The organism is Janthinobacterium sp. FW305-128, from assembly GCF_020858135.1.
In the GTDB taxonomy this organism is placed as follows: domain Bacteria; phylum Pseudomonadota; class Gammaproteobacteria; order Burkholderiales; family Burkholderiaceae_D; genus Janthinobacterium.
The window spans coordinates 57,672-114,154 of record NZ_JACYMK010000010.1; the positions used below are offsets into that span (position 1 = coordinate 57,672).

Genomic DNA, 56,483 nt, shown 5'->3' on the forward strand with positions numbered 1-56,483 from the left:
GTTGATCTAGCAAACTCATCGTATTCTCCTGAACGCTGTCAATTGGTGCCGCATACAGCGGCATCCGGTAAGGCCGGCGCATAGTCGCCGACACACGCAACAATTATACTATACATAATTCAAATGCTATAATTACAATTTAACAGGCGGAACAAAACCAGGCTCGGCCGCAGCCTCACCCACCTCCATCATATTTAGTTCGGCACAACATGCAAGCGTAAATTGACGAGTTACAAAACCGTGTAGAATTAATTTTCCTACTTACTGAGGAGTATCAACACATGAACATCAATAAAGCGGTAGACAAAGCCTACGAAAAAAAGACGTTCAAGGAAATTGCCGATGCCCCCGTCGATGCGCTGCAAGGCGTGAGCGAGAAGGATGCGGAACTGCTCAAGCAGGCGTTCAATATCAAGACCGTGCGCGATCTGGCGAACTTGAAATACTCGAAGTGGGCGCGCGCCATCGTCACCCTGGCCGATACGGAAGAATAAACCGGGCCATGCCGCAGGCATTCCCGTCAGCACGGCCCGCCCCAGCCGGCGGGCTTTTTTACGCCATGGCGGCTGGCAAGCCGGTCGCCGCGCGGAGGCGCGCTTGCCCACGCCGCTGACCCTGCCCGGCATCTGCTGGCCCCTGCAAGCGAGCACGGGCCATCTCGCCGTCACCACGCAGCACATCACCGGGCACTTTCGCGCCGGCGCGGGCTGCGATGCCATCGTGCTGTGCGACCTGCTGTCGGCTGGAAAATTTCGCAATGGCGCGGCGCGCCACTGGTGCCGCACGCACCAGTGCTACTGGGGCGCCAAGGCCGACCTGGCCGACTGGCAGGCGACGCGGCAGATGCGCTGCCGCCAGCACGCCAGCCCCATGGGCTATGTGCTGTATCCGGAACTGTTCGACCCCGGCCGCTTTCACGCCACCACCTTGCGCCTGTCCCCCGATGGCTTGCTGCAACTGCGCGCCCTGGCCAATGATGGCGGCAGCCTGCTGGCGCGCGACGCGGCCGCGCTGGCCATCGATTGCCGCGCCCTGCCCGGCCTGTTCCCGCCCGACATCGTCCAGCTGAACCTCACGCCGCCCGCCGCGCAAGCCTACGCCGCCGCCTTGCAGGCAGGCACGCCGCTGGACTGCAGCGACTGCGCCCGCTGCGGCCATCCGCACCTGGACCTGGGCAGCTTCGCGCTGGCACCGCACCGCCGCCACAGCTGCGGCCATTGCGGCCATGACGCCTCGCACAGCGCCACGGCCATCGTCTCGACACCGCTGTGGCGCTTGCGCCAACACATCGCGCAATGCTCCTGAAGGTGCGCGCGCCCACAGTCAGCGCGGGCGCCTGCGCATAGACTGGTCACATCACTACCTCAAGGACCACCCCATGCCACACGCGCGACAGCAGCAAGACGATGACCAGCCAAGCGACGACGGCGACCTGTCCGACCTGCTCAGCGAATTGCGCATCCTCTTGCCGGGCGCGCAGATGCTGACGGCCTTCCTCATCATCCTGCCCTTCAACGGCGGCTTCGCGAAGATCGTGCAGACGGAAAAGGTCGTCTTCCTGCTGACGTTTTTCCTCTCCATGACCAGTCTGGTGCTGCTCAGCGCGCCAGCCATCCAGCACCGCGTGATGCGCCCCCTACAAGACCGCGAACGCTTCAAGCGCGTGGCCGACCGCATCATGATGTGCGGCGCCTTTTCGCTCGCGCTGGCGTTTATCCTGGGCACCAATCTGGTGATGTCGGAAGTCTTTGGCCACGTGCCCGGCATCGTCGCCAGCGTCCTGATGGGCACGCTGATCGTCTGCCTGTGGTGGCTGCTGCCCTTGCACTTGAAACGCAGCAAGAAAATATAGGCGTATAGGCGTGGCTGGCCGCCGCGGCTATTTTTGCAGAATGGTGATCTTGCCGTCCGCTTCCAGGAACGCGCATTTCATGTCCGGCAAGGGACAATCGGCCTCGCGCAGCGCTTGCTCGACATCGCCGCCCGCCACCCTGCATTTCTTGACGACATCATCGAAAATCACGCCATCGCGGCCCAGCAGCACGGGCGTGCCATCGACCAGCTCGGCGAGCTTGCGGCTGCGCGAGGTGATCCACGCAATCAGCATGTTGAGGCAGATCAGGGTCAAGGCCAGCACCAGGCCGGCGGGAACGGAATCGTCGCCACCGGACAAGGCATTCGATACGGCTTCGCTCAGTAACATGACCACCAGCAAGTCGAACGGCGTGAATTGCCCCACCGTCCGCTTGCCCGTCATGCGCACCATCAGCAGCAAGGCAAGGTAGACGATGACGGCGCGCACCACCAGTTCCCACACCGGCACCTCCAGATCGAACATGGCAATCCTCCCGACAGATGATTGCCTTATTTATACGTCTTTTTGCCCCGCCATGGCCACACCGCTGGCTTGTTCCAGCAAGGTTGCACGGAAGATCCCCACCAGCGGGCGCAAATTCACCTTGTGCCAGGCCAGCCACAATGGCGTGCGGTAGCTGAACCACGGCAGCTCGCGCACGACGACGCCGGCCGGCGCGTGTTGGCGCAGGCTGTGCTGGATCATGGCCATGCCCAGGCCCGCCGCCACCAGACCCAGCGCCGTCAGCGGCTCCGTTGCTTCCATGCGGATATCGGGCGTAAAGCCGGCGCGCGCGCAGGCGGCGATGAAGTTATCGTGTTTCAGCACGCTTTCTTTGTGCAGCACGGCAATCCACTCCTGGCCCGCCAGGTCCTCGGGCGTCAGATCCGCCTTGTGCGCCAGCGGATGCGTCTCCGGCAAGGCCAGCAGCATGGGGTCGCTCAGCACCTGCGCGCAATCGAGGTCCGGGTCGTTCGGCAGCGGCGGTTCGCACAGCAGCGCAATATCGAGGCTGCGCTGGCGCAAGCCCTCGATCTGCTCGGCCGAATGCAGGTTGTACAGGGCGACGTGCACTTGCGGCCGCGTGGCGCGCAAGGTGCGCAAGCCGTCCGGCAAGACGCCCGCATGCATGGCATTTTCGATGTAGCCGATGCACAAGCCCCCTTCATCACCGCGCCCCAGGCGCTTGGCCAGCGCTTCCAGCCGGTTCCCGTGGGTAATAAAAGCGCGCGCTTCGGCCAGGAAAGTGTGGCCGTCGCGCGTCAGGCGGATGCGCTGGGCGCTGCGCTCGAACAAGGTCAGGCCCAGCTTCTCTTCGAGCTGGGCGATTTGCCGGCTCAGCGGCGATTGGGAAATATGCAGGCGCTCGGCGGCCCGTCCCACATGTTCTTCCTCGGCGACGGCGATGAAGTATTGCAATTGGCGTATGTCCAACATGTCAGACCTTTCAGGACTCAAGTTGCGCCAATTATGTCTTGGACAGGCTTAACTTGTCCAGCTATTCTGTCTCCATTGACTCACTCATTGAAGGAAAAACACCATGACGATCAAACACTTACTGACAGGCAAACTCGGTTTCGGCACGGCGCCGCTGGGCAATATGTTCCGCAACATTCCCGAAGCAGAAGCGCTGGCCACCATCGATGCCGCCTGGGAATCGGGCATCCGCTATTTCGATACGGCCCCGTTCTACGGCGCCGGCCTGGCCGAGCTGCGCCTGGGCGCCGCCCTGAAGCAGCGCCGCCGCGACGATTACGTGCTCAGCACCAAGGTCGGCCGCCTCATCCTCGACGAACTGGAAGACCCGGCTGCCCGCGAACTGGGCGAAAAAGGCGGCTTGTTCGAATTCGGCCGCAAGAACAAAATTGTCGACGACTATTCGGCCGACGCCACCCTGCGCTCGATCGAAGACAGCCTGAAACGCCTGGACACGGACCGCCTCGACATCGTCTGGGTGCATGACATTGCGCAAGACTTCCATGGCGACAACTGGCTGGCGCAATTCGAGATTGCCCGCACGGGCGCCTTCCGCGTGCTGACCCGCTTGCGCGAAGAAGGCGTCATCAAGGCCTGGGGCGTGGGCGTGAACAAGGTGGAACCGCTGGAACTGACCCTCGATTTAAGCGAAGCGCAGCCCGATGCCTTCCTGCTGGCCGGGCGCTACACCCTGCTCGACCATGAACGGGCGCTGCAGAGGCTGATGCCGGCCGCGGCAAGCCAACACGTCGACATCGTCGTGGGCGGCCCCTACAGCTCGGGCATCCTGGCCGGCGGCGCGCACTTCGAATACCAGAAGGCCTCGCCCGAGATCATTGTCAAAGTGGAACGTATCAAGGCGATTGCCGCGCGCCATGGCGTCAGCGTGAAGGCCGCGGCCCTGCAGTTTTCCTTGGCCAATCCGGCCGTGGCCGCCGTGATCCCCGGCGCCAGCCGTCCCGAACGCCTGGCCGAAGATCAGCAAGCATTGCACAGCGTCATCCCCGCCGCGTTCTGGCACGACATGCGCGCCGAACAGCTGGTAGCCGCCAATGCTCCGCTGCCAACCGGCTCCAACTAATAGATACAAGGAACGCACCATGGCCCACACCACCACCTCCATCGACATCGCCGCCACACCGGAAAAGGTCTGGCAAATGATCGGCGGCTTCGACTCGCTGCCCGACTGGCTGCCCTACATTCCCAGCAGCACCTTGAGCGACGGGGGCCGCATCCGCCACTTGGCCAATCCGGCCGGCGACGTCATCGTCGAGCAACTGGAAGCGTACGACAACACGGCGCGCAGCTACAGCTATTCCATCCTGCAGGCGCCGTTTCCCGCCAGCGATTATCTGTCCACCCTGCAAGTCGAACCCCTGGCAGGCGGCGCTGGCGCGCGGGTCACCTGGTCGGGCCGCTTCACGCCCGTGGGCGTGAGCGAGCAGGAAGTAACCGACTTGTTCCACGGGATCTACGTGGCGGGACTGGAAGCGCTGCAGCAAACGTTGGCGAAGTAAGACCATTTCCGCCACAGCCAGGTTTTCTTCGCCTGCCCTGCGGCGGAATCGCGCGCATTCCGTGTTATCGTTAACAACAAGCGCCATCGCTGTTGTGTGCAGTGCAGCAGATTTTAGCCGTCGCCCAGCAGAGCTTGCCCGAATCTTTTACAATGTTGTCTTTGGGAAGTACTAATTCCCGAAAATACCAGCCAGCCGTCGACTCTGGTGGCGCATTGCCACTTCCGGCCGGGCCACCGCGCGCCTCTCCACCCTGTCATTCTTTACCCAAACAACAAGAACATGCACGCCTCCGTAGACCCATTGATTCCGCGCGTCACCGCGCCTTTTGGCGCTGGCTATGCCGACCTGGCCCTGGCCATCGGCGGCCTCGCCATCGGCACGGGCGAATTCGCCTCCATGAGCATCCTGCCCGTCGTGGCCGACGACCTGGGCACGACATTGCCCCAGATGAGCCACATGATCAGCGCCTACGCGCTGGGCGTGGTCATCGGCGCGCCCCTGATCACGATCTTCCTGGCGCGCATGCCGCGCCGGCTGATGCTGATCTGTTTGATGCTGATGTTCGCTGGCGGCAACCTGCTCAGCGCCATCGCGCCCAACTACGGCTTGCTGGTCGTCGCCCGCTTCGTCGCCGGCATCCCGCATGGCGCGTATTTCGGCGTGGCAGCGCTGGTGGCGGCCGCCCTGGCAGAACCGGACCGGCGCGGCCAGGCCGTCGCCCGCGTGCTGATGGGCCTCACGGTCGCAAATATCTTCGGCGTGCCGCTGGCCACCTACATCGGCCAGACCCTGGGCTGGCGCTCGGCCTTTTTGCTGGTCGCCGCGCTGGGTTTGCTGACCATGCTGATGGTGCGCATCTTCGTGCCGATGGTCGCTGCCGGCGATTCCAGCCCGCGCCGCGAACTGGGCGTGTTCCGCCGCCTTCAAGTGTGGCTGACCCTGTTGATGGTGGCGATCGGCTTCGGCGGCATGTTCGCCGTCTACACGTTTATTACGCCAACCTTGCTGGAAATCACGAAAGTGTCGCCCCTCGTCATCTCGATCCTGCTGGCCATCATCGGCGTGGGCATGACGGTGGGTAATCTGATCGGCGGCTGGCTGGCCGACCGCTCGCGCCTGTGGACGATCTTCGGCGTGCTGCTGTGGAACGTGGCCGCCCTGGCCGCCTTTACCTATACCAGCAGCAATGTTTGGTTGACGGCGATCAACCTGTTCGCCATCGGCGCCGGCATCGCCGTCGCCCCGGCCGTGCAGACGCGCTTGATGGACGTGGCCGGCGACGCGCAAACCGTGGCCGCCGCCCTCAACCATTCCGCCTTCAACATCGCCAACGCGCTGGGCGCCTGGGCCGGCGGCATCGCCATCGCCATGGGCATGGGCTTGCGCTCGACGGGCTGGGTGGGCGCCATGCTGGCCTGCGGCGGCATCGTCGTGCTCGGCATTTCCGTGCTGGTGGAAAACCGCAGCCGCAATCTGGGCGGTGCGCAGCCGGCTTGATGAGTGCACATAGCTATGATAATTTTATTTGTATCGTTATCATTTCCTATATCATGGATAAGGATCGGATCTCGCAACTCCTGCGCATCCGATTTCTTTACATGATGAAGCGTGCAAGCCATGAACAAAGCAATCATCGCCAGGTACAAATCTGAAAGCTGGCATCTGTGAATACAGCGACCATCTTCATTGACGAGGTCCTCGGGCGGGCGCAGCAAGGCATAACAGAACCATTTATTTGCCGAGGTGACGATGGAGCGATTTACTTTATCAAAGGCAAGGGAGCTGGTCGACGCAGCCAGATTTGCGAGTGGGTCTCGGCGCAGCTGGCGACGGCATTTGGCCTTCCGATCGCAGAATATGCATTGGCCAAAGTGGCTGAAGAACTCATTGAGGCAAATGCATTTCCCAATATCAGCCAACTCGGTAGCGGGATAGTATTTGCCTCGAGAGAACTTCCACATCCACAAGAGCTGACAGCGATCACACGAGACCTTGTGCCGGATCAACTGGCAAGCGATGTGTTGGTTTTTGATTGGTGGTTGCATAACGAAGATCGTCATTTGACCGCACGTGGCGGCAATCCTAACTTGCTTTGGGACATGCAGAACTCAGAATTGGTCGTGATCGACCATAACCAAGCCTTTGACCGGTACTTCGATCCAGTCAACTTCCTGAAAACGCATGTATTTGCGAGCAGGTGGAACGACATTTTCAGCGACCATTTTCAACGCGAACACTACATAAGCAAGTTAGAGGCAATTTTGTCAAGATTGTCGGGCATCCGTGCTAACATACCCGACTCTTGGTGGTATGTTGATGATGGCGTACCTGCAGATGTAACGTGGGATGAAATCGAGACCTGCCTGCAGCGTTGCCGCCAAGAAGATTTTTGGAATACCCCATGAAAAAGTTCGCCTGCCAATATGCTCTTTTGCGATTTCGCCCGTTTGTGGAAACCGGAGAGTTCGCCAACGTCGGTATCGCACTGATCGCCCCCGAAGCGCGCTTCTTTGGCTTCCGCATACTGAAGCGGTATGGCCGTATCACGCAATTCTTTCATCAGCTTGACCGTCAAATCTACCTGGATGGCCGCCAACTTTTTAAAGAAGAGATGGATCGCTTCGCTCTTGAGCTTCGTCGACTGGCATTGGATGGACGAAAAACGCAGCCCGACGTAGTGCTCGCAAGAAATCTGTTTGCTGAAGTAGTTCGCCCACGAGAAGCGATGCTGCAGTTTGCCGACCAGCGCGTCGTCCTGGCCGAGGATCCCAAGGCCAAACTTCTGCAGCTATTTGATCATTATGTCGAACGCAACTTTGTAACCAAAGAATATCAAGAGCGTTTATTGGAAAACAACGTTCGCAAACTCCTGTTCAACGCGCAAGTCGGCGCACGATATCAACGTGAAAAGGTTGGTACGGACGATTTCGCCGTAAACTTCCCCTTTGTCAACATGGTTGAAGGCAAAGCTGAGCGAGTGATCAAGCCCTTGTACCTTGCCCAAGGCGATAGCACCAAAATCCTCACGCATGGCGGTCAATGGGTTGATAAAGTACGGCGCTTACGCAAACGCAATGCACTACCACCAAAAGTGCTGTTCCCGGTTACGCAACCGGCAGCCAACACCAAGCCTTACTATGCATTCCAGGAGATTCGACAAGATTTGCTGACTGAAAATGTACAGGTCGTGGCCGCAGACGATGAACGTCAAATTCTCAAATTCGCTACTGACAGAAGCTGACTATAGCGCCTGATCATCATAGTAGTAGCGATCTTGAACGTGGCAGTACCGCTCAAAATGCCCATGCATGTCCAGGATCGCTACTCCGCAATGGTAAACGCCACCGCCGCCTCGCAGTGAATCGCCGTGGTATTAAATAGCGGCAAGTCGACATCGCCGGGCTGGATCAGCAGCGGAATCTCCGTGCAGCCCAAAATCACGCCCTGCGCGCCTTGCCGCCGCAGTTTCTCGATGATCTCCAGGAAAATGTTCCGGCTCGCATCGGTAAAGATATTCTGCACCAGTTCCGTGTAGATAATATCGTGCAGGATTTCCTGGTCGGCCGCATCGGGCGTCGCCGTCGCGATGCCCTGCTGCTCCAGCGCATCGTGATAAAAGCGGCCCGCCATCGTTTGCTTGACGCCCAGCAAGCCAACCTTGCGCACACCCGACTGCCGCACCCGCTTCGCCGTTTCCTCGACGATGCTGATAAAAGGCAAGCCGATGCGCGGCACGACGGCCGGGGCGAAACGGTGGGCGCCGTTTGCGCACAGCAGGAAGAAATCCGCGCCCATGCCTTGCAGGCGACGCCCTTCCGCGACGAGGAATTGCTCGATGGCGCGGGAATCGGGCTGCGCCGCGTGCGCGACGAAATCGGCCTGGTCGATGCTGACCAGCATGATGCGCGCGCTATGCGCGGGGCCGAGGCGCGCCACCAGCATTTCATTAAGCAAGCGATAATATTCCAGGGTGGAAGCCCAGCCGATGCCGCCGATGAGTCCTATCGTCTTGTTTTGCATGTACCTTATTCCCCGCAAAATGATTGTGAAAATTATACGGCGGCCATCGCCAGCCATGTTCTGCCCATCAGGCGTCCAGCCACAGGAACAAGACTTTATCCGGTGTGGCGGATCGATGCCAGTTCGCTTTCAACTCCATCAGGAATCCTGCCAGATCGACGGGATTGACCTCCAGCCCGGCCCATGGCGCGGTCTGCGCCCATGCCACCGCGATATCGGCCAGATCGTCGGCCGCCATCCGCTCGAACGCCTGCGCAATCGCAGCGCTGAACGTGTACAGCTCGCGGCCCGGAAAAGGCACATGCCGGATGGCAGGCACCTTCGAGAACGTCAGCAATTGCCCCAGCGACACAAAATCCAGTTCGCCGGGCAAGGTGATGCCGGTGACGGGAAAGAATCGAAAGCATCCTGCCAGCTGGCACATGCGCGCATCTCGGCTTCGGAACAGACAAAAATATCGATTTTTTTCATAGTACAGTCAGATGCCCCTTCTCAAGCACAGCCCACATCATGCCGGTCCGACGTCGCGCGGCTGTATTCGCCCTCGAACGCGGCCAGGCTCTCCGACTGCGCCCACAGGCTGGAGATATAGTGGAATTCATCCTCGAACGACTGCTCGAAATCGGGTACGTCCGTCGCATACTCGCAATTGCGGCTCAGCATGACCAGCCAGTCGGGATAGCGAAGCGCCGGGTACAGGCGGGTCAGGATGGCGTCGAGCGACGACACGCTTTCCCGGCCTGCCAGATAGGCGGCGCGCAATTCGACGATGAATTTTCCCGCCAGAAACTGGTCACTGAGACGCTGCACACCCCGGTAGCGCTCGATGATGGCCTCGGCCAGGGGCAGCACCTCATCGCGGCCGCGGGCGCTGGCCAGCAGCACGACCTCGAGGTCGTCGCCTTCCTCATCCAGGCGCAAACGCTCCACGGCCCAGTCGACACAGCGGTCCGCCGGGCCAAAACCCATGCGCAATTGAAAAAAGGCGATTTCCAATTCTGTCAGTTGTTCCATGTTTTTCCATTCAATACCGGTGATTGTCATGCCGACACCGGGTGGAGTTCGCTTGCATCCCGTATCGCGGTTTCACGCATTTGTTCCCCGCTTGCCGCTGCCGAGCAAGGCTGACAGCCAGCGCGGCCAACGCTCCCGCACGCCGCCGTTGTCTGCCGAATCGCGCCAGCAGTCGTCATAGGGCCACAGCTCATCATGGGCCTTCGTGCTGCTGACCAGGCATCGCTGCGTCAGCAGCTCAATTCTTTCCGCCAGGGTCAGCACCGGAAACCGGCCGTCATCTGCCGTATCGGTCCCTTTCGTGGCCAGATCATACTTGCCATCCACATTGTAAAGTCGCGTATCGCCGACGACATAGTCGCGGCGGAAAGACGTGCGCCATTGCGAATTGCTGCCCCATCCATGCGACAGGTCGTTGACAGGGCGTCCCTTGCGGCGGTCAGCCCAGTACAGCGTCGATGCGTCGGCGATGCCGGGCTTGAAAATTGTCTTGCCAGCGCAGACATCGACGCCGCCACGCGAAAACAGCATGTTGCCGAGCATCACGCACGGCCATCGCCACGCCAAGATCGCGGCGCGCGCATGCGCAGACCCAGCGGGCTGCAGCTCGACTATCTCGTGATAAAAAGGCGAAAATTGTGCCGGCCGCAGCACCGTCATGCCCAGCGTCTCGACGAAAGCCTCATACTCGGCGAGCGACAGCGGCGGTCCGGCCCAGCCTTCCCCATTGCCGCGCCCCTGCTGCAAGGGCAAGATCAGCAGCTGGCCTATGCGGCTGAACGCGTGCAATACCCACAATTCCTCTTTGCTTGCCGGCGGAACAGGATTTCCTTGCCTTTGCGCAAATGAACGCAGCCAGCCCAGTACCTGCGGATTGTCGCGCAACCAGGGAAGGAGCAGGTCGGCATACACGCCATCGCCTGCATAATCGAGCAAGGCATCGTGCAGCGCGCGGGCGCCATCCAGCAAGTCAGGCAGATGCCATTCTTCCTGGATCACGCTGCGCGATGATTGTTGACACAGCATATGTCCCTCACTGCGCCTGCAGCATCTTTTGCAGCACCGCATCAAGCTCATAAAAATCCACAGGCTTGGTCAGGTGCAGATCGAAGCCCGCGTCGGACGCCATCTGGCGATCCTTGTCCTGGCCCCAGCCCGTGACGGCCACGAGGATGGCGTTCTGACCGCAGGGCTCGCTGCGCAGCAGCCGCGCCACGTCGTAGCCATTCATGTGCGGCAAGCCGATGTCGAGCAGGATCACGCGCGGCATACAAGCTTGCGCGGCCGCCATGCCGGCCGCGCCATCGTAGGCCGTGCGCACTTCATAACCGAGGATGTCGAGCGCCAGCGCCAGGCTTTCGGCCGCGTCGGCGCTGTCGTCGATGACCAGCACCTTGCCTTCGCGCGTGCCGGCCAGCAAGCGGCGGTTGGGCTCGGGCGGCGCTTGCAGGGGCACGGCGGGCAGCGGCAGGCGCAGTTCAAACGTGCTGCCCTGCCCCACGCCGTCGCTGCGGGCGCTGATGCTGCCGCCATGCAATTCGACCAGGCCCCGCACGAGCGACAGGCCAATGCCCAGGCCGCCCTGCGCGCGCGACAGGGCCGGCTCCAGCTGCGAAAACATGTCGAAGACGGTGTCCAGGTGCTTGGGCGCAATGCCGATGCCCGAATCGCGCACGGTAATGTGCACGTCGTTTTCCGTGCAGGCCACTTCCAGCCAGATGACGCCGTTGGCGGGCGTGTACTTGACGGCATTGGTCAGCAGGTTGGCGATCATCTGCCCCACGCGCGTGGCGTCGGCGTCGAGCCAGATCGGCTGCGGCCATTGCTCCACGTGCACCTTGTGGCCCGATTGCGCCGCCAGCTCCGCCACGCTGTGCAGGGCCGCTTCCACCACGGGCGCCAGCTCCACGCTGGCGCGGCGCAATTCCAGGCGCCCCCGCGTGATGCGCGACACTTCCATCAGATCGTCGACCAGGTGCGTCATGTGCCCCACTTGCCGCCCCAGCACGTCGCGGGCCCAGCGCAGCTGCGGATCGTCCAGCTGCGCCAGGCGCAGCACTTCCAGCACGTTGCGGATCGGCGCCAGCGGATTGCGCAACTCGTGCGCCAGGGTCGCCAGGAACTCGTCCTTGCGCCGGTCGGCGGCCGCCAGTTGTTCGTTGAGCTCGCCTGCTTCCTTGCGCGCCAACTGCAGCTGCTGCTCGTATTTGCGGCGGTCGCTGGCGACAAAGACGGCGATCTCGTCATAACGCACGCCCTCGTGCACGCGCCGCACGGCGTTGAACAGCATGGGGATGGATTGCCCGTGGCGCTGGCGCATGTCGAGCAGGATTTCCGACACGCTGCCCTGCACCTGCATCAGCGGCAGCCAGTGCGTCTGATGGAACACGCGCCCGCCGATGGTCAGCAAGTCCTGCAGTTTCTTTTTCCCGAGCAATTCCCCGGCACCATAACCGAGCCAGCCGCAAAAGGTGGCGTTCGCCTGCACGATAGTGCCGTCGGCTGTGCACAGCAGCAAGCCGCAGGCCGCATGCTGGAACAAGGTACCGGTATCAGGCAAGGAAGGCATCGCGTCCCGCATTACAGGTGCAGGCCGTCGAGAAAGTGGCGGATGGCGCGGTAGCTGGCATCGGGCACGCTCATGTGCGGGCAATGGCCTATATTCTCGACCACGTGCAGGCTGCTGTGCGGCAGCGTTTCGCGCAAGTACACGCCCACGGGCGGCGGCGCGATGAAGTCGTCGCTGCATTGCACGATCAGGGCCGGCGTGCGGTTGTGCGGCAAGATGGCGCGGTGATCGGACAAAAACGTCGCTTGCGCGAAATGCCGGGCGATGGCGGGATCGGTGCGGCAAAAGCTGCTTGCCAGGTCTTTGCCCAGCGCCGGCTGGCCGGGCGCGCCCATGATGGCCGGCGCCATGCCGGCGGACCAGCCCAGGTAATTGCTGTCCATGGCATCGAGCAAGTCGTCGATATCGGCACGGCTGAAGCCGCCCCGGTAGCCGGCCGCCGCATCGTCGACATAGCACGGCGACGGCGCCAGCATGACTTGCGCGGCGAACAGGTCCGGCTCGGCGATACTGGCCAGCAAGGCGCTCATGGCGCTGACGGAATGGCCCACGCAAATGACGGGGCCGCCGCCGACGGCATGGATGATCTGGCGCAAATCGGCGCCATGTGCGTCGAGCCGCGCATAGCGATCGAAATCATAGGCGCCCAGGTCCGAAGCGCCGCTGCCGACCAGGTCGAACAGCACGGTGCGGTAACGGGGACGGAACAGCGGCTCCAGATAGCGCCACATGGTCTGGTCGCAGCCAAAACCGTGCATGAACACCATGGTGGCTGCCGCGCCCGCCTGCGATGCACCGCTGCGTTCGCTTACGCGGACATTGTTCCGATCTTCTATACGCATGCCGCTTCAGCCTTGGATATTTCCATGTGGAATGTAAATTAATTTATTGCTAGCATCTTAACATGCGCGATTTGACCTTGGGCAACACCATTGGCGCTGGACAAACGCCTGGCCACGGCGGATAATGAGAACGATTCCCATTATCAAACTACCAGGCGTATGCTTGGCGTTTTCCTGTGCGCCGCTCTGGCGCCTGCTGGCGGCAACAAGCCGGTTTCATGTTGAAGGTTTGTACCGCATGCGCGCTTTCTGGACTGTCATACACCGCTGGGCCGGCCTGACCATCGCCCTCTTCCTCATCATCGCGGGACTCACGGGCGCCGTCACGTCGTGGGACCATGAACTCGATGAATGGCTCAATGCCGACATCATGGACACCCCGGGCCGCGGCCCCCTGCAGGCGCCGTTCGCGCTGGCGCACAAGGTGGCGGCCGCCGACCCGCGCGTGGAAGTCAATTACATGACCCTGGGCCTGGAAGAAGGCCATGCGGCCGCCTTCATGGTGCGCCCGCTGACCGATCCGGCCACGGGTAAACCGTTCGTGCTCGGCTACAACACCGTTTACATCGACCCCGTCACGGCGCAGATCACGGGCACGCGCGATTCGGCGGCCATTTCCCTGTCGCGCCGCAGCCTGATGCCGTTCTTGCGCCATCTGCACTACAGCCTGCACGTGCCCGCGTTCTGGGGCACGGACCGCTGGGGCTACTGGCTGATGGGGAGCGTGGCCCTCATCTGGCTGCTCGACAGCATGGTGGCCTTGTATCTGACCACGCCGCGCCGTCTGCGCCAGCGCGCCCCGGACGAGGCGCCGCGCCACCGCGACGCCGCCAGCTGGTGGCAGCGGTGGAAACCGTCTTGGGTGGTGCGCTGGGCGGCCGGCGGCTACAAGCTCAATTTCGATCTGCACCGCGCGGGCGGCCTGTGGGTGTGGGCCGTCATCATCGTCGTCGCGTTCACGTCGTTCTCGCTGAACCTGTACCGCGAAGTGTTTTACCCCGTCATGTCGCTCGTCTCCACCACCACGCCGGGACCGTATGAAACGCAGACGCCGGCGCCGTACGGCAGTTACATCACGCCCGCCATCGGCTTCGAGCAGGCGGTGGACATTGCGAAAAAGCAAGCCGTGCAGCGCGGCATCGCGGCGCCCATCGGCGGCATTTATTATGGCGGCAATTATTCGTTCTACAACGTCTCGTTCTTCGACCCGGCCGATGAATTCGGCACGGCCGGCATGGGCTTGTCGAACCTGTACGTCGACGGCATGGACGGCAGCATCATCGGCCAGCACAAGCCATGGGAAGGCACGGCCGCCGACGTCTTCGTGCAACTGCAATTCCCCCTGCACTCGGGCCGCATCCTCGGCTTGCCGGGGCGTATTTTGATGTCCTGCATGGGCCTCATGGTCGCCATGCTGTCGGTGACGGGCATCGTCATCTGGGAAAGAAAGCGCCGCGCACGCCGGCTGCAGGCGAAAAGCCGCTGACATTCACCTCAAGTAGCCACTTCATAAGGGCGCAGGCGGACTGACTCGGCCTGCGCCGCACGCATTGCCGCCGGCATCATCACGCGCAACGCGCAACGCCCCTCGCACCTCCGCACTTTGCACCACAGTCGCCGGCACCTGCCGGCCGTCTGCGCTGCGCGCTTGCCATCCCAAACCTCAAATGCAATTTACTTGCATTAGCATGGCGTGCCGGCTATTATTGCAACTCGATTGCATCTATACCATCGCGCTGCGCCTGCATCCCGCGCCAGCACCCCATTCCGCATTTTTAGAGAGTCCCATGCGCCATCACGTATTCGCAGCCGCCATGCTGTCCACCGCCCCACTCGCTTATGCGGCGGACGACGTCACCCTGCAAACCATCAAGGTCCGGGCAGACAAGCCTTCAAACATCGACAGCGTCGTTCTGGTCGAGAATACGCAAGCCCGGAACAGGACGCTGGGCGGCATGCTCGAGCATGTCTCGGGCGTGCAAAGCAGCGCCTTCGGGCCGAATGCGGGCGCACCGGTGATCCGCAGCCTGAGCGGCAGCCGCGTGCAGATCCTCGAAGACGGCCAGTCCATCCTCGGCATGAATGCGCTCAGCGGCGACATCAACATCCCGTTCGATCCCCTGTTTGCGCGCAGCGTCACCGTCAACAAATCGTCCGATAGCGTGCGTTTCGGCGGCAATGCGATCGGCGGCAGCGTCGACGTCGATTCCGGCCTCATTTCCAGGAAGATGGAGGACCAGCCGAAGGATGTGGAACTGGTGCTGCGCAAGGGCTTCAATGATGCGAACGCGCAAGGCTTGCGCGCGAACTTCAACGACGGGCAGCGCTTTTCGACGAATCTGCAGCTGTCATTCCAGAACATCGGCCATTACGATATTCCCGGCAACAGCAAGGCCGGCTTGTGCAACAGCCAGCTGTTCCCTGTGAAAGGCGGCGTGAATACGTTTTTGGCCGACAGTTGCCAGAAAGAAGCGCGGATCCAGCAGGTCTACAACAAGGCGTCGCAGCCGTTTATCGACCAGTTCATGAAGGAAAATCCGGACTGGGCGGACGGCGATTTTTCCTTCTACACCAATAATCCGACCTCCGTCTGGCAGCGCAAGACCTACGTCAATCCGGCCAACCCCGCTTACGTGCCGGGCACGCCATCGATGACCCAGAACAAGATCAACAAGGACGTGACGCCCGATTACCACGGCACCCTGGGCAACAGCCACGCCAGCAATGCCCACTTTGGCGTCGGCAGCACCTACTTTTTCGATCGCGGCTACGTGGCCGTCAGCCTCGATGCGAAGGAAAGCGAATATGGCGTGCCGGGCTTTTCCATGGAAAACAAGTCGTTCGGGGCGAACTATGACGAGGGGCTGCCCGTCGGCGTGATCATCAAGCAGGATAAATATGCGCTGGAAGCGCATCTGCGCGACCCCGTCGCGTACATTGAAAGCGCGCAATTGCGCGTGTCCCGCCTGAACAATGCATCGGGAGAGCGCCTTGGTGCTGCCAAAGCCAACGACTACCGGTTCGACACGAATCAAGCCGAGCTCCTGCTGGCGCAGCGGCGCGCCGGTCCCTTGAGCGGCTTGCTTGGCCTCAGCTACAAGGCCAGGGATATCACCGGCAGCGGAACGCAACTGTACCTGCCCGACGCAAGCACGCTCAGCCGCGCCCTGTTCGTCAAGCAAAACCTGGAATTCGACTGGGCCACCTTCGATGCGGGCTTTCGCCATGAAAACGTGGAGCACGACATCCGCAAGAGCGGATTCAGGACGTCGAGGAATGCAAGCAACTCCAAACTCGACGACAAGTCGTTCAGCCTGAACAGCTACAGCCTGGGCGCTTCAACCAGGCTTGGCCAGCTGTTCGGCGCAAAGCTGCGCTACTCGGCGTCGGAAAGAGCGCCCGACGTCAATGAGTTGTATGCGAGCAACCGCCACTATTCGATCATGACCCAGGAAGAGGGAAATCAGGACTTGAAGACCGAGCGCGCGAGGAATACGGAACTGACCGGTTTGTTTGCCAATCGCGGCTTCCAGCTGTCCGCGACGGGCTACGTCATGAAATACGAGAACTATATCTACCTTGGCCATTCGGGCGCCCAGATGGCCAATCGCCTGCCATTAAAATACTGGAAGCAGACCGATACGACGGTCCGGGGATTCGAGATCGATGCCTCACAGACCGTTCAACTCGGCGCCTACGGCAAGCTGAACCTCTCCGCATTTGCTGACCTGGTCAAGAACAAGGCGGACAATCCCGACAAGCTGCGCGCGCACAATGACGGCGCCTACCTGCCCAACATGCCCACCAACCGCTACGGCGCCAATCTGCAGTGGGAAAACCAGGGCTGGAAGACGCGGTTGTCAGGCACCCGCTACGACAAGCAGAAGTACCTGGGCAAGAGCGTCAGCGAGGAAGTGCCGCTCGACGGCTACACCATGGTGAACTTCCAGGTAAGCCGCGCACTGCAGGTGCCGGATTCGCCGTTTGCCAGCGTCGAGGTGTTCATCAGCGGGAGCAACCTGCTCGATGTCGATGCCAGGCCGCACAACTCTCCACTGAAATACATCGCGCCCTTGCCGGGCCGTGGCTTCCAGCTTGGATTGAGCGCCAAACTTTAAGGCGCGGCGCCGTTGCGCTCCCGCTGTACCAGCGCCAGCAGGCTGTCGCCCCGGTTGCCGTCGCAGCAGACGGCAACGCCATCCGTGAAGTCGGGCGCCGTCAGGCGCGTCAGCACGCTGCCGGGCGGCATTTCCAGTGCCAGCCGGGCGCCCCGCTCCCACGCCAGGCGCACGGTACTGCTCCACTGCACGCGTTGCGCCATGTTGGCGCCCAGGCTGTCGCGGATGCGGGCCGGGTCGAACAGCGCACGCGCCGCACTGCTGCTCAGGTAGACGAGCGACGGCCGGCGCATGGCCACGCCGTCGAAAGCCGCGCGCAAGTCCAGCGCGGCGCCTTCCAGCAGCGGGCAGTGCGACGGCACGCTGACGGCCAGGCGCTTGGCCTTGCCGGCGCCGTGCGCCAGGGCCAGCGCCATCACGGCCTCCAAGGCAGGCTCGCTGCCGGCAATGGCGGTCTGGCGCGGCGCATTCAGGTTGGCGATATACACGGGCGTGGCGGCGCAGTGCACCCGGGCCAGCAAGGGTTCCAATTGCGCCAGATCCAGGCCGATGATGGCCGCCATGCCGTAACCGGTGGGATACGCCTGCTCCATCAACTGTCCGCGCCGCGCCACCAGGCGCACGGCATCGCCGTAATCGAGCGCGCCGGCGACGACGGCCGCCGCATACTCGCCGATGGAAAAGCCGGCCACCATGTCGGGCAGCGCGCCGCGCGCGGCCAGGGAGCGCGCCATGGCCACGCCCGCGATCAGCAAGCACAGTTGCACGGCCCGCGTCGACGCCAGCGCGCAAGCCGTGTCCAGCTTCAAGGGATCGTGGCCCAGCACTTCAGCCGCCTCGGCCAGGGTATCCGCCACCGCCGCGTCGCCGGGCAGCGCGTGCAGCATGCCCGGAGTCTGGGCGCCCTGGCCGGGAAAGGTAAACAGCACGCTCATGCAAGCTCCCATGGCGTGGCCGTCAGCACGGGACCGCGATCCGTCTTCAGCAAGACCCGGCCCCGCCCCGCCGCCCACTCGGCATACGCAAAGCCGCCATGGCCCGTGTCGATCTGCAGGTCCAGCCGGCACGCCGTGACCTTGGCGGCGATGGCGCGCAAGGCGTCGGCCTGCGCGGCGTCCGGCGGCGCGGCCATGCGCAGCACGAGATCGAGGTCGCTGTCGGCCCGCAGCACGGGCAAGCCGCTGGCCAGCGCGAAACCCACGCCGCCCGTTGGACCCCAGGCCCAGCCCGTGGCGTCGAGCAGGGGTGCGACCTGCCGCAGCGCGTCCAGCGCGGCAGAGAAAAAATCAGGCAGCGGCATCCTCGCCACCATCTCCGGCGTCACGCGGCGCACGACGGCGGCAGCGTCCACTTCGCACGCCTGCCGCTCGCTGCGCAGCAGGCCGCGCACGCCCACGGGAATGCGCCCGGGCGCGCAGCTGGCGCGCCGCACCACCAGCGGCGCGGCGGCCAGCCACGCGGCATCAAGCCAGGCAGGCAAGGATGCACCGTCCGGCATGCCGGACACCCACAGCAAATCATGCGCGCGCCAGCCGTCCATCAGGCCACCACCGCCTTGACGGCGAAGAACAGCAGCGAAGGCCCCAGCAGACAGCCCAGGCCCGTGTGGAAGGTGGCCACCAGCGCGCCATACGGCACCAGTTTGCGGTCGGTGGCGGCCAGGCCCGCCGACACGCCGCTGACGGTGCCGGCCAGGCCGCCGAAGACCATCGCCGAACGGGGCGTCTTCAGGCGCAAAAAGCGCGCCGCGACGGGCGTGCCCACCATCACGAGGATGGCCTTGATGAGGCCTGCCGCGATACTCAGCGCCATGACGTCCGAGCTGGCGCCGATGGCCGCGCCCGTGACAGGGCCGACGATGTAGGTGACGGCGCCGGCGCCGATGGTGGTCATGCTGACGGCGTCCGAATAGCCAAACGCGTAAGCGACGCCGGCGCCGACGAGAAACGGCAGCACCACGCCCAGCAGCAGCGCCACGAGGCCGATCAGGCCCGCCTTGCGCGCCTCGGTCGCCTGCACCTCGAAGGCGGTGGCGACGATGGCGAAGTCGCGCAGCATGGCGCCGCCCATCAGGCCGATGCCGCCGAACAGCGACAAATCGGCCAGGCCCTTGTGGCCTCCGCTATGCACGCCGCCCCTGTAAGCGAGCCCCAGGCCGATCACGATGGCGATGGCCGAGCCGTGCACGCGGCCGAAGGTCAGGTATTTCGACAGCGCCATCGAGACCAGCATGATCAGGCCGACAAAGGCGAATGCCGTCACCAGGCCATTGTGGATGGCGGCTTTTTCAAAGAGCTCAAGCATGACGGTGCTCCTTGACCAGCATCGACTCCGCTTCGGCGGCGGCCGGGTTTTCCATGCGCGCGGTTTCCATCCGGTTCATCAGCGAGATCACGGCGCCGCAAACGAGCACGGAACCGATGGCGGCCAGTACGGCCACCGGCCCGCCGCGCAGCGCCGCGACCACGTCCTGCTGCGCCGCCATGGCCACCACCACGGGAATATACATGGCGCCCCAGTATTCGACGCCCCGCTCCGTCATCTGCGGCAGCCAGGATCGGCGCTGCATGTAGAGCCGGGCGCAGATCAGCAGCAGCATGGCGATGCCCACCCCGCCCACGTTGGTCTTGACGCCCATCAGCTGCCCGAGCAGGTCGCCCAGGAAGATGCCGAGCAAATGGCACAGGGCCAGCAGTGCGGTTCCGTAAATGATCATGATTGTCTCCGTTATTGGAATAGGAATGACTTGGTGTCTTCTCTGTTATTTCACTTACCACTGCTGCCGTAGCACCTCCCTGACTTTTGCCGACGCCTGGCGGTGCAGCGCGCCCAGGCGGCTGGAAAGGTCCCTTTCCGGATCGGCGCGGATGTCAGCCAGCGCCGTCTGCAGGCAGGCGTCGACGGCAGCCGTGTCCTGCGCCGAAGGATGGTCGGGCTGCGCCACCTGCAAGGTTTGCCACAGCAGGCCCAGGGTCGCGTAATTCTTGACGTCATAAGCCATCGGTGGAATCGTCGCGGCCAGCGCTTCGAGCGCTTCCACCGTGCGCAAAGTGATGCGCGCCGCCGACGCCTTGCCCATCGCGTGCACCATCACTTGCGGATCGTCGAGCGCGATCAGGCGGTTGGCCTGGTAGCCGTGCGCCAGGAACGCGCCCGACATGGCCTTGCCGACGATCAGGCCGATGACGGGATGGCCGGCCAGGCGCGCCTCGGCGTAAGCCCCCGCCGAGCCGGCCAGCGCCTGGTGGATGCCGTAGGCTTCTTCGCGCCGGCCATACGCCTGGCTGGCCACGTCGATGACGGCAACAAACGGCCGCTTGACGGCCAGGTCGCGGTCTTCAACAATCACCTGCTGCACGGCGCGCGCGAGCTGCCACGCCTCGACCAGGCCGATTTCTCCCGTGCGGGCGCGCGTAAAACGGTTGTCCGGGTCCGGCAGCACGGCCAGATAGCGCGCCGGTGCGCCGGCCAGCGGCGCATCGACCACGCGCACGGAAGGCGGATAGCCGTCCAGCGGCGCGGCGTTGTGCGTCAGGGCCGCCAGCCAGACGGCGCCCCGGCTCGTGTCGGTGATGGCGTTCATGCTGCGGCTCCTTTGCTGTAGATCAAACGCACGGCTTCCGGCGTGGCTTGCACGGCCGCGTCGACATCGGCCAGACGCGCCAGGTAGCTTTCCGCCTGGTCGCTGCGGTGCCGGCCCGGCACGCCGCGTGCGAACAGCTCGGCCACCATGGCGCGCATCTGCGCCGTATCGTCTTCCACATAGGCGTCGGCCAGGCCGCTGTGAAAGCGCTGTTCGCCGCCCGTCAGGCTCCATATAAATGGCTTGTTGCGCGAGTCGAATTCGTCCACGCCCGCCTCCTGCTCGATCACGGCGGGGCCATTGAGACCCAGTCGCGCCTCGCGCGTCACTACTAAATAGCTGCACAAGCCCGCCGCGATCGACATGCCGCCGTAGCAGCCGACGGTACCGGCCGTGATGCCGATGACGGGCTGGTAGCGGCGCAGGTCGACGATGGCCGCATGGATGTCTGCAATCGCAGCGAGGCCCAGGTTGGCTTCCTGCAGGCGCACGCCGCCCGTCTCGAACAGGATCACGGCGCGCGTCGGCACGCCCTGGCGGTTGTCGCGCGCCGCCAGTTCCAGCGCCCCGGCGATCTTCGCGCCGCCCACTTCGCCCATGCTGCCGCCCTGGTAGGCGCCCTCGATGGCCAGCACCACGGCCGGCTGGCCGTCGAACAGGCCCTTGGCCACCACCACGCCGTCGTCCGCCTGGGCCGTGACGCCCTGCTGCGGCAGCCACGGCGACGCGATGCCGCAGAACGGGTCGAGCAGTTCGCGCATGCTGCCTGCATCCAGCAAGGCCTTGGCACGGCTGCGCGCGCCGCGTTCGATGAAGCTGTCGCGCTCAAGCAGTTGTTGTAATGTACTCATGCCGCCCTCCCCGCTTGCAATTCTTCGTAGGCTTGCTCGATGCGCATGCGCACCACGCCCGGCGTGGCGCCGCAATCGTTGATGACGATGGTCGCCGCCGGCAGCAGCTCGCCGCCGAAGACGCGCAGCAAGAGCGCATCCCAGACGGCGCCCTTGCCGTCGACGGAGGTGTTGACGACGATGCGGGTCACGCCATCGCCGGCGGGCTGCAACAGCACTTCCAGGTCGCCCGAACCGACGACGCCGGCCAGCGCGCGCCCCGATGCCGGCCGCCCGGCGGGGAATGTGTAGTCACGCGTTTCCATGCGCTTCTCCTTCTTGTAATCTGTCCAGGAACAGGGTCGCCGCCAGCAAGTCCGCCGCGCCGCCCGGCGACACGCCGCGCGCCAGCGCCGCCGCTTCCAGCGCCAGCAGCGCCTGCGTTCCGGCATTGGTAGCCGCGCCGCCGGCCGCCAGCACCCGCGCCGCGCCCGCCTGCAGGTCCAGCAAGGCCGCCTCGCCGCCGCGCGACAGCACGCAGGTGTCGTCCAGCTGGCTGATAATCGCCAGCAAGGCATTCAGGCGCGCCGTCGTCTCGTTGTCGCCGCGCGCCCGCGAGGCGTGCAGCTGCGCCAGTCCGGCACCCGTCACGAGGGGAAAGCCGGCGCGGGCCTGGCCCCGCGCCCCGTCCACCTGGTACTGGCGGCATGCCAGCTCGCCCTTGTTGCCGGTGACGGCAGGCGCGCCACGATCGTGCAAACGGGCCAGCGCGCCGGCCCGCGCCGCCACGGCGTGCGGCGTCAGCGATGCGCCGCGCGCGCCCTGCTGCGCCGCCGCCGTCGCCAAGAGGCCCAGCGCCCAGATGGCGCCCCGGTGCGTGTTCACGCCGCCCGTCGCTGCCAGCATCAACGCCTCGCCTTCGCGGCCGATGGCGCCGATGCGCTGGCGCAGGCCATCGTCATCGCCGCTTTCCCAAGCCGCTTGGGCCATGGCGGCAAACACGGGTTCCAGCACGCAGGCAGAGTGGCACATCAGGGCCCAGTTCAAGTCCGCGTGGGCGCCCCGGCTGCGCAAATCGACCAGGCCCGGTTTCGGCGTCAGGGTCACTTCATCGAGCAGCGCCTGCAGCACCTGCCGCCCCAGCGCGGCGGCGCGTTCCCGCACCGGCGTCATTGTCATCGTCGTCATCATCGTGCTCATTACCAGCTCCTGAATTTGGCGGGGGGTTGATACAGGCCGTCCGACCACTCGACCAGGTCGGCGATGCTTTTCGCCGCCAGCAGCGAGCGGTTCGCCGCGCCGCGCTGCACGCCGATATCCTCGGGCAGCGCGATCAGGCCGTCGGCGCGCAATTTGGCCGTCGTCTTCGGGTCGTGGCGCAGGCCGATGGGCGTCACGCCGGCGACCGCCGCCAGCATGGCCTTGCGCTCGTCTAGCGAACGGGCCTTGTACAGGTAGGCGATGCCCTCTTCCGTCAGCACATGGGTGACGTCGTCGCCATAGATCATCACGGGCGCCAGCGGCATGCCACTGGCTTGGCCCACGGCCACGGCGTCGAGCGATTCGACGATGGTCGGCTGGCCGCCGTCCTGGAACGTCTCGACCATCTGCACCACCAGCTTCTTGCCGCGCGCCAGCGGGTCGTCCGTCTCGATCAGGTCCAGCCAGGCCGGCGTCGGATGGCGCCGGCCGTGCGGGTCGTGGCCCATGTTGGGCGCACCGCCGAAGCCGGCCAGGCGGCCGTTCGTGACGGTCGAGGAATTGCCCAGGCCATCCATCTGCAAAGTCGCGCCGATGAACAGGTCGACCGCGTACTGGCCCGCCAGCTGGCACAGGGCGCGATTCGAGCGCATCGAGCCGTCGCGGCCCGTGAAAAACACGTCGGGCCGCGCGGCCGCATAGCCTTCCATGCCCAGTTCCGCGCCGAAGCAGTGCACGCTCTCGACCCAGCCCGTTTCGATGGCGGGGATCAGGGTAGGATGCGGGTTGAGCACCCAGTTGCGGCAAATCTTGCCCTTCAAGCCCAGCTGCTCGCCATACGTGGGCAAAATCAGCTCGATGGCGGCCGTATTGAAGCCGATGCCGTGATTGAGCGACTGCACCTGGTGTTTTTCATACACGCCGCGGATCGCCATCATGGCCATCAGCACGTGCACGGGCTTGATCACGCGCGGATCGCGGGTAAACAACGGTTCGATGAAGAACGGCTTGTCGGACTGCACGACGAAATCGATCCACGAGCCGGGCACGTCGACCCGGGGCAGGTCGCTGACGTCGTCCACGATCTGGTTCACCTGGGCGATGACGATGCCGTCGCGGAAGGCGGCCGATTCCACCAGCGTCGGCGTATCTTCCGTGCTGGGGCCCGTGTACAGATTGCCCTGCCGGTCGGCCATGTAGCCGGCCACCATGACGACGTTGGGCGTGAGGTCGACGAACAGGCGCGCATACAGCTCGATATACGTGTGGATGGCGCCCACTTCGAGCAAGCCATCCTGCAGGAACTGCGCGATGCGCAGGCTTTGCGTGCCGGCAAAGGAAAAATCGAGCTTGCGGGCGATACCGCGTTCGAACAGGTCCAGGTGCTCGGGCAGGCTGACGCTGGGCATGATCAAGTGCAGATGGTGGATCTTGTCGGGGTTGACCTGGGTCAACATGCGGGCGAGGAAGTCGGCCTGCTTCTGGTTATTGCCTTCGAGGACGACGCGGTCGCCCGGCGCAAGCAGCGCTTCGAGCACGGCGACCATGTCGCCCTGTTGCAGCACGGGGCCGTTCGCGTAGTGGCGCACGGCGTCGAGGCGGCGGCGTTTCTCGGTGCGCCGCGTGTCCCATTGTTTTTGCCGCTGCGCTGGCGCTGCTGTGGCGGTTGACATCATGCCTCCGGAATGAACTATCGAATCCAGACGATAGAACGAAAGCGCCAGCGCGACAATCAATCTGCTAGCATGTTCATTACTCTGAAGTTAATGAACTGCCGTTAAAAAGGGTAGCCATGGCCATCAACGAAGAAATTACCTTGAAAAAGCTGGAAGTTTTTCTCAGCTTCATGGAATTGAACAACCTGGCGCGGGTGGCCGATGCGCTGGGCCAGAGCACGGTCAGCGTGCACCGCGCCCTGCACTCGCTGGAAGACGGCTTGCGCTGCCCCCTGTTCAAGCGCGAGGGCCGCAGCCTGATCCCGCTGCATGCGGCCTATACCTTTGCCGAATCGGCGCGGCGCGCGCTGGCCGAATGCGAGGAAGGCGTGCGCAAGGTGCGCGAAATGTCGGGCATCAACCCCGTGCGCCTGAAGATCGGTTCGCTGTATTCATTGACCCTGCACTGCATCCCGCAGCTGGTGATCGCGCTGAAACTGCGCCGGCCGGGCCTGGACATCGACCTGACCCTGGGTTCGAACCGCGACCTGCTGCAAAGCCTGGCCGACGGCCGCCTCGACGCCATCATCATCGGCGTGCAGGAGGACGAACAGCATGCGGGCCTGGTGGCCGTGCCCCTGTTCCAGGACGACATCTTCCTGGCCGCGCCGCTGGCCTCGCCCTATGCCGGGGCCGCATCCGTGGACTTGCAGGCGTTGCGCGACGACAAATTCGTCACGCTCAGCGAAGGTTTCGTCACCTCGCAAAGCTTCAACCACGCGTTTGAGCTGGCGGGATTCGTGCCGGACACGGCGATGAGGGTGGGCGACATCTTCTCGCTGATCAACCTGGTCAGCGGCGGCATCGGCTACAGCCTGCTGCCCGGCCGCGTGCGCGCCTTCAGCTCGCGCATCGAACTGCTGCCCCTCGACGCGCGCTACGGCTCGCACCAGCAGATTACCCTGTTGATGCTGAGCAGCCGCGAGCGCGACCCGAATCTGCTGGCGCTGGCGGCGGAGTGCAGGTTGTATGGGCGCAGGGAGCCTGCTTTACCCAAAACTTTGACTTGATATCTAAACAATGGCAAATCAAACCAAGGCCCGAGTTTCCAACCCGGGCACCTCGGGCCCGGCGGGCCTGAAAAATGGCCAGGGCAAGGCGCGCGGGCGCAGACAGTACGAATGTACGGCAAGCCCAAACAACGCAGCCATGGGCAACTCTCAGGCCCGCGATCCAGGCCCGCACTTAAATAGCACTATCCCAAGGCGCCGACAACCGCACGGCACAGTTGATCAGCCCCACCATCGAATACGTCTGCGGGAAATTGCCCCACATCTCTCCCGTCACCGGGTGCGTGTCTTCCGACAGCAGGCCCAGGTGGTTGCGCGCCATCAACATGGTTTCGAAAATCTTGCGCGCCTCGTCTTTCCTGCCGATGCGCGCCAGGGCGTCGATGCGCCAGAAGGTGCAGATGTTGAAGGCGGTCTCGGGTTTACCGAAGTCGTCGGGGGCTTCGTAGCGGCGCATGTAGGGGCCGTCGCACAGCGATGCTTCGAGCGCGTCGACTGTAGCGATGAAACGCGGGTCCATGGGGTCGATGAAGTTGACTTCCGCCATCAGCAGGACGGAGGCGTCGAGGTCGCGCCCACCCAGGCTTTCGGCAAACGCCTGGCGTTCCTCGCTCCACGCTTCGCGCAGTAATCTCTCGCGGATTAGCACGGCGCGGCTGTTCCAGTGGTCGGCGCGGTCCGCCAAGCCCAGTTTATGGGCGACCTTGGCCAGGCGGTCGCAGGCGGCCCAGCTCATCAGCATGGACGAGGTGTGGACGCGGGCCCGCGTGCGCAGCTCCCACATGCCGGCGTCCGGTTCCGCATGCAATCGGAAGGCCTGGTCGCCCACGGCTTCCAGCGCGGCAAACTCGGCCTTGCCGGCGCGGTGGAACAATCGGTGGTCGAGGAAGGCCTGCGCCGCCCCTAATACAATGTTGCCGTAGACGTCGTGCTGGAAGTGTTCCTGCGCCTGGTTGCCCACGCGCACGGGGCCGTTGCCCCGGTAGCCGGGCAAGTGGTCGAGTATCGATTCGGGCAACTGCTCTTCCAGGCCGATGCCGTACAGGGGCTGGATGTGGCCACCTTTCGAGCGGGCGACGATATTCGTCAGCCAGCGCAGATACTCTTCCATCGTGCCCACCTCGGACAGGCTGTTCAATGCCCGCACGACGAAGAAGGCGTCGCGCAGCCAGCAGTAACGGTAATCCCAGTTGCGGCTGCTGCCCGGCGCTTCCGGGATGCTGGTGGTCATGGCGGCGATGATGGCGCCCGTGTCTTCATATAAAGACAGTTTCAAGGTGATGGCGGCGCGGATGACCACGTCCTGCCATTCCAGCGGCACGGCCAGGCGGCGCGTGTAGGTGCGCCAATAGTTGATCGTTTCCTTTTCGAAGATGCGCGCCGTCTCGTCGATGCCGCCAGCCAGGGTTTCATCAGGGCCCAGCAGGAAGTTGGCCGTGCCACCCAGCACGAAATACGTTTCGCTCAGCACATAATTGAGCGAAACATCGGTGTTCAGGCGCAAGGTCTGTTCCGGCCCCACATAGCGGATGTGGTGGCTGCCCTGCGTGATCTGCGGCGCCAGCCGGCCCCAGTCGTAGCGGGGACGCAGCCGTACGCGGATGCGCACGGCGTGGTCGAGCGGGCGCACGCGGCGGATCAGCATCAGCGGGCGGAACATGCGGTCGCGGCTGAGGAAACGGGGCGCGAAATCCGTGATTTCCACGCCGCGCCCCTGCGTGTCGTACAGGCGCGTGCGCAGCACGGCCGTGTTTGGCTCGTAGAATTGCTCGCTGCGCGCAAAGTCCTCGATGTCGATGGCCCACACGCTGCCGTTTTCCGTGTCGTCCAGCAAGCGGTTGAAGACGGGATCGCCGTCGAAACGGGGCAGGCAGGACCAGACGACCTGCCCCGCCTGGTCGATCAGGGCGTTGAAGGCGCAATTGCCTACCACGCCGCAATTCAGGGACGCTTGCGCGGACGGTTGGCTGGCGCGGGTGTCATGGGATGTCGTCATGGGCTACTCCTTCGATGTCGGGGATACGGCAGCGGCCAGCAGCGCCGTGCGCAAGGCGCCGGGGCTGGCCAGGCGCAAGGTGGCGGCGCTGGGGCCGCTGCCCACTTTGACGCCCTGCCCGCCTGCTTGTTGTACAAAGGCAAAGCCTGCCTCGTCGGTGGTGTCGTCGCCCGCGAACACGGGCCGGCGGCCGGCGAAGGGGCTTTCCTGCATGAAGGCGGCGATGGCGCCGCCCTTGTCGGTGGCGGCCGGCTTGGCTTCCAGGACCATTTTGCCATGCAACAGCAATACCCCCGGGCACGCTTGCACGGCGGCCGTCATTTCCTGCAAGCACAATTGCTCGAGGTGTGGTGCCAGGCGGTAATGCAGGGCCACGGCGCCCCGCTTCTGCTCCGCCAGCAAACCGGGGTGAATCGCCGCCAGCGCCTGCGCGCGCGCCAGCACGGGCGCCACGTCGGGCGTGGCCGCCACGTGCAGCGCGCCATCGGCACCGCGCCGCTCCACGCCGTGCACGCCGGCAACAGGCAAGACCAGGGGCGCCAGCATGGCGTCGATCTGCGCCACGGGACGGCCGGAAATGAGGGCCAGCGCGCCGCCATGGCGCTCGGCCAGCAGCGCCAGCGCTTCGATGACGCCGGGCGCCACGCGCACGCCATCGGGCGTGGGCGCCAAATCGACCAGGGTGCCGTCGAAGTCGAGGAAGACGGCTGTTCCGGGCGCACTCAGCAGCTGCAACAGGGCCGCGCTATCGTCAGGGAGATCGGCCATCACATCCCCTTGCGCCGCTTGATGCGGCTGTGGGCGTCGATCTTGGTCATGACCTTGTCGCGCTGGCGCAAGCGGGCAGCGTCCAGCAGCATGCGCCCGGCCCAGCGGTAGACGTTGAAATGTTTGACTCTTGCCCGCATGCTTTTCATGCGCTCGCGCTGTTCCACGGGCGGCATCACGAGGGCGCGGTAAAGCGCATCGGCGCCCTGCTCGATGTGGTACGGGTTGATGATCAGCGCTTCATGCAGTTCGCGCGCGGCGCCCGTGAATTGCGACAGCACCAGCACGCCCAGCTCATCGTCGCGCGCGGCGATGAATTCCTTGGCCACCAGATTCATGCCGTCATGCAAGCTTGTCACCATGCACACTTCCGAGGCGCGGAAATAGCGCTGCAAATCGTCCTGACCGTGGTGTTCCGCTTTCAGCAGGATGGGCACGTAATCTCCGCTGCCGAAGCGGCGGTTGATGCGCTCGACCATCTTGCGCACCCGCGCGTCAAAACTTTGATATTCGTCAAGCGACGCGCGGCTGGGGGCGGCGATCTGCACGAACGTGAAATTGCCCACCATGCCGGGCTGCTGTTCCAGCATGCGCTCGACGGCCTGGAAGCGCTCGACGATGCCTTTCGTATAGTCAAGGCGGTCCACGCCGATGCCCAGCAAGTGGTCAGGCGCCACGCCCAGTTCGGCACGGATTTGCGCGCGGCACGCGGCCACGTCGGGCTGCGCCGGATCATCCTCGGGCCAGGCGATCGAGATCGGGTAATCCTCGACCTGCGTCATCTCGCCGCCATACGAAATGGTCGACGCTTCCGGCTCGATGCGGGTTTCCAGGTAGCGGTCCACCGTTTCGAGGAAGTTCTTGCGGTGGAATGGCGTATGGAAGCCCAGGATCGTGCTGCCCAGCAAGCCGTCGAGGATTTCCTCGCGCCATGGGCAAATGCCGAACGATTCCGAGTTCGGCCACGGGATATGCCAGAAAGTAATAATCGTCGCCTTCGGCAAGGCTTCGCGCACCATGCGCGGCAGCAAGGCGAAGTGATAATCCTGCACCAGCACGACGGGGTTGTCCGTCTTCGCCTCGGCGATCACGGCGTCGGCGAAGCGGCGGTTGACTTTGACGTACTGCTCCCAGTCGGACGAGCGGAACACGGGGCGCACGTGGGCGATATGGCACAGCGGCCACATGCCCTCATTGGCGAAACCATAATAGTAGCCCTGCTCTTCCTCTTCCGTCAGCCACACGCGGCGCAAGGTATAGCTGGGGTTATCGGGCGGCACGGGCACGTGGTCGAGCTTGTCCACCGTCTCGCGGTCGGCGGAACCGGCGCCATGCGCGATCCACGTGCCGGAGCACGCCCGCATCACGGCTTCCACGGCCGTCACCAGGCCGCTGGCCGGGCGCTGCACGGCAATCCCGCTCTCTGTTTTGGTGTGGATATACGGTTCGCGGTTCGACACAACCAGCACCTGGTCGCCCTGCAAGTCCGCCTCCAGCAAGGCGCGCAGCTTGTCCGGCGTCCAGTCGGACGACCAGCCGTTATCGCCCTGGCGTTCCAGATGGTATTCCTGCAGCAATTCGCGCAAGTCGCCGATCAGCGGCTGCATTTCCGGCGGCGGCGCGGGCGCGGCGGCGGGCGCCGTGGCGGCGGCCACTGCACCATTGCTTTTCGGCAGCAACTCGCCCCGCAAGATATCCTTCACGGCCGACAGCCAGCCGCGCCAGCTCAGGTGGGCGACGAACACGGTCATCAGGGAAATGAGCACGGCCAGCACGGCCAGGAAGGCAAAGATGAAACGCTTGGTATCGGTATTGCGGCGCTCGACAAAGCTCATGTCCTGCACCAGCACCAGGCGGCCCAGTTGCGATGCGTCCTGCATGACGGGGGTTTCGCTCAGGTGGACTTGCCCTTGCGGCAATTGCGCCAGGGATTTGTACAGGCCGCCCGTCGATGGCGTGCTCCAGCAGCCAATGGAAGTTGGGTATTGCGCGGACTGGTACAGCAAGTGCCCCCCGTTGTCGCAAAAGCCGATGGCGATCAGGCGTTCATCGCGCGTGGCGCCCTGGAACAGTTCGCCGATGCGCGCGGCGTCTTGCGCAGGCAGGTATTCGGTGAGCGAGGGGCGGAGGGTTCCAGCGAGCAATTCAGCCCGGCTGTCGAGGTCGCGCACATACCAGCGCAGGGTAATATTGTCCAACAGGGGTACCACGATATAAGCAAACAGTCCCAGCACGAGGGCAAGCGGCAGAATGAAGCGCAAGGACATGCGGAGTGATCGTACTATCATCGGTTTCCTTTGCAAAAACAAAAAGCATGGCAAGTATGACTATGTTTCCAATGCGGCGACGCCCGCTTGTTTTCCGTACTGAAACGTCAACGTGGCATGGCGCAGCGCAGCAATTTCTTCCAGTATCCGCCTTGACCGAAGTCTTATCCGTACGGCAACGCACGCCCCCGCGACGTCATCTGCCCGTAAAATAGCCGCTTCCGACATCCATTTCACTTATCAATAAGGAGTTTTCGCCTATGGATCTCAGCACGTTTCACTCGCTGATGGGAGGCCCGCTGCGCTCGGCGCTGACCGTGCTCGTTTCCGCCCTGCTCGTCACCCTCGTCGCCATCGGCGTGCACCGGGCCGGCATCGGCTTGCTGAGAAGACTGGCCCATGGCCACGCGCTGGCCAGCAACGTGGCGCGCGTGGCCTTCCGCGCCAGCCAGCTGTGCCTGATCGTCTTCGGCCTGCGCATGGTGCTGGCCAGCGCGCCCGACGACACGCCGGGCCTCGTCGCCATGTCGCACCTGGCCAGCGTGGCGCTGATCATCGCGCTGACCTGGCTGGCCATGCAATGCATCGAGTCGCTCAGCATCACGATTTCCCAGATCAATCCCGTCGACGCGGCCGACAACCTGCGCGCGCGGCGCCGGATCACCCAGGCCCGCGTGCTCACGCGCAGCGCGCATGCCATCGTCGTCCTGCTGGGCGTGTCCTTCGTGCTGCTGACCTTGCCCGGCGCGCGGCAGATCGGCGCCAGCCTGCTGGCCTCGGCCGGCGTGGCTGGCCTGGTGGCAGGTATTGCCGCCCGGCCCGTGCTCGGCAATTTCATTGCAGGGCTGCAAATTGCGTTTTCGCAACCGATCCGCATCGACGATGTGCTGATCGTCAATGGCGAGTGGGGCACGGTGGAGGAAATCAAGGGCACGTACGTGGTCGTGCGCGTGTGGGACGAACGCCGGCTGATCGTGCCGCTGCAGTGGTTCATCGAAAATCCGTTCGAGAACTGGACGCATACCTCCTCCGACATCCTCGGCACGGTGTTCCTGTGGCTCGATTTCAGCATCCCGATCGAGCCCCTGCGGACGGAACTGACGCGCATCTGCGCATCCGCCAAGCAATGGGACGGCCGCGTCTGCACCGTGCAGGCGACGGATTCGAACGAGCGGGCCGTGCGCGTGCGTTTCCTGATCAGCGCGGTGGATTCAGGCACGGCGTTTGAATTGCGCTGCGTCGTGCGCGAGCAGATGCTGGCCTTTATCACGACCAATTATCCGCACAGCCTGCCCCGCTTGCGCTCCACGCTCGACCCGATCGAGCTGCACGCCATGCAGGCGCAGAACGATACGGTGCAGTTGCACAAGGCATAACAAAACCTGCGGCGCGCTGCCCGGGCCCATCCGCCGCTAGAATAGGAGCATGAGCACCACCGCCTGGTTCATCCTGATCGGTTGCCTGATGCTGGCGCGTGGCCTGGGCGCCGACGGCATCGCGCGCCTGCCATTGACCTCGGCCATGGCTTACCTGGGCGTGGGCCTGCTGCTGGGCCCCCTGTTCCTCGGCCTGTTCTCGTTCGACCTGGTGCAACAGGCGCCCCTGCTGGAAACCCTGACGGAAATCGCCGTCCTCATCTCCCTGTTTTCCGCCGGCGTCAAAATGCCCGTGCCCTTCAGCCTGGCACGCTGGCTGCCCTCGCTGCGCCTGGCGTGGCTGTCGATGACCATTTCCGTGGCCCTCGTGGCGGCCTTTGCCTGCCTGCTGCTGGATCTGCCGTTGGGCGCGGGCATCCTGCTGGGCGCCATCCTCGCACCCACCGACCCTGTGCTGGCCACCGACGTTCAGCTGCGCCATGCGGGCGACAGCGAGCAATTGCGCTTCATGCTGACCAGCGAAGCGGGCATGAACGATGGCAGCGGTTTTCCTTTCGTCATGCTGGGCCTGGGCTTGCTGGGCTTGCATGAACTGGGGCCGCATGGCGCCACCTGGCTGTGGCGCGATTTACTCTGGGCCAGCGCGGGCGCCATCGCCCTGGGCGCGGCCGGCGGCGCGCTGCTGGCCTGGCTGGGCTGGCAGCTGCGCGCCAAGGAGCCGAAGCATGAAGTGCTCGATGACCTGGCGGCCCTGGGTCTGATCGCCCTCGTCTATGGCGTGTCCACCTGGCTGCACGCGTGGGGCTTCCTGGCCGTCTTCTTTGCCGGCGTGGCCTTGCGCCAGACGGAACTGCGGCTGGCCGGCGCGCCGAAAGACCGGCAAGGCTTGCTGCAGGCGGAGGAAACCCATGCCGTGTCCGCCGCCAAACCGCACGACAGCGAAGTGACGCTGACCGTCAGCGGCGAAGCCCTCGTCTTCAAGGAACATCTGGAACGCCTGTCCGAACTGACCCTGGTGCTGCTGCTGGGCGGCGCCGTCACGGCCGCCGCCTGGAGCTGGCGGGCGTGGAGCGTGGCGCTGTTCCTGCTGCTGGTGGCGCGTCCGGCCAGCGTGATGCTCGGCTTGCTGGCTTCCGGCACCAGCGTGCGGCTGCGGGGGCTGGCCGCCTGGTTCGGCGTGCGCGGCATCGGCTCGCTGTACTACCTCAGCTATGCCATCGCGCATGGCTTGCCGCGCGGCCTGGCGCGCGAACTGGCCGACATCACCCTCGTCGTCGTCATCCTCTCCATCGTCGTGCACGGTCTGACGGTCAAGCCTTTGCTGGAACGCTACTGGCGCAAGTAACTGGCCAAACAAGCACCCGCCGCTCCCTTTGTCATTGCTGCAAAGCAATGATTTGTCAATTGCCCCTATGGCGGACGGAAATATTGTTAAGATAATTAAAAATGGCAAAAGAGAGAATCAATGAAACGACGAAGCATGCTGGGACTGGGCGTCTCACTGGCCCTGCTGCAAACGGGCTGCGCCACCGATCCGGCCAGGCTGGCGTGGGAAACGGAATTTGACGGCTTCATGCGCGATGGCCTGGCCCGCACGGAAACGCCGGGCATGAGCGTGGCCGTGGTGCGCGGCGAACAAACCGTCTTCGCGCGCGGCTATGGCTGGGCCGACATCCAGGCCGGCAAGAAGGCTGATGCGAACACGGTGTTCCATGTCGCCTCCGTCAGCAAACTCGTCACGGCCACGGCCGTCATGATGCTGCTGGAACAGGGCGCCTTCCAGCTCGACGACAAGGTGGCGGCCTACCTGGACTTTCCGCTCATGCATCCGAAGTTTCCCGACGTGCCCATCACCTTTCGTCATTTGCTCAGCCACACCTCGGGCATTTCCGACGCCGTGTACGACAAGACGACGGCGTTTGCCGTCCAGGGCGACCCGCGCCTGCCCCTGCGCGACTTCGTCAAGGGCTATCTGTCGCGCGGCGGCGCCTGGTATGACGCGGATGTGTCGTTTGCCGCCCGGCCCGGCACGGAATGGCGCTACAGCAATGTCGGCATCGCCCTGCTCGGCTATCTGGTCGGCCGTTTGAACGCCGATGGCCTCGACGCCTACACGCGCGAGCACCTGTTCGAACCGCTGGGCATGGACAGCACGGCCTGGAACCTGGCCGGCTTGCCGCGGCGCGCCGTCGTCGCCCAGCCGTACGCGCACAAGGAGCCGGGCCTGCAAGCGCTGCCGCCCGTCGGCTATCCGGACTGGCCGGCCGGCCTGCTGCGCAGCTCGGCGCAGGACTTTGCCCGTTTCCTGGCCATTTTCAGCAATGGCGGCCGGGTCGATGGCCACCGCTACCTGCAAGACGCGACGCTGCAACTGTTTTTCGCCCCGCAAGCGGCCCCCGTCGTGCCCGCCGATTCATCCGTGCAGCAAGCGCTGGTGTGGCTGCTGCGCGACGTCGACGGCCGGGCACTGGCCACGCACAGCGGCGGCGACCCGGGGGCCGCGTCCGTCGTCTGCGTCGACCGGGCCAGCAAGACGGCCGTGCTGGCCTTCGCGAACGTCAGCGCCGACAAGGAGTTTCGTTCATTCCAGAAAGAAGTCGTGCTGCGCCTGCTCGCGCACGGGGCCGGCGGCGCGCCAGCCAGGTAGGCATGGCGCTTGTGTGAACGGGCGCACGGTAGCGCCTGGGCAAGAACGTATGCTGTGCTGGTCGAACTTGACCATCAACGAGGAGACCAGCATGACGAACCGCATCGGCAACAAGGACGTGGCGCAGCAGCGCAGCAAGAGTGAAAAAGCCCGCATCAAGGCGCAGAACATCGCCGCCGAGGCGGTGAAGAAGGCCGAGGCCAGGGCCAGGTACCGCAACGCCGTCAAAGGCCAGCCGGGTCTGCCCGCTGCCGGCAGTTAGGCGCCGAACCAGCCGCGCAGTTTCTCGGCGGCACGTTCCTTGACCTCGGCCGTGATGTAGGTGGCGACGGTGGCGACGGCCGCCGCCAGCACGGCCAGGTCATCCGCATAGCCGACCACGGGCGTGATGTCGGGAATCGCATCGATGGGTGAAATGAAATAGCCGAGCGCGCCGTAAATGGCCGTCTTGGCCCACAGCGGGGTGTTCGGCTGCTGGGCCGCGTAGTACAGCCACAGGGCTTTTTCGATGACTTCGCGCCCCGCCGTCTTGGCGAACTTGACGACCTTGTCCCAGAAGCTGTCATCCGTGTATTTCTTTTCATACTGCTTGTCGGCCTGGGGGGCGTGGTCTTCTTCCAGATTCTTTTTTCTGCCAAACATCTGCTGCTCCTGTCTGCCGCGCACGGCGTTACGAATGCGCACCTTAGCATAATGGCGCGCCGGGTGGGCGGCCTGCAAGGTAAGCTATCGTCATGGAAATATCTGCCACCACCACGGCCCGCACCGCCGGCCTGCGTTACACGGGCGACCATCAGAACGGCATCGCCCGATCGGGCAAGCCCGGCAAGTTCCGCTACCGCGACGCGGACGGCCAGATCGTGCGCGATAGCGCCGCCTTGACGCGCATCAAGGCGCTGGCCATCCCGCCCGCCTGGACGGACGTGTGGATCTGCCCGCACGCCAACGGCCACCTGCAGGCGACGGGCCGCGACGCGCGGGGCCGCAAGCAGTACCGCTACCATGCGCGCTGGCGCCAGGTGCGCGACGAAGCGAAATATGAGCGCATGCTCAGCTTTGGCCGCGCCCTGCCCGCCATCCGCGCCGCCGTCGCGCGCGGCATGCAGCTGCCGGGCTTGCCACGCGAAAAAGTGCTGGCCACCATCGTGCACCTGCTGGAATTGACGATGATGCGCATCGGCAACGAAGAATATGCGCGCGCGAACAAATCGTTCGGCCTGACCACCCTGCGCACGCGCCACGTGCAGGTCGACGGCAGCGCCGTGGCCTTTCACTTCAAGGGCAAGAGCGGCGTGCGCCACGATATCCGCCTGAGCGACCGCAAGCTGGCCACGGTGCTGCGGCGCATGCGCGAGTTGCCGGGCCAGGAACTGTTTCAATACATCGATGACGCTGGCGCTCGCCACGGCGTCGATTCGGGCGACGTCAACGATTATCTGCGCGAGGTGACGGGCGAAGACTACACGGCCAAGGATTTCCGCACCTGGTCCGGCACCCTGCTGGCCGCGCTGGCCCTGCAGGCGTTCGAGCAGGTCGATTCCGATGCGCAAGCGAAGAAAAACATCGTGCAGGCAATCGAGTCCGTGGCGAAAAAACTGGGCAATACGCCGACGATCTGCCGCAAGTGCTATGTGCACCCGGCCGTGCTGGAATCGTATCTGGAGGGCAGTTTATTGGAAGGCATGCGCGCGCGGGCGCAGGAGCAATTACGGGAAGAACTGCCGGCGCTGGCGCCGGAGGAAGCGGCCGTGCTGGCCTTGCTGCAGCAGCGCCTGCAGAGTGCGGTCAAGCCTGGCGCGCGGGCTGGCGCTGGCACTGGGCCGACAGCGTGAGGGCATCGCTGCGGCACACGGGCAAGGCGCCATGCCCCGCTTCGCGCGCCACGGGGGCCGGCGCGGCATCGCCGTTCTGCGCCTCGCCCGCATTCATCAAAGTGGCCGCCAGGGTCGAAAAGGTGAACAGGCAGATCAGCAGGAATGGCTTGTTCACGTGAAGGGACTGGCCTGGCTTTTGCATCGCATACTCCGTCGGACTGGTTGGCTGTTGCAGCATGGACACGATCATCGCGTGTTTCCACAAGGCATACAATCAGACGGTTTCGACAAGATGGGTAGGACAGCGCTGACAGACTCAGCCATAAATGCCGATGTCGGCAGATTTGACACCTGCTCCGGCCCGTCCCAGCCAACCCCTTGTTTTTGCAGCATAATCCAGACAGGAACGTTTCCTGCTTGACCTCTCGCCTGGGCACGCTTGGCGCCAGTCAACGGGGGAACGATCATGAGCTTTATCAAACAAGTGCTGCTGGCGCTGCTGCTATGCGTAATGTCGGCCGCGCACGCCACCAGCATCGGCTACACGGCAACGTCGCTGGGCGGCACGCAGTGGCGCTACGACTACACGGTCAGCAATACCACCTTGGCCGTGCCCATCGAGGAATTCACCTTGTTCTTCAGCGTGGGCACCTACGCCAACCTGCAGAGCTTCTCCACGGCGCCGGGCTGGGACGTGCTGCTGGTGCAGCCCGATCCCGCCATTCCCGCCAGCGGCTACCTCGACGCGCTGGCGCTGGCCGGCGGCATCGCCCCCGGCGCCACGGCCACGGGCTTTTCCGTCACCTTCGATTACCTGGGCGCGGGCAGTCCCGGCACCCAGCCGTTTTCCATCCTCGACCCCGTCTCGTTCATCGAACTGGAGGCAGGCATCACGCAGCCGGCCGCCGTGCCCCTGCCCTCCACGCCATGGCTGCTGCTGGCCGGCGTGCTGGGCTTGGCGTGCCTGCGGCGCCGGCAGCTGGCGTGTGCCGCGCTGGCCACAGGCCTGGCGCTCGGCCTGTGCGCCTGCGGCGGCCCCAACGATCCCACGCAGTCGCCCGCGCCCAAGGTCATGCTGGCGGCAGCGGCAGCCACAGTCCAGGCCGCCGGCGACTTTGAAGTGACGATGCTCGATAAAGTGGCTGAACAGCGCGTCAGCCGCACGGTCTGGGACTACACTTACCGCGTGCACATCCGCAACAATGGCAGCGAGGCGGCCGGCAATGTGCAAGCCGTGCTGGCCAGCGCGCCAGAAGGCAGCACCATCATCGATGGCGACGTGCAGGCCGGCAGCATCGGCGCGGGCGCCACCGTCACGCCCGCTGACACCATCACCCTGCGCATCGAGCGCAGCATCGCCTTCCAGAGCGCCGGCCTGACCTGGACTTTCAGCACCAGCACCGGCATCGCCCTCGACCCCGTGCGGCCCGCGCAAGTGGTCGTGCTGCCGCTGTCCGGGCTGGGCTTTCCCGACGGTGCCGACAGCGTCAAGGCCAGCGGCGCCGTCACGGACGTGCTGCTGCAGGAAGGCAGCCTGCGCTTTTCCACGCCGGGCGACACGGGCGTCGACCAGCATGCGCAATTTTCCCTCAGCAAGGGCGGCAAGGTCACCATCCTGGATCTGCTGATCCAGACCGAACTGCCGACGGCCGTGGAAACCTATGTGGAGCCGAACGACGACGGCAGCGTGCCCGCCGCGGCGCCCGTGCTGGCCATCACTGGGCTGGGGCCGAACAACCGCCTGCAGCCGGGCGGCCTGGGATTGCGCCTCGTGGGCGCGCCGCCGCTGGCCCTGCAGGATGACAGCGACGGCCTGCTGTCCGGCCCGGATGGCATGGCCATCAGCCTCAAGAGCTACTGGACGTTCGATGCGGCCAGCGGCACCTTCAGCATCGGCGCCACGGCCATGCAGCAACTGCTGGCATCCTTGCCCAACGGCAGCTACGACCTGAACCTCAATTTCGTCTCGCAGGATGGCGAGTTCACGGCCAGCTATGCCTTGATCGTCATCAAGTCCGGCATCGTGCTGCAAGGACAGCTGCGCACGCCCGCAGGCGGCAATGCCACGGGACTGGCCGGCAAGAAAATGTTATTGGCCGGCTACAACAACCGCCAGCGCCAGGTGGCCGTGGTCGACGCCACGGGCGCCTTCCACTTCGATGGCGTGCTGCCCGACACCTACCAGCTGACCTTGAACGACCTCGTCCATCCGAACGTGGTCAGCGTCAGCGCCGTCGTCTTCAACAGCAGCAGCAACGTCAATGTCGACATCGTCTACCCGTATGCGGCGAGCCCGGCCTTGCGCGCCGAGGCGAAGACCTATACCGCCGGCAGCGTCACGCAGGATGGCGCCGCGCCGCCCGCGCGCGAGGTGCCCGCCAGCCATCGCGCCGCGGGCGACGTCACGCCGCAGGATGACGCGGACAGCAAGACCTTCACGGCCACGGCCGCCGCGCAAAACCAGACCATCAGCTCGCCCATCGCCTTCACGGTGCCCAAGGACACGAAAAACGTGGGCGTGAAAATCACCGTCAGCACGGCCGAGTATCCCGTCTACACGACGGCGCAAAGCCAGTACAACGATACATGGTCCTATTCCGTGACGGGGCTGCCCGGGGTCAACCTGGCCGCCGCAGGCGCCGTCAACCAGAGCCACTTTACGCAGGGCACCATCGTCAGGACCGAGTGCGTCGATGTCAGCAAGCAAACCAAGGATGGGGCGTTGAACCTGGGCGGCAATGTCAGCGCCACGAATATCGGCGACAGCGCTCTGGCCACCGTGACGACGGTGGAACTGAGCCTCGCGTGCAAGGGCTTGAAGGTGACGCTGGCAAAATTCCTTTCGCCCAACAAGGACGCCCACCCCGTGTTGCAGCCGATCAAGTTGACGGGCAATCTGGCGGGACCGTATGTGTCCGTGTCGCAAGGAAGTGCCACGGCCACGCACACCTTGCCGCTGGAATTGCACTACACGCCGGCGGCGGCGACGATTACGGAAGTCAATATCGGCATTGCGTCCGGCGGCGGCGATCCCGCCTTCAGCACGCAGAATTTATTGTCCCAGACCAATACCAAGACTGCCGGCACCGTGAAATTTCCCAGCCTGGTGCTGCCCGCCTTTGCCGGCGCCAAGCTCGACAAGAAGGCCGTCGTCACGGTGCGCCTGAAGGGCCGCATCGACAATACCGATGCCAGCTCCGACCCGGCCGAAGGGGGACAAGTGGCGTTCAAGGGCGACACGGCCTATATCCCCCTGTACCTGGCCAACGACGAGGCGGCGCTGGCGGCGCGGCGCTACGGCACGCGCGATCCTGGCGGCGATTCGTGGGCCACGCGCCTGGCCATCGCCTGGCTGGCGGGCAAGGCTTACCGTTTCGACGACATCAGCGGCCAGCACGTGACGCAGACTGCAACGGGCCGGTCCATCCTCGGCCACAGCGGCCACAGCGACGGCCAGCAGATCGACCTGCGCTACGCGGACGGCGCCGGCGGCTATACGGACGCGCTGGGCGGCCAGAACGACGGCGCCGCCATTCACCAGCTGATCAACGACGCAAAAGCGGAAGTGGTGGCCAACCCCGCGCAAAAGCCGAAACTGGCGGCGCTGCAGGCGTGGATCGCGGCGAACCGGGCCATGCTGGCCCAGGAAGCGGCGCCGGCCAGCACGCGCATCATCTACATCGGCCCCAGCTTCATCAAGCTGGCCCTCGTCGACGGGCGCTTTTCCGCCGCGCCGGCCGACAAGATCCCCGGCGCGGGCGCCTGGACCAAGCCGGCAAAAGTGCACATCGAGACGGGACACCTGAGCCACTGGCACATCAGCCTCACGGCCCATCCGTAGGCAAGGTCAGGCGGGCAGATCGGACAATTCCAGCTCCGAAAACCCCGCCCGCCGCCGCGCTTCCAGGTTGAACGGGCCGCGCAGGGTGGGCGCCTCGTAGCGCAGCGCCAGTTCCGCATACGTCGCGCGCAGCTCCAGGCCGCGCTGCGCGCACAGATAGCCGTACCAGCGGTTGCCGATCTCGACGTGCCCCACTTCGTCGCGCAAGATGATGTCGAGGATGGCTGCGGCGGCCATGTCGCCCGCCTGCGCCAGCTTGGCGCGCAGCGGCGGAATCGCATCGAGGCCCCGCGCTTCCAGGGTGCGCGGCACCAGCGCCATGCGCGCCAGCACGTCGCCGCGCGTCTTGTCGACCATTTCCCACAGGCTGTCGTGGCCGGGGAAGTCGCCATACGTGTGGCCCAAGACCTGCAGGTGCGCCTGCAGCATGGCAAAGTGCGTCGCTTCCTCCTTCGCCACGCGCAGCCAGTCCGTATAGTATTCAGCCGGCAGGTCCGGGAAGCGCCACAGGGCATCGAGCGCCAAATTCATCGCGTTGAATTCGATATGCGCGAGCGCGTGCACCAGCATGGCGCGCCCTTCCGGCGTGATCATCGAACGCCGCCCCACCAGGCGCGGCGGCACCAGTTCCGGACGCTCGGGCCGGCCCGGCACGGCGCCCGTGGGCGCCAAGTCCGCCTGCGCGTCGAGTGCCAGCGGCGCCTCGGCCATGGCCGCCACCATCGCCACCTTGGTTGCCGGGTCCGGTTCCAGCAGGCAGGCCAGCGCAGCGGTGCGTAACTCGCGCAATTGCGCCGGCGCGGTGGGGGTCGATGGGGATGGCTGCATGGGTGTTCTTTCTGGCGTGTGCTTCAACAAGGGGCGCAGTGTATCAAATTGCCTGCCCCAGCAGCCAATCGAACAAGGCCTGCACCCTCGCCGGCAGCGGCCGAGCGGCATGCACGAGGTAATACGCCTGCGGGCTGGGCAAGTTGAAAGGTCCGAACGGCAAGACAAGCTGCCCGCTGTCTATCCACGGCTGCACCAGCTGGCGCCGGCCCATGGCCACGCCCGCGTGGTGGATGGCCGCCTGCGCGCACAGGTCGGCGCGGTCGAAGCGCAGGCTGCGCGCCGGCAAGGTCACCTCCGGCGCCTGCCCGTCCAGCCACAACCGCCACTCGGCGTCGGGCGCGCAGGCGGGCCACGCCAGGGTGTCGTGCAGCAGCGTCGCGCTGGACAGCTGATGCGGCGCGTCAAACAAGCCGTGTTCGCGCGCATAGTGCGGGCTGCACACGGGCGCCAGCCATTCCTCCATCAGCTTGCGCGATGCCAGGCCGGGAAAGTGGCCGTCGCCATAGTGCAAGGCCAGGTCGACCTGGCCGGCGCGAAAGTCCACGCTTTCATTGCCCACGCGTAAGTCGACCGACACGTCCGGATACTGTGCAGCGAAGCCTGCCAGGCGCGGCACCAGCCAGCACTGGGCGATGGACGGGCGCGCATGCACGGTGATGCTGCCCGCCAGCGCATTGCCGCCGGCCAGCGCCGCCTGCAAGCCGTCCCAGCCGATTTGCAGGGCGGCAAAGATGCGCTCGCCGTCGGCCGTCAGTTTGACTTGCCGCGTCAGGCGCTGGAACAGCCGCAAGCCGAGGCTGCTTTCCAGCCGCGCGATGCGGTGGCTGACGGCACTGGGCGTGAGCGCCAGTTCCTGCGCGGCCAGCGCGAAGCTGGCATGGCGCGCCGCCACGAGAAACGTGTGCAGGTTAGCGAACTGGCTGGCCGTCAGCGTGGACATGCGCGCCATGCCGGGCGGCATCAGGCGGCTCCGGCCGCCAGCAAGGCGCGGCCGCGCGCCACGTAGGCAGCCATTTCCTGCTCGGGCACCATGCTGCCGCCCGTACCCCACACGAGGTGGGTGGCCGTTTCCAGCTGCGCCTGGTATTGCGGCGCGGCCAGCACGGCAGGGATGCCCGCGAAACCGGCCACGGCGGACGGTTCCAGGCGCAAGCCTTGCGTTTGTTCCAGCGTCGCCAGCAAGCGGTACAGTTCTTCATCGGTGACGGTGGCGTAGCCGTCGATCAGCCGCTGCATGGCGCGCCCGACGAAGCCGGACGGGCGTCCCACGGCCAGTCCATCGGCGGCCGTCAGGTTGTCGATGCCGATCTCCTGCACACTGATTCCCTCGTGCAAGCCCGTGTGCACGCCCAGCAGCATGCACGGCGAGTGGGTCGGCTCGACGAAGACGCAGTGAACAAAATCGCCAAAGGCCAGTTTCAAGCCGAAGGCCACGCCGCCGGGACCGCCGCCCACGCCGCACGGCAGGTAGACGAACAGGGGGTGCTCCTCGTCCACCGCGACGCCGGCCGCTTGGAACTGGGCTTGCAGGCGCTGACCCGCTACCGCATAGCCGAGAAACAGATCGTGCGAATTTTCATCGTCGACGAAGTGGCAGGTGGGGTCGCCCTCCGCCTGCTTGCGCCCCGCTTCCACGGCCACGCTGTAGTCGGTCGCGTACTCGACGACGGTGACGCCATGGCTGCGCAATTTATCCTTCTTCCATTGCCGCGCATCGGCCGACATGTGTACGGTGGCGCGAAAGCCCAGACGCGCGCTCATGATGCCGATCGACAAACCCAGGTTGCCCGTGGAGCCGACGGCGATCGCATACTGGCCAAAGAAGGCGCGCACGGCGTCGCTGGCCAGCACGCTGTAGTCATCTCCCTCCGTCAGCAAGCCCGCGTCCAGCGCCAGCATTTCCGCATGTTTCAGCACTTCATAGATGCCGCCGCGCGCCTTGATCGAGCCGGAAATGGGCAAATGGCTGTCCTGCTTGAGCCACAGCTGACCGCTCGTCATGTCTAAGGCCGCCTGCATGGCGGGCAGCGGCACGACGGGCGACTCGATGACGCCGCCGCTGGACTGCGTTTCCGGAAACGCCTTGGCCAGGTACGGCGCGAAGCGCGCCAGGCGCGCGCTGGCATCGGCCACGTCGTCCGCCGTCAAGCCCACATCCTTCAAACCCTCGGCCGCCGGGGCGATGCGGGGATTGAACCAGCTCAAGGGCTGCAAGGCCATCAGTTCTGTAATCAGGGGAAATTTTTCGCGCAGCGCGGCGATGGCGGGAGTGGGCAGCATGGCAACCTCGTGTAGGAACAAGCCATGATTAGAGCGCATCCGGGCGCCGCTGGCAAACGATGGTTGATCAGGCAATGCATGAGGGAATGTCATCTATCCCGCATTCATCCCCAGGCACTAACCTTGGCCCATAGCTAAATTTAATTCTTGAAGGCACTATCGATTAAAGAAAAATTTCCACAAAGTCACAAAAATAAGTTATCTTAAAGGCAAATAAAGGAGACATTTTTTCTCTTTTCTACCGAGGCAAAAATGCGCTCCAAGAATGACAAAGTTACTGCTACGAATATGGATATCCTCGACTGCGCAAGGCAGGACGATTTGACGGCCCAAAAGGTCGAGGTCGGCATTATTTTCCAGGAAATGCTCGATACCGCCACGGCCGCCGCCTACCTGGCCAAGAACAAGGTGCCGATCGCCACCGCGCTGCGCGTGCTGACGGGCTCACGGCGAAAAAAGAGCGGAGGCGGAAGTTGATGGCTCTGCGGCCGGTGAGCGGGGAATGGTCTGCCTGAACAGCTCAGGACTTCAAGGGAGGAGGCGCCACTTCATACCAAACCCGTATCCCTCGCTCAACCTTGGCTAACGCCGTCCAGCCTCGCGTTTCCGTGATGGTTTCGATGTTGACCGGACGAACGCCGGTTTTTAACAGCCATTCATTGGCCAATACCAGCGACCGGTCCATGCCATCGGAAAGCGGACTGCCCGCAGTGGTCGAACGAAAATCTTTAAATGCGATCATGGACACCTTTTATTCAGTCAGCTTCATTTGAGCAGATAAAGCCTTCAGCCTCCGCTATCGCACCCATGTGCGCCAAACGCCTGAAGCAGGCGCCAGAGAGCATAACAAATTACCGTCGAGAAACATGCGCACATTGTCACGACCACATGGCGCTCGCCGATGCGGCGTTGCCAGCGTGCGCCTTCCCCACGCATCGGCGGCAGGAAGACGCACGCTGATAGCAGGCTTAGAACTTCAGCTGCAGCCCCAGGTCAATCGACCGTCCCTCGGCCGGCAAGGCTTGCAGCGCCCCGCCGTTCGCTTTCAGTCCAGACAGATACACGCCGCCGAGCGGGTCCGCATACGCGCGGTTGAACAGGTTGCTCACGCCGGCGCTCAGGCTGGCCATCTTGTTCAATGCCACGCTGCTGCGCAGGTTGACGAGCGCATAGCCGCCCGTTTCCGGTTCGAAGCGGCGGGCATCGACCCTGTCCTTGCGGGCCACGATCTTCGTTTCGATGCGGTTGCTCCAGGCGCCCAGCTTGTGCTCGACGGCCAGCAAGGCGTTGAACGGCATCATGCGGTACAGGTCGCCGCCATCGCTGCGCTTGCCCCGCGTGTAAGCCGCATTGCCCGTCGCCATGAAGCGGCCCCAGCGGGCGCTGCTGGCCAGCGGCAGCTGCCAGGCCAGATTCGCGCCGTACAATTTGGCGTCGTGGTTGGCAAAGCGCAGCAAGTTGCCGTTCGCGCCCATTTTCATATACGGGTGGAAAGACGCCAGCACGTCGACGTCGATGTAATTGTCGACCTTGCTGTAATAGGGGTTGACGCGCAGGAACCAGCCCTCTTCGCCGCCCCCATGCCAGTCGGCCGTGAACGCGGCTGTGTACGCCGTCTCCGGTTTCAGGTCGATATCGCCCACATAGCCGTTGCCGTCGCCAAACCAGTTGGTCATGGTCATGGCCATCGAACCGCGGCCCCACGAGTAGCGCTCGTACAGGTTGGGCGAGCGCACCTTGCGCGCCAGCGCGAATGCATAGCTGCTGGCAAGGTCCGGCGTGAATGTCGCTTGCGCGGAGGCATCGATATTCGTGTCGCGCTGGCTGCGGCTGCGCGCATTGAAGGCCTTGGCGGCCATCACGTCGGGCATGTTCATCATGTTGGTGCCGTACGATTGCACGTCGCCCGCATCCATGCGCACGGATTCGCCGCGCACGCCCAGCACGCTCGTCCAGCGCGCAGCGTGGCGCGTTTCCAGCTCGCCGAACAGCACGGTGCGGTCGCGCTTGCCGTCATTGATGTTCAGGTAGGTGCGCGGCCCCATCATCATGGAACCGGGCACGGCCGGCCAGTAGTCGTCGAGGCGGAAGCCGTGCCACTCCTGGCCCAGGCGCAACTCGCCCGCCGCCATCGGCAGGCTGGCCATCAGCGCATAACCGGTGTTGCGGCCATGCGTAATCATCGGCATCGTGCCCTTGCGCTCGGGCGTGAAAAAGCCCATTTCGTGGTCCGTCTGCTGCCAGTAGGCGCGCGCGTCCAGCACGCCCCAGGCAAATGTGCCCTGGTAAGCGAGGTTGGCGAACTGGCCATGGTTGTCTGTCATGTCCATGTACTGGTTCGGGAAACCCTGGTACGGGATGTGCTGCACGCCGGCGCGCAAGGTCAGCTGCTGACCATCGCCCTTCGCCGCCAGCACGATGGCCTGGTTGATGCTTTCAAACATGCTGGCCAGCACGGTATTGCCGTGGCCGTCTTCATAGCTGTGGCCGCGCGTGTATGCGCCGCTGTAGCCGACGCTGAGCACGTCGCTGGCGGCCGTGGCGTGCACGCTGGTCGCCACGCTGTTGTTGACGCTGCGCCCCGACACGGCAAAGCTGCCTTGCGTGAGCAGGCCCGCGCCCGGCCGGGCGAAGACGGGCGCGTTCGATTGCACCTCGATGGTGCCGCCGATGCTGTCGCCGCCCGCGCTGACGGGTGTCACGCCCGCGATCAGGCGGATGCGCTGCACTTGTTGCGGATCAATGTACGACAACGGCGCATTCATATGATTGGCGCAGGCGGACGTCAGTTCCATGCCGTCGATGCGAATCTTGAGGCGGTCATCGGCAAAGCCATTAACCACTGGCAAGCCGGACACGCCGCCGCCGGCCGCCACGCTGTAGCCGGGCGTGCTGGAGAGCATGAGCGCCGAGTCGGCGGCAGGACGGTAGCCGTCGCCTATGGCCGTGACGATGACTTTCATTTCCGGCAAAACGGTGGTGCCTGCTTCATTGTGGGTTTGCGCCACGGCGGGCATGGCGATGGCGAGGGAAATCAAGAACGGTAAATGTTTCATGGTGCTGCTTTCAGATTCTGTATAGGTAAGATGAACAGGCGCAAGCGCACGGCACGCGCGGCGCAAGGCAGTTCAGGGAAAGGGACAGATCAGAAAGCGGCGGGAGGCCCACGGGGCTGGACGGGCGTCCAGGCGAACAATGGCGTGGCGGACTGGTAGAACAGCTCGGGCAGCAAGCCCGTGAGGAGCTCGCCGGAAGCGAGCACGAGGGTGGTGGGCGGTATCGACAAGGTGTCCGCATGCATGCTGCAGCAGGGGCAATCGCCCATGCGCATGCCCGATTTCTCAGGCGCGGAAGGCTCTTGCGCATCGTAGCGGGCGGGCACGGCTTGCATGCCGCCCGCCACCGAGCAGATTTCCAGGCTGGGCACGGCCAGGCCGCTGGCGACCGTCAGCGCGCGCGACACCGTAGGGGCGAGCGTGGCCAGGAAGATGGCGATACACGCGATCCACAGGACGATGCCGGCCTTGCCTTTGCTGATGAACATGGCAACATTGTATCAGGGCAAGGCCCCTGCGCACAGGGTGCAAGTCAAACCTTGCTTACAACGCCTAACAAAACCGTAGCGAGCGGAAGGGAGCTGTGGCTGAGAAGCGGAACTGTGCTTGAGCACAGTGAGCATCGCAGGCCGCAGATCACGACGCGCAGTAGGTTTTGATAGGCGTTCTTACAAATCCACCTTCATCGACAGCTTGATGGCGCGCGGGGCGCCCGACGCCAGCCGCGTGCCCGCGCCGGCCCAGTAGCGCTTGTCGGCCGCATTTTCCACGTTCAGCTGCCACACGACGGCCTTGTCCATCACGCGGCTCGCATAGCGGGCGCCCGCGCTGAACAGGCTCACGCCGCCGAGGAAGGCCTGGTTCAGGTCGTTGACGGGACGGGCGCTGTAGTAATACGCGCCGCCGTTGACGGACAAGCCGGGCACGGCGTCAAACGCGTAAGCGAGGAAGGCGCTGGCCGTGCGTTTCGACGCGTTTTCCGGCGCCTTGCCGTTGTAATCGGCGTTGATGTGCGCAAAGCTTGGGTCGAGGAACTGGGCCGACGTTTGCCACGACAGCTGACGCGTCAGCTTGCCTTGCGTCGAGATTTCCAGGCCGCGGTAGCGCTGTTCGCCATCCGACGTGAAGACGTTGCTGCTATTCGTGTAATAGCCGGGCCGCGTGATGTCGAACAGCGCGGCGGACAGCAAGGTGCCGCCCGGCGTCAGCCAGCGCGCACCGAGCTCTTTCTGCTTGCTGACGCCAGGCGCCATCTTGACGCCCTGATTGGCTGTGCCCGTCGGGCCCGTTTCACCCTCTTCCAGACCCCGCGCCGTAGACGCGTAAAACGACAGTTCGGGCGTGGCCTTGTAGATCAATGAGGCCATCGGCGTCGTCTTGCTGACGTCGTAGTGGCTGGCACCCTGGTCGCTCTGATAACTGCTGCGGCGCACGCCGATGACGCTTTGCCATTGCGGGCTGAAGACCATGCGGTCGAGCGCGTACAAGCCCGTGTCGCGCGTCTCGAGCGCAGCCGTCGTCGGCGCCGTCGGCTTGGGACCGAACACGACATTCGTCACGGGCACGGGCTTGTACAGGTTTTGCGACGCGATCGTGTAGTTGCTCTGGTAGATAGCATCTTGCGACTTGTCCGTGCGCGAGGCGCCCAGGGTCAGTTCATGGGCAATCAAACCCGTATTAAAGTTGCCGGCCAGTTCCGCGCGCAGCAAGTCCGACGCCGTCACGCTGTGCTGGATATTGCCCGTGATGCGGCCCGCGCCCGTGGCCAGCGCGGCCGCGTTATTCAGGCGGAAGATGGCCAGGCGGCGGTCGCGCGCCGTTTCCGAGTGGCCCGCCTCCACCGTCAAGGCCCAGCCATCCGTGATGGCGTAGTCGGCGCGCAATTGTGCGTTTTTCGTCTGCGCCTCGAAATTCGACCAGTCGGGGCCGATCAGCTGGCGCGGATCGACGGCGCGCGGCAGGCTGATCACGCCTTTCACGGCGGTGGGCAAGGCCACGCCCGCCTGCTCCGTCACCTTGCGGCGGTCGTATTCCAGGTCGGCCTTCAACAGCAGTTTATTAGTCACCCGCCAGTCCAGCGCGGTGGAGAGAAAGCTGCGGTTGCCATTGCCGACATGATCGAGGTAGGAACCCAGGGTGCCGCCGGCCGCATTGATGCGCACGCCGAATTCCTGCTGCGCGCCAAAACGGCGGCCCACGTCGACATTCGCCACGGCACTGCCCCGGTCATCGAGGCTCAAGCCCATGCTGGTGACGGGCTGGCCGCCGGCCCGCTTGGTGACGAAGTTGACGACGCCGGCCGGCGACGTAAAACCGTAGTACAGGGCCGAGGCGCCCTTCAGCACTTCCACGCGCTCCTTGTTTTCCATGGGCACTTGCGAGAAGTTCATGATGGGCATTGAGCCATTGAGGCGGTAATTCGTGCGGTTTTCCACGGCGATGCCGCGTATCACCAGCTGATCCCACGTTTCGCCGCCATTTTGCTGGCGCGTCACGCCCGCCGTATTGCGCACGGCGTCGTACAGGCCGGACACGGCTTGCTGCTCCAGCAATTCGCGCGTGATCACGTTGACGGTCGACGGCACGTCCATGATGTTGGCGCCGCGAAAGCTGCCCGCCTCCGTCGTGACGGGCACCAGGCCTTGCGCGCGGGTGCCCGTCACTTGCACGGCTTGCATGACTTTCTCATCGCCAGCCGTCAGATCGTCCTGGCCGCTGGCGGCATGGGCCGCATGGGAAGCGAAGGCCAGCGACAGGGCCGCGGCGACTGGAAGTAAGCGGGTGCGAGGAGAGACGACAGGCATGACATCGGGCTTTCAATGAGAAAATATGTACGGATGGAAACTTACGGTTAGCGCGCATGATACCGATAATGAGAATCATTATCAAGTAAGAGTGAGTTTGTATGAGTTTTACAGGAGAAACAAGGCCACCCTGGCGCCTGTTATCACTTGAACACGTTTGGATTTTGCAGACGAGGCCGCAAAGAGGCATACTGACAGTCACGGCGCGCAGGATGTGCCGCCCCAACAAGATCAAAAGGTAAGTTCGTGAACACAATCGACAACAAAAGCGTGCAGACGAAAACATTTCGCTGGAAACGCTGGCAGCGCTGGGCCGTCGGCACCGGCTGCGTCCTCGCCGCCTACAGCGCGGCCGGTTTCTGGCTGGTACCCTACGTCATCAAAAACCAGCTGCCCAAATTTGCAGAAAAAGAACTGGCGCGCCAGGCCAGCATCGCCGACGTGCGCTTCAACCCGTTCACCTTGCGCCTGGAAGCGGACCAGATCGCTTTCAAGGAAGCGGCCAGCGCTGGTGGCCAGAGCGGCGCGCCGCTGCTGTCCATCGGCGCGCTGGCCGTGCAACTCGAATGGAAATCCATCGTGCGCCGCGCCTGGAGCCTGGCGGAAATCCGCATCACGGCGCCGCAGGCGCAGTTGACCATCACGCCGGACGGCAAGTTCAACCTGGCCGAAGTGCTGGCCACCTGGCAACGCAATCATCCGGACAAGAGCGACGGCGGCATGCCGCGCCTCGTCATCGGCCACTTTGCGCTGGAGCAAGGCAAAGTGGACTGGCAAGACCAGAAGGCCGGTTATGCGGACAACTTCACGCCGATCAACTTTACACTCGACAATATCTCCACCTTGCCCGACGCCAACGGCAGCTACAGCCTCAGCGCCGACGCGGCGCGCGGCGGCAAGCTGCACTGGCGCGGCACGGCCTCGCTGAGCCCGATTCGCGGCGAAGGCGAGCTGATACTGAACGACGCTTCCCTGCCCGGCCTGGCCGCGTATTTGAAGGCGTACACGCGGGCGACGGTGAGCAGCGGCAAGCTGTCGGCGCGCCTGCCCTACGCCTTTTCCTATGCCGACGGCAAGCTGGAAGCGACCGTCAAGGGCGCGGGCCTGGCCTTGCGCGACCTGGCACTGGTGCAAGACGGCAAGGGCGCGCCATTTACATCGCTCAATACCTTGGGCATCGCCGGCGTCAACGTGGATCTGGCGCACCAGAGCGTCACGATCGACAAGGTCAATCTGTACGGCGGCAAGGTGGCCGTGCGGCGCGACAGCAAGGGCGAGATCGACGTGGCAAACCTGATGCTGCCGGGCAATCCCGCACCTGCAGCACCGGCCGCCGCGCCAGCCAAACCTGGCAAGTGGAAAGTGGACTTGCATCGACTGGCCCTGGCCAATGTGGACGTCTCCGCCATCGATGAAACCGTCTCGCCAGCCCTGCAATTGAGCGGCAGACAGTTGCAAGTGCAGCTGCAGCTGGGCTTGCAACAAGGGCCAGCGGGCATGGCCACCGTGATCGACGGCGCCAATTTCAGCCTGGCCGACCTGGCCGTGCAGCGCGGCGCGCAAACGCCGTTCAAGCTGGCCCAGCTGGGCTTTACGGAAGGCAAGATCGACCTGGCGGCGCATAGCGTGCACCTGGGCGCCGTGACGGCCAGCGGTGCGCAGATTGACCTGGCGCGCAACCGCCAGGGAGAGTTTGCGATTGCGCAAAAACTGCCCGTGTTTTCCTCCGGCAAGGCCGACGCAGGCAAGGAAAGCCCTTCCGCGCCGTGGTCCGCCACGGTAGACAAGGTGGAACTGAGCAAATTCGGTGCCCGTTTCGAAGACGCGGGCACAGGCATCAAGGGCACGCTGCAGGATGCCAGCCTGTCGCTGCACAAGGTCAGCAACGATATGAAGCAGGCGCTGCCGTTCGAGCTGGGCGTGGGCCTGCGCGAAGGCGGCTTGCTCACGGCCAACGGCAAGTTCGTGCCGGGCACGGGCGCCGTCGATGCGCAACTGAATTTGAAACAGCTGACCCTGGCGCCCGTGCAACCGCTGCTGGCGCAGCATGTAAAGCTGAAGCTGGCGGGCGGCACCCTCTCCGGCAGCGGCCGCCTGACGACGGGCGGCGGCGCGCCGAAAGCGCCGAAAGTACGCTATGAGGGCGGCGTGGATATCGCCGGCCTCGTGCTCAATGAAACGGATGGCAAGCGTTTTGCTTCATGGAAAAGCGTGCGCGCCGACAAGCTGACGGCCAGCGTGGGGCCCGATTTTGTCGACATCCCCGAACTGCGCGTGGTCGAACCGAATGCGCAGCTGATCATCGAAAACGACCGCAGCCTCAATGCGCAGCGCCTGCTGGTGAAGGCGCCGGAGCCGGCCGCTGCGCCGGCGCCGGCAACCGCCAGCGCGCCCGCCGACGCCGCCTTCCCCGTGCGCGTACGCCGCGTGCGCCTGCAGAATGCCAAGCTGGATTTTGCCGACCTGAGCTTGCGCCCGCAGTTTGCGGCGAAGATCTATGAATTGAACGGCGTCGTCACGGGCCTGTCGACGAAACGCGATGCGCGCAGCCAGATCGAACTGGACGGCCGCATCGACGAATTCGGCCTGGCGCGCGTGCGCGGACAATTAAATCCCTTCGCCCCGACCGACAACACGGACTTGAACGTGGTCTTCAAGAACGTCGACATGGTATCCGCCTCGCCGTACACGATGAAATTCGCCGGCTATAAAGTGGCGGAAGGCAAGATTTCGCTGGACTTGCAATACAAGGTGCGCAACCGCCAGCTCGACGGCACCAACCAGATCGTGCTCGACAAGCTGACCCTGGGCGAACGCATCGACAGTCCGGACGCCCTGAAGCTGCCGCTGGAATTGGCGCTGGCCATCCTCAAGGATAGCGACGGGCGCATCGACCTGGGCTTGCCCGTGTCGGGCGACATGAACGACCCGCAATTCAGCTATGGCGCGCTGATCTGGAAAGCCGTGGGCAATGTGCTGACCAAGATCGTCACGGCGCCGTTCCGCGCGCTGGGCAACTTGCTGGGCATCAGCGCCGACAAGCTGGAAGCCATCGACTTCGATGCGGGCAGCGCCGTGCTGCTGCCGCCCGAGCGGGAAAAACTCAAGCAGGTGGCGCAGATCCTCGCCAAGCGCGAACAGCTGAAGCTGGCCGTGCCGGGCCAGTACAGCGACACGGACGGAGCCGCCCTGCGCGCCCAGGCCGTGCGCCGCGCCGTCACCGCCAAGGCCGGCATCAAGCTGGAAGCGGGCGAAGAACCGGGGCCGTTGAACCTGGGCGAACGCAAGGTACGGGGCGCCCTGCGCGACCTGTATGGCGAACGTTTCGGCAAGGCCGAGCTGGACAGGCAGAAAAAGGCGGCGGAGTCTGCCGCACCTGCCCCAGCGGCGGCCTCCGCCAGCGCTTCCGCGCCGGCGGCGGCCAAGATCCCCGTCTTCCAACGCCTGGGCAAGCTGATCGAGGGCGAGCCGCAAGTGGCCGACACGGGCGCGTTCTACAACGGCTTGCGCGAACAGCTGGAAGCCAAGCAGCCCCTGCCTGCCGATGCCTTGAATAAACTGGGTGCCCAGCGCAGCGCGGCGATTGTGGCCGCCCTGCAGCAGGACGGCACGCCGGCGGCCAGGGTCAGCGCGGGCGCGCCGGAAAAAACGGAGGCCACGCCGGGCAAGCTGGTGGGCTTGAAGCTGGGATTGGCGGCACAATAAGATATGGAAACCATCTGACGCATGAAAAACCTCGACAAGGTAGCACCCTATACATCGTCTGTCGCGCAAGGCGACTGGGGCACAATGACAACGTTACTTGCTGAAACAGCAATATCGGCCAAAGACAGCATCTCCTTTGCTGACAAGACGCTGCTGGCTAATTACGTCTACAAAAAAAATGGCACCTACAAGCTGATATATACGACTGTCGCGATGGATGGCAGTATTGAAAACTACGCCGAGGATGACGGCATTTTGCCGACACTGTTCCTGAGTCCGGATCAGGAAAATTATGTCTCCGTCATCCCCTATCATCCTGATAAAGAACTGGAAATCAGCATTCCCGTCTTTCATCGTGACGGTGTGGAATTACCAAAGGGTAACCGTCCATTTACAGGAAACTTCATTGGAACGACGGACTCGTATTCGATATTTCACGATGTGCCTTTTGAAGATAACAAGCCGGACAAAATCCTGGCCATCGAGTTTATCAATGGAAAACTGAAGAAGAAACACAATGTCAAGATTCCATTACCCGCAAATAACCGCATCGCCATTTGCGACAAGACGATTCATTTGCTGGCCAATGACGGCAGCATTCTCCTGCACCGGGAGATCGATGAAAAAGGCAACGTCCTGCGCTCGCGGGAAATCGACGCGAACGATATCGATGTTTTACAGATACTGAGCTCATCGTTCGACAAGGATTCTTATCTGCTGGCGCAAGACAACGATAAAATCATTCTCGAAAAAATAGATGCGGCTGGGGCAAGCGAAATCATTGCATTGGTGGACTTTGCCGATCCACTGTTCAATACATGGCAACCAGTCGACATCGCTGACGACACTTTTGTCACGCGTTTCAATACCGAGTTTGGAAACGGCTGGCTGACCACGAAAAATGATGAGTTATTGGAAATATTCTATAGCAAAGGCGAGCAAGGCTACCGGAACTTGCTGACAAACGCGCTTTTGCCCATACCCCGTGACAAATTGATCATTTCCAGCATCAACAAGACCACGGAGCATGCTTATGCGGTCGTGTTCTACCCGATGGCCGACGATACAGCGGAGAATGCCGAACTCATCGTCTTGAATCGCCGCTTGCCATAGCGTCGCGTCGGGCACCTCAATGGCAGCGCATCGGCGGCATGGCCAGTCCATGCCGCCGATGCGCTTCACTTACTTATCCTCTTACTTCGCTTTCCCCGCCTCCTTCACCGCCTCGTCCGGCAAGGCAAACGCCACCAGGCTGTCGCCCATCTTCGTGCCCAGCGAACCGTGGCCGCCGGCCATCACCACCACGTACTGCTTGCCCGTCTTGTCGGAGACATAACTCATCGGCGTGGCCTGGCCGCCGGCCGGCAAGCGGGCTTTCCATACGGTTTTGCCGTTGCGCACGTCGTAGCCGCGGATGTAATAGTCGAGCGTGCTGCTGAGGAAAGCCACGCCGCCGCCCGTCGTGCTGATGCCGCCCAGGCTGGGCACGCCCAGCGGCAAGGCGATGGGCACGGGGGCGCTGTCGCGCGTGGTGCCGTTTTTGTGCATCCACACTTTTTTCATGGTGCGCAGGTCGACGGCGGCGATATAACCCCACGGCGGCGCCTGGCACGGGAAGCCCAGCGGCGACAGGAAGGGCTTGATTTCCACAGCAAACGGCACGCCCGTCTGCGGCTGCAAGCCCATTTCCGTGCCCGTGCCGCCCGGCGCATTGGCTTGTGCGCGCGGCACCAGGCGCTCCAAAAAGCCCATGTAGTCAGGGTTCACCAGCAGCAACTGGCGCACGGGATCGACGGCCGCCCCGCCCCACTCGAAGATGCCCAACGGGCCGGGCGAAATGATGGCACCCTTGATCTTGCCTTCGGCCACCGTCTGCGGCGTGAACGGCCCTTCGTAGCGGTGCTGGCGGAAGATGATGCGGCACGCCAGCTGGTCGAACGGTGTCGTGCCCCACATGTCCGTTTCGCTGATGTGCTTCTCGGGCAGGAACGTGAGCGCCGAGAACGGCTGCGTGGGCGACAGCTTGTCGCCAGGGGCCGCGTTGGCGGTCGGCACGGGTTTTTCCGGCGCCGGCACGACCAGGCTGCCGTCGCGCCGGTCGATCACATAGATGTCGCCCCGTTTCGTCGTGGCGACCACGGACGGCACCTTGCCTTTCGGCGTATCGATATCGACCAGGGTGGGCTGGCCGCCGATATCCATGTCCCAGATATCGTGGTGCACGGTCTGGTAGACCCAGCGCACTTTACCGGTCGCCAGGTCCAGCGCAACGATGGCGCTATTGTATTTCTCGCCATGCGGATTGCGGTTTCCGCCCCACGTGTCGGGCGTTTCATTGCCCATCGGGATGTACACCATGCCCAGCTTTTCATCGATGCTGGAAACGCCCCAGGAATTCGGTGAATTGTTGGTGTAGGTCTCGCCATCGGCGATCGGCGCCGTGTCGTCCGGGTTCGAGGCATCCCAGTTCCACATCAGCTTGCCGGTGACGGGATCGTAGCCGCGAATCACGCCCGACGGCTCTTCCGTGGAAAAATTGTCGGTCACGCTGGCGGCCATCACCACCACGTTTTGCGCCACGGCCGGCGGCGAGGTCGGCATCAAAAAGCCCCGCTTCTTCATGCCCATGCCGTGGTACAGGCCGATCACGCCGTTTTCGCCAAAGCTTTTGCACGCTGCGCCCGTATCGGCATTGACGGCGATCAGGGTCGCATCCATGGTCGGCGCGAAGATGCGGCGCGGACACTCCATGCCGGCCGCCTCGGGCGCAGGGTCGCCCTTGGCGCGGCCCGCGTTGACGTCCCAGTAGGCCACGCCGCGGCAGATCATGTGCTGGTAGCTCGACGCGTCGCGGTTGATCTTCGGATCGTGGCGCCACAGCTCCTTGCCCGTGTCCGGATCGAGCGCGATGACGATGTTATGCGGCGTGCACAGGTACAGCATGCCGTTCACTTTCAGCGGCGTGACTTCGTTGGCGATCTCGCCCGGGTCGTTCGGTCCCTTGAAGTCGCCCGTGTGGTACACCCACGCCTGTTTCAGCTGCGCCGCGTTGGCCGGCGTGATCTGCGCGGCCGGCGCATAGCGGTCGCCATAGCCGGAGCGGCCATACGCGGCCCAGTCGTTGGGCGCCACGCCCGGCGCGAAATCGCCTTGCGGCGCGGCCGCCATGTTCTCGGCCGGCACTTCGCCATGCAAGGTGTAATAGTCCTGGAACAGCGAGAACACGCCCACGGCGGCCGTCAGCACCACGGCCGCCGTCAGGGCGCTCTTGCCCGCGTCGCGCGGTTTGGCCCCGGCCGTCAAGGGCGGATCGAGGCGGCGGTCGACGAACGGCAGCAGCAGCCAG

At 64.1% G+C, this 56,483-nt stretch carries 51 protein-coding genes (2 of these 51 cut by a window edge); 20 read left to right on the forward strand and 31 right to left on the reverse strand.

What is annotated here, in order from left to right; genetic code table 11:
* On the reverse strand, window positions 1–64 hold the beginning of the coding sequence (locus IGS60_RS20435) for a YidB family protein (protein ID WP_306798511.1). Its footprint begins 401 nt before the window's first position; only the first 64 of its 465 coding nucleotides appear in the window; its start codon is at window positions 62–64; its stop codon lies off the left edge, out of view.
* 217 nt (window positions 65–281) lie between these two features.
* On the opposite strand from IGS60_RS20435, the gene IGS60_RS20440 reads away from it, so the two are divergent.
* The 3 genes from IGS60_RS20440 (at window position 282) to IGS60_RS20450 (ending at window position 1,852) form a co-directional block, all read left to right on the forward strand.
* Window positions 282–494, forward strand: coding sequence for a hypothetical protein (locus tag IGS60_RS20440; RefSeq protein WP_034751103.1), 213 nt, complete (start codon window positions 282–284; stop codon window positions 492–494).
* 103 nt (window positions 495–597) lie between these two features.
* Window positions 598–1,305 carry a hypothetical protein gene (locus tag IGS60_RS20445; protein ID WP_230505995.1) on the forward strand — a complete coding sequence of 236 codons (708 nt, stop codon included), beginning with the start codon at window positions 598–600 and terminating at the stop codon, window positions 1,303–1,305.
* Between the two features lie 73 nt (window positions 1,306–1,378).
* Window positions 1,379–1,852: a DUF6328 family protein gene (locus IGS60_RS20450; protein WP_230505996.1), complete on the forward strand. Its 474-nt coding sequence runs from the start codon at window positions 1,379–1,381 to the stop codon at window positions 1,850–1,852.
* 27 nt (window positions 1,853–1,879) lie between these two features.
* Here the strand turns inward: IGS60_RS20450 and IGS60_RS20455 are convergent, their stop codons facing one another.
* Together IGS60_RS20455 and IGS60_RS20460 are read right to left on the reverse strand one after the other, a co-directional pair.
* On the reverse strand, window positions 1,880–2,338 hold the full coding sequence (locus IGS60_RS20455; RefSeq protein WP_070218644.1) for a DUF421 domain-containing protein: 459 nt from the start codon (window positions 2,336–2,338) through the stop codon (window positions 1,880–1,882).
* Window positions 2,339–2,368: 30 nt separating this feature from the next.
* Window positions 2,369–3,292: a LysR family transcriptional regulator gene (locus IGS60_RS20460; RefSeq protein WP_070218643.1), complete on the reverse strand. Its 924-nt coding sequence runs from the start codon at window positions 3,290–3,292 to the stop codon at window positions 2,369–2,371.
* Between the two features lie 103 nt (window positions 3,293–3,395).
* On the opposite strand from IGS60_RS20460, the gene IGS60_RS20465 reads away from it, so the two are divergent.
* From IGS60_RS20465 to IGS60_RS20485, 5 genes are all read left to right on the forward strand, one after another.
* Window positions 3,396–4,412, forward strand: coding sequence for an aldo/keto reductase (locus IGS60_RS20465; RefSeq protein WP_230505997.1), 1,017 nt, complete (start codon window positions 3,396–3,398; stop codon window positions 4,410–4,412).
* Window positions 4,413–4,431: 19 nt separating this feature from the next.
* On the forward strand, window positions 4,432–4,848 hold the full coding sequence (locus IGS60_RS20470; RefSeq protein ID WP_230505998.1) for an SRPBCC family protein: 417 nt from the start codon (window positions 4,432–4,434) through the stop codon (window positions 4,846–4,848).
* Window positions 4,849–5,130: 282 nt separating this feature from the next.
* The gene (locus IGS60_RS20475; RefSeq protein ID WP_086138079.1) at window positions 5,131–6,348 is read left to right on the forward strand and encodes an MFS transporter; all 1,218 of its coding nucleotides are present in this window, start codon (window positions 5,131–5,133) and stop codon (window positions 6,346–6,348) included.
* Window positions 6,349–6,515: 167 nt separating this feature from the next.
* The gene (locus IGS60_RS20480) at window positions 6,516–7,256 is read left to right on the forward strand and encodes a HipA family kinase (protein ID WP_230505999.1); all 741 of its coding nucleotides are present in this window, start codon (window positions 6,516–6,518) and stop codon (window positions 7,254–7,256) included.
* Complete coding sequence (locus IGS60_RS20485; protein WP_230506000.1) at window positions 7,253–8,092, forward strand: DUF3037 domain-containing protein; 840 nt, start codon at window positions 7,253–7,255, stop codon at window positions 8,090–8,092. Before IGS60_RS20480 ends, IGS60_RS20485 begins: the two co-directional genes overlap by 4 nt.
* 80 nt (window positions 8,093–8,172) lie before the next feature.
* Here the strand turns inward: IGS60_RS20485 and IGS60_RS20490 are convergent, their stop codons facing one another.
* The 6 genes from IGS60_RS20490 to IGS60_RS20515 all read right to left on the reverse strand — a co-directional run bounded on the left by IGS60_RS20490 (window position 8,173) and on the right by IGS60_RS20515 (window position 13,296).
* On the reverse strand, window positions 8,173–8,871 hold the full coding sequence (locus IGS60_RS20490) for an aspartate/glutamate racemase family protein (protein ID WP_230506001.1): 699 nt from the start codon (window positions 8,869–8,871) through the stop codon (window positions 8,173–8,175).
* Window positions 8,872–8,938: 67 nt separating this feature from the next.
* Window positions 8,939–9,295: a hypothetical protein gene (locus tag IGS60_RS20495; RefSeq protein ID WP_230506002.1), complete on the reverse strand. Its 357-nt coding sequence runs from the start codon at window positions 9,293–9,295 to the stop codon at window positions 8,939–8,941.
* A 68-nt stretch (window positions 9,296–9,363) separates the two neighbouring features.
* Window positions 9,364–9,885 (reverse strand): hypothetical protein, encoded by a 522-nt coding sequence (locus IGS60_RS20500; protein WP_230506003.1) that lies wholly within the window; start codon window positions 9,883–9,885, stop codon window positions 9,364–9,366.
* Between the two features lie 72 nt (window positions 9,886–9,957).
* Window positions 9,958–10,911, reverse strand: a complete 954-nt coding sequence (locus tag IGS60_RS20505; protein WP_230506004.1) for a hypothetical protein — start codon at window positions 10,909–10,911, stop codon at window positions 9,958–9,960.
* A gap of 7 nt (window positions 10,912–10,918) precedes the next feature.
* Window positions 10,919–12,454 (reverse strand): ATP-binding protein, encoded by a 1,536-nt coding sequence (locus IGS60_RS20510; RefSeq protein WP_230506005.1) that lies wholly within the window; start codon window positions 12,452–12,454, stop codon window positions 10,919–10,921.
* Window positions 12,455–12,465: 11 nt separating this feature from the next.
* Complete coding sequence (locus tag IGS60_RS20515) at window positions 12,466–13,296, reverse strand: alpha/beta fold hydrolase (RefSeq protein WP_230506006.1); 831 nt, start codon at window positions 13,294–13,296, stop codon at window positions 12,466–12,468.
* Window positions 13,297–13,534: 238 nt separating this feature from the next.
* Here IGS60_RS20515 and IGS60_RS20520 point away from each other — a divergent pair, with 238 nt between their 5' ends.
* Window positions 13,535–14,782: a PepSY domain-containing protein gene (locus IGS60_RS20520; protein ID WP_230506007.1), complete on the forward strand. Its 1,248-nt coding sequence runs from the start codon at window positions 13,535–13,537 to the stop codon at window positions 14,780–14,782.
* A gap of 301 nt (window positions 14,783–15,083) precedes the next feature.
* Window positions 15,084–17,414, forward strand: a complete 2,331-nt coding sequence (locus IGS60_RS20525) for a TonB-dependent receptor (RefSeq protein ID WP_230506008.1) — start codon at window positions 15,084–15,086, stop codon at window positions 17,412–17,414.
* Here IGS60_RS20525 and mdcH read toward each other — a convergent pair.
* From mdcH to mdcA, 9 genes are read right to left on the reverse strand one after another with little or no spacing between them, the layout of a single operon-like run.
* The gene (mdcH, locus tag IGS60_RS20530; RefSeq protein ID WP_230506009.1) at window positions 17,411–18,349 is read right to left on the reverse strand and encodes a malonate decarboxylase subunit epsilon; all 939 of its coding nucleotides are present in this window, start codon (window positions 18,347–18,349) and stop codon (window positions 17,411–17,413) included. The two genes, IGS60_RS20525 and mdcH, sit on opposite strands and share 4 nt — an antisense overlap.
* Complete coding sequence (locus IGS60_RS20535) at window positions 18,346–18,954, reverse strand: malonate decarboxylase holo-ACP synthase (RefSeq protein ID WP_230506010.1); 609 nt, start codon at window positions 18,952–18,954, stop codon at window positions 18,346–18,348. The genes mdcH and IGS60_RS20535 overlap by 4 nt, the downstream gene beginning before the upstream one ends.
* A complete protein-coding gene (gene madM, locus IGS60_RS20540; protein ID WP_230506011.1) occupies window positions 18,954–19,718 on the reverse strand; it encodes a malonate transporter subunit MadM in 765 nt (254 codons plus the stop codon). Before madM ends, IGS60_RS20535 begins: the two co-directional genes overlap by 1 nt.
* Window positions 19,711–20,130: a malonate transporter subunit MadL gene (gene madL, locus IGS60_RS20545; RefSeq protein WP_070218631.1), complete on the reverse strand. Its 420-nt coding sequence runs from the start codon at window positions 20,128–20,130 to the stop codon at window positions 19,711–19,713. The genes madM and madL overlap by 8 nt, the downstream gene beginning before the upstream one ends.
* 54 nt (window positions 20,131–20,184) lie before the next feature.
* Entirely contained in the window at window positions 20,185–20,997 is an 813-nt protein-coding gene (gene mdcE / locus IGS60_RS20550) for a biotin-independent malonate decarboxylase subunit gamma (RefSeq protein WP_230506012.1), read from the reverse strand.
* The gene (locus IGS60_RS20555; protein WP_230506013.1) at window positions 20,994–21,848 is read right to left on the reverse strand and encodes a biotin-independent malonate decarboxylase subunit beta; all 855 of its coding nucleotides are present in this window, start codon (window positions 21,846–21,848) and stop codon (window positions 20,994–20,996) included. The genes mdcE and IGS60_RS20555 overlap by 4 nt, the downstream gene beginning before the upstream one ends.
* Window positions 21,845–22,153, reverse strand: a complete 309-nt coding sequence (locus IGS60_RS20560) for a malonate decarboxylase subunit delta (protein ID WP_230506014.1) — start codon at window positions 22,151–22,153, stop codon at window positions 21,845–21,847. Before IGS60_RS20560 ends, IGS60_RS20555 begins: the two co-directional genes overlap by 4 nt.
* A complete protein-coding gene (locus IGS60_RS20565; RefSeq protein ID WP_230506142.1) occupies window positions 22,140–23,006 on the reverse strand; it encodes a triphosphoribosyl-dephospho-CoA synthase in 867 nt (288 codons plus the stop codon). The genes IGS60_RS20560 and IGS60_RS20565 overlap by 14 nt, the downstream gene beginning before the upstream one ends.
* Before the next feature lie 20 nt (window positions 23,007–23,026).
* Window positions 23,027–24,703, reverse strand: a complete 1,677-nt coding sequence (gene mdcA / locus IGS60_RS20570) for a malonate decarboxylase subunit alpha (RefSeq protein WP_230506015.1) — start codon at window positions 24,701–24,703, stop codon at window positions 23,027–23,029.
* Window positions 24,704–24,819: 116 nt separating this feature from the next.
* On the opposite strand from mdcA, the gene IGS60_RS20575 reads away from it, so the two are divergent.
* Entirely contained in the window at window positions 24,820–25,752 is a 933-nt protein-coding gene (locus IGS60_RS20575) for a LysR family transcriptional regulator (RefSeq protein ID WP_230506016.1), read from the forward strand.
* Window positions 25,753–25,927: 175 nt separating this feature from the next.
* Here IGS60_RS20575 and IGS60_RS20580 read toward each other — a convergent pair whose 3' ends face one another.
* From IGS60_RS20580 to IGS60_RS20590, 3 genes are read right to left on the reverse strand one after another with little or no spacing between them, the layout of a single operon-like run.
* Window positions 25,928–27,748, reverse strand: coding sequence for a glycoside hydrolase family 15 protein (locus tag IGS60_RS20580; RefSeq protein ID WP_230506017.1), 1,821 nt, complete (start codon window positions 27,746–27,748; stop codon window positions 25,928–25,930).
* Between the two features lie 3 nt (window positions 27,749–27,751).
* Entirely contained in the window at window positions 27,752–28,516 is a 765-nt protein-coding gene (gene otsB / locus IGS60_RS20585; RefSeq protein ID WP_230506018.1) for a trehalose-phosphatase, read from the reverse strand.
* Entirely contained in the window at window positions 28,516–30,783 is a 2,268-nt protein-coding gene (locus IGS60_RS20590) for a trehalose-6-phosphate synthase (protein ID WP_230506019.1), read from the reverse strand. Before IGS60_RS20590 ends, otsB begins: the two co-directional genes overlap by 1 nt.
* A gap of 260 nt (window positions 30,784–31,043) precedes the next feature.
* Here IGS60_RS20590 and IGS60_RS20595 point away from each other — a divergent pair, with 260 nt between their 5' ends.
* From IGS60_RS20595 to IGS60_RS20610, 4 genes are all read left to right on the forward strand, one after another.
* A complete protein-coding gene (locus IGS60_RS20595; protein ID WP_230506020.1) occupies window positions 31,044–32,159 on the forward strand; it encodes a mechanosensitive ion channel family protein in 1,116 nt (371 codons plus the stop codon).
* A 49-nt stretch (window positions 32,160–32,208) separates the two neighbouring features.
* Window positions 32,209–33,504 (forward strand): cation:proton antiporter, encoded by a 1,296-nt coding sequence (locus IGS60_RS20600; RefSeq protein WP_230506021.1) that lies wholly within the window; start codon window positions 32,209–32,211, stop codon window positions 33,502–33,504.
* A 120-nt stretch (window positions 33,505–33,624) separates the two neighbouring features.
* Complete coding sequence (locus IGS60_RS20605) at window positions 33,625–34,806, forward strand: serine hydrolase (protein ID WP_230506022.1); 1,182 nt, start codon at window positions 33,625–33,627, stop codon at window positions 34,804–34,806.
* 91 nt (window positions 34,807–34,897) lie between these two features.
* Window positions 34,898–35,068 (forward strand): hypothetical protein, encoded by a 171-nt coding sequence (locus IGS60_RS20610; RefSeq protein WP_230506023.1) that lies wholly within the window; start codon window positions 34,898–34,900, stop codon window positions 35,066–35,068.
* Here IGS60_RS20610 and IGS60_RS20615 read toward each other — a convergent pair.
* Window positions 35,065–35,448 carry a YkvA family protein gene (locus IGS60_RS20615; protein WP_046685558.1) on the reverse strand — a complete coding sequence of 128 codons (384 nt, stop codon included), beginning with the start codon at window positions 35,446–35,448 and terminating at the stop codon, window positions 35,065–35,067. The genes IGS60_RS20610 and IGS60_RS20615 overlap by 4 nt on opposite strands.
* A gap of 92 nt (window positions 35,449–35,540) precedes the next feature.
* On the opposite strand from IGS60_RS20615, the gene IGS60_RS20620 reads away from it, so the two are divergent.
* A complete protein-coding gene (locus tag IGS60_RS20620) occupies window positions 35,541–36,638 on the forward strand; it encodes a DNA topoisomerase IB (RefSeq protein ID WP_230506024.1) in 1,098 nt (365 codons plus the stop codon).
* Here IGS60_RS20620 and IGS60_RS20625 read toward each other — a convergent pair.
* Entirely contained in the window at window positions 36,592–36,822 is a 231-nt protein-coding gene (locus IGS60_RS20625; protein ID WP_230506025.1) for a hypothetical protein, read from the reverse strand. The genes IGS60_RS20620 and IGS60_RS20625 overlap by 47 nt on opposite strands.
* Before the next feature lie 264 nt (window positions 36,823–37,086).
* Between IGS60_RS20625 and IGS60_RS20630 the strand changes: the two genes are divergently transcribed.
* Entirely contained in the window at window positions 37,087–40,461 is a 3,375-nt protein-coding gene (locus IGS60_RS20630) for a hypothetical protein (protein WP_230506026.1), read from the forward strand.
* A 6-nt stretch (window positions 40,462–40,467) separates the two neighbouring features.
* Here IGS60_RS20630 and IGS60_RS20635 read toward each other — a convergent pair whose 3' ends face one another.
* From IGS60_RS20635 to IGS60_RS20645, 3 genes are read right to left on the reverse strand one after another with little or no spacing between them, the layout of a single operon-like run.
* Window positions 40,468–41,289 (reverse strand): ferritin-like domain-containing protein, encoded by an 822-nt coding sequence (locus IGS60_RS20635; protein ID WP_230506027.1) that lies wholly within the window; start codon window positions 41,287–41,289, stop codon window positions 40,468–40,470.
* Window positions 41,290–41,332: 43 nt separating this feature from the next.
* Window positions 41,333–42,253, reverse strand: a complete 921-nt coding sequence (dsdC, locus tag IGS60_RS20640) for a DNA-binding transcriptional regulator DsdC (RefSeq protein WP_230506028.1) — start codon at window positions 42,251–42,253, stop codon at window positions 41,333–41,335.
* A complete protein-coding gene (locus IGS60_RS20645) occupies window positions 42,253–43,572 on the reverse strand; it encodes a D-serine ammonia-lyase (protein WP_230506029.1) in 1,320 nt (439 codons plus the stop codon). The genes dsdC and IGS60_RS20645 overlap by 1 nt, the downstream gene beginning before the upstream one ends.
* A gap of 288 nt (window positions 43,573–43,860) precedes the next feature.
* On the opposite strand from IGS60_RS20645, the gene IGS60_RS20650 reads away from it, so the two are divergent.
* Complete coding sequence (locus tag IGS60_RS20650) at window positions 43,861–44,049, forward strand: hypothetical protein (RefSeq protein ID WP_139142897.1); 189 nt, start codon at window positions 43,861–43,863, stop codon at window positions 44,047–44,049.
* Window positions 44,050–44,092: 43 nt separating this feature from the next.
* Here the strand turns inward: IGS60_RS20650 and IGS60_RS20655 are convergent, their stop codons facing one another.
* The 4 genes from IGS60_RS20655 to IGS60_RS20670 form a co-directional block, all read right to left on the reverse strand.
* Window positions 44,093–44,314, reverse strand: coding sequence for a hypothetical protein (locus IGS60_RS20655; protein WP_139142896.1), 222 nt, complete (start codon window positions 44,312–44,314; stop codon window positions 44,093–44,095).
* A gap of 226 nt (window positions 44,315–44,540) precedes the next feature.
* Entirely contained in the window at window positions 44,541–46,628 is a 2,088-nt protein-coding gene (locus IGS60_RS20660; RefSeq protein ID WP_230506030.1) for a TonB-dependent receptor, read from the reverse strand.
* 89 nt (window positions 46,629–46,717) lie between these two features.
* The gene (locus IGS60_RS20665) at window positions 46,718–47,116 is read right to left on the reverse strand and encodes a DUF2946 domain-containing protein (RefSeq protein WP_070223590.1); all 399 of its coding nucleotides are present in this window, start codon (window positions 47,114–47,116) and stop codon (window positions 46,718–46,720) included.
* Window positions 47,117–47,296: 180 nt separating this feature from the next.
* The gene (locus tag IGS60_RS20670; protein WP_230506031.1) at window positions 47,297–49,432 is read right to left on the reverse strand and encodes a TonB-dependent siderophore receptor; all 2,136 of its coding nucleotides are present in this window, start codon (window positions 49,430–49,432) and stop codon (window positions 47,297–47,299) included.
* Between the two features lie 246 nt (window positions 49,433–49,678).
* On the opposite strand from IGS60_RS20670, the gene IGS60_RS20675 reads away from it, so the two are divergent.
* A complete protein-coding gene (locus IGS60_RS20675) occupies window positions 49,679–53,137 on the forward strand; it encodes a DUF748 domain-containing protein (RefSeq protein ID WP_230506032.1) in 3,459 nt (1,152 codons plus the stop codon).
* 21 nt (window positions 53,138–53,158) lie between these two features.
* Window positions 53,159–54,250: a hypothetical protein gene (locus IGS60_RS20680; RefSeq protein ID WP_230506033.1), complete on the forward strand. Its 1,092-nt coding sequence runs from the start codon at window positions 53,159–53,161 to the stop codon at window positions 54,248–54,250.
* Window positions 54,251–54,331: 81 nt separating this feature from the next.
* On the opposite strand, the gene IGS60_RS20685 is transcribed toward IGS60_RS20680, so the two are convergent.
* Window positions 54,332–56,483: the 3' portion of a membrane-bound PQQ-dependent dehydrogenase, glucose/quinate/shikimate family gene (locus IGS60_RS20685; protein ID WP_230506034.1), read on the reverse strand. 299 nt of this gene lie beyond the right edge of the window; 2,152 of the gene's 2,451 nt are visible here — the last part of the coding sequence; its start codon lies beyond the right edge, outside the window — the gene reads right to left on this strand; its stop codon occupies window positions 54,332–54,334.

What these genes read in the sequence shown, in the direction of transcription:
- IGS60_RS20440 (WP_034751103.1), top strand. Translation starts at nt 282, where the DNA reads ATGAACATCAATAAAGCGGTAGACAAAGCCTACGAAAAAAAGACGTTC.
- IGS60_RS20450 (WP_230505996.1), top strand. Translation starts at nt 1,379, where the DNA reads ATGCCACACGCGCGACAGCAGCAAGACGATGACCAGCCAAGCGACGAC.
- IGS60_RS20455 (WP_070218644.1), bottom strand. Translation starts at nt 2,338, where the DNA reads ATGTTCGATCTGGAGGTGCCGGTGTGGGAACTGGTGGTGCGCGCCGTC.
- IGS60_RS20460 (WP_070218643.1), bottom strand. Translation starts at nt 3,292, where the DNA reads ATGTTGGACATACGCCAATTGCAATACTTCATCGCCGTCGCCGAGGAA.
- IGS60_RS20465 (WP_230505997.1), top strand. Translation starts at nt 3,396, where the DNA reads ATGACGATCAAACACTTACTGACAGGCAAACTCGGTTTCGGCACGGCG.
- IGS60_RS20470 (WP_230505998.1), top strand. Translation starts at nt 4,432, where the DNA reads ATGGCCCACACCACCACCTCCATCGACATCGCCGCCACACCGGAAAAG.
- IGS60_RS20475 (WP_086138079.1), top strand. Translation starts at nt 5,131, where the DNA reads ATGCACGCCTCCGTAGACCCATTGATTCCGCGCGTCACCGCGCCTTTT.
- IGS60_RS20485 (WP_230506000.1), top strand. Translation starts at nt 7,253, where the DNA reads ATGAAAAAGTTCGCCTGCCAATATGCTCTTTTGCGATTTCGCCCGTTT.
- IGS60_RS20490 (WP_230506001.1), bottom strand. Translation starts at nt 8,871, where the DNA reads ATGCAAAACAAGACGATAGGACTCATCGGCGGCATCGGCTGGGCTTCC.
- IGS60_RS20495 (WP_230506002.1), bottom strand. Translation starts at nt 9,295, where the DNA reads ATGTGCCAGCTGGCAGGATGCTTTCGATTCTTTCCCGTCACCGGCATC.
- IGS60_RS20500 (WP_230506003.1), bottom strand. Translation starts at nt 9,885, where the DNA reads ATGGAACAACTGACAGAATTGGAAATCGCCTTTTTTCAATTGCGCATG.
- IGS60_RS20505 (WP_230506004.1), bottom strand. Translation starts at nt 10,911, where the DNA reads ATGCTGTGTCAACAATCATCGCGCAGCGTGATCCAGGAAGAATGGCAT.
- IGS60_RS20510 (WP_230506005.1), bottom strand. Translation starts at nt 12,454, where the DNA reads ATGCCTTCCTTGCCTGATACCGGTACCTTGTTCCAGCATGCGGCCTGC.
- IGS60_RS20515 (WP_230506006.1), bottom strand. Translation starts at nt 13,296, where the DNA reads ATGCGTATAGAAGATCGGAACAATGTCCGCGTAAGCGAACGCAGCGGT.
- IGS60_RS20520 (WP_230506007.1), top strand. Translation starts at nt 13,535, where the DNA reads ATGCGCGCTTTCTGGACTGTCATACACCGCTGGGCCGGCCTGACCATC.
- IGS60_RS20525 (WP_230506008.1), top strand. Translation starts at nt 15,084, where the DNA reads ATGCGCCATCACGTATTCGCAGCCGCCATGCTGTCCACCGCCCCACTC.
- mdcH (WP_230506009.1), bottom strand. Translation starts at nt 18,349, where the DNA reads ATGAGCGTGCTGTTTACCTTTCCCGGCCAGGGCGCCCAGACTCCGGGC.
- IGS60_RS20535 (WP_230506010.1), bottom strand. Translation starts at nt 18,954, where the DNA reads ATGGACGGCTGGCGCGCGCATGATTTGCTGTGGGTGTCCGGCATGCCG.
- madM (WP_230506011.1), bottom strand. Translation starts at nt 19,718, where the DNA reads ATGCTTGAGCTCTTTGAAAAAGCCGCCATCCACAATGGCCTGGTGACG.
- madL (WP_070218631.1), bottom strand. Translation starts at nt 20,130, where the DNA reads ATGATCATTTACGGAACCGCACTGCTGGCCCTGTGCCATTTGCTCGGC.
- mdcE (WP_230506012.1), bottom strand. Translation starts at nt 20,997, where the DNA reads ATGAACGCCATCACCGACACGAGCCGGGGCGCCGTCTGGCTGGCGGCC.
- IGS60_RS20555 (WP_230506013.1), bottom strand. Translation starts at nt 21,848, where the DNA reads ATGAGTACATTACAACAACTGCTTGAGCGCGACAGCTTCATCGAACGC.
- IGS60_RS20560 (WP_230506014.1), bottom strand. Translation starts at nt 22,153, where the DNA reads ATGGAAACGCGTGACTACACATTCCCCGCCGGGCGGCCGGCATCGGGG.
- IGS60_RS20565 (WP_230506142.1), bottom strand. Translation starts at nt 23,006, where the DNA reads ATGACAATGACGCCGGTGCGGGAACGCGCCGCCGCGCTGGGGCGGCAG.
- mdcA (WP_230506015.1), bottom strand. Translation starts at nt 24,703, where the DNA reads ATGATGTCAACCGCCACAGCAGCGCCAGCGCAGCGGCAAAAACAATGG.
- IGS60_RS20575 (WP_230506016.1), top strand. Translation starts at nt 24,820, where the DNA reads ATGGCCATCAACGAAGAAATTACCTTGAAAAAGCTGGAAGTTTTTCTC.
- IGS60_RS20580 (WP_230506017.1), bottom strand. Translation starts at nt 27,748, where the DNA reads ATGACGACATCCCATGACACCCGCGCCAGCCAACCGTCCGCGCAAGCG.
- otsB (WP_230506018.1), bottom strand. Translation starts at nt 28,516, where the DNA reads ATGGCCGATCTCCCTGACGATAGCGCGGCCCTGTTGCAGCTGCTGAGT.
- IGS60_RS20590 (WP_230506019.1), bottom strand. Translation starts at nt 30,783, where the DNA reads ATGTCCTTGCGCTTCATTCTGCCGCTTGCCCTCGTGCTGGGACTGTTT.
- IGS60_RS20595 (WP_230506020.1), top strand. Translation starts at nt 31,044, where the DNA reads ATGGATCTCAGCACGTTTCACTCGCTGATGGGAGGCCCGCTGCGCTCG.
- IGS60_RS20600 (WP_230506021.1), top strand. Translation starts at nt 32,209, where the DNA reads ATGAGCACCACCGCCTGGTTCATCCTGATCGGTTGCCTGATGCTGGCG.
- IGS60_RS20605 (WP_230506022.1), top strand. Translation starts at nt 33,625, where the DNA reads ATGAAACGACGAAGCATGCTGGGACTGGGCGTCTCACTGGCCCTGCTG.
- IGS60_RS20610 (WP_230506023.1), top strand. Translation starts at nt 34,898, where the DNA reads ATGACGAACCGCATCGGCAACAAGGACGTGGCGCAGCAGCGCAGCAAG.
- IGS60_RS20615 (WP_046685558.1), bottom strand. Translation starts at nt 35,448, where the DNA reads ATGTTTGGCAGAAAAAAGAATCTGGAAGAAGACCACGCCCCCCAGGCC.
- IGS60_RS20620 (WP_230506024.1), top strand. Translation starts at nt 35,541, where the DNA reads ATGGAAATATCTGCCACCACCACGGCCCGCACCGCCGGCCTGCGTTAC.
- IGS60_RS20625 (WP_230506025.1), bottom strand. Translation starts at nt 36,822, where the DNA reads ATGCAAAAGCCAGGCCAGTCCCTTCACGTGAACAAGCCATTCCTGCTG.
- IGS60_RS20630 (WP_230506026.1), top strand. Translation starts at nt 37,087, where the DNA reads ATGAGCTTTATCAAACAAGTGCTGCTGGCGCTGCTGCTATGCGTAATG.
- IGS60_RS20635 (WP_230506027.1), bottom strand. Translation starts at nt 41,289, where the DNA reads ATGCAGCCATCCCCATCGACCCCCACCGCGCCGGCGCAATTGCGCGAG.
- dsdC (WP_230506028.1), bottom strand. Translation starts at nt 42,253, where the DNA reads ATGCCGCCCGGCATGGCGCGCATGTCCACGCTGACGGCCAGCCAGTTC.
- IGS60_RS20645 (WP_230506029.1), bottom strand. Translation starts at nt 43,572, where the DNA reads ATGCTGCCCACTCCCGCCATCGCCGCGCTGCGCGAAAAATTTCCCCTG.
- IGS60_RS20650 (WP_139142897.1), top strand. Translation starts at nt 43,861, where the DNA reads ATGGATATCCTCGACTGCGCAAGGCAGGACGATTTGACGGCCCAAAAG.
- IGS60_RS20655 (WP_139142896.1), bottom strand. Translation starts at nt 44,314, where the DNA reads ATGATCGCATTTAAAGATTTTCGTTCGACCACTGCGGGCAGTCCGCTT.
- IGS60_RS20660 (WP_230506030.1), bottom strand. Translation starts at nt 46,628, where the DNA reads ATGAAACATTTACCGTTCTTGATTTCCCTCGCCATCGCCATGCCCGCC.
- IGS60_RS20665 (WP_070223590.1), bottom strand. Translation starts at nt 47,116, where the DNA reads ATGTTCATCAGCAAAGGCAAGGCCGGCATCGTCCTGTGGATCGCGTGT.
- IGS60_RS20670 (WP_230506031.1), bottom strand. Translation starts at nt 49,432, where the DNA reads ATGCCTGTCGTCTCTCCTCGCACCCGCTTACTTCCAGTCGCCGCGGCC.
- IGS60_RS20680 (WP_230506033.1), top strand. Translation starts at nt 53,159, where the DNA reads ATGAAAAACCTCGACAAGGTAGCACCCTATACATCGTCTGTCGCGCAA.